This window comes from Vibrio limimangrovi, assembly GCF_054064025.1.
In genome coordinates this window covers 1-57,671 of record NZ_JBSUGF010000013.1, presented here as the reverse complement: position 1 = coordinate 57,671, position 57,671 = coordinate 1, and the positions used below count along the sequence as shown (strand labels likewise).

The window sequence follows — 57,671 nt, the reverse complement described above, 5'->3', positions numbered from 1 at the left end:
GCATCACCGATAACACCTTCCAGATAAACGCGATAAGTTGTCAGTTCATCAAGCAGCAGGAAAGCTTCAGCCGATATCCCCCGATGAGGATAAGGAACGTGAATATGCTGTTTGGCATCCAATGAAATACTTAGTTCAAGCCCTTTAGAGGCACAACGTGATTTGAGTACTCTTAATAATCCCTGCTCATCCATTAACGTTTGAATTTCTAAGATTCTTTCAATGTGATAATCGTTGGAAAGCAATGTGACATTAATTGGTGATGACTCAAACGAGGAGGTGTTAAATAAACCGCTATCACATAGCATCTTCGCGGCGTTCTCCATGTTCTGAAAGGTATTGAGAGAGCGATTTTCGAGCAAGATATGACTATCGGGAAATGGTATTGAACGCGATGAATTGAGAGTCTGGAAATAGCGATACATCGCGTCCGCTTCAGAAGTGTTTTGCCCTTCCGTTTTGCCACCACAGAAAATAAGCGCCGTATTGTTCGCAGGAAACGAATCAAGTGCATACAACAACGCAGTCACACGAGAAGCGCCTTCAGTACTCAATCTGTTATTAATGAGTCTCTTACCAAGAATAATAACAACGTTATCTAACTGCATATTACGATCTCTAAAAATCATACCTGCTGCACAATGCATCCTAGTTGGCAAATATACAAAAATCTTCTTTTCCTTGCTCTTGCTAGGCATTAACATCCGGTTAACAGCCATGTTCTAGAGGCCTATGAAAGGTCCAATGCTATAGGAAGTTAATTATGCTGTCGATTTTCGATATATTTAAGGTCGGTGTTGGTCCTTCAAGTTCCCACACTAATGGACCAATGCTCGCGGGATTCAACTTTACTCAGTTACTTCAAGACTCTATGGCTAAAGTGCACAGGGTACAAGTAGATTTGTATGGTTCGTTGTCGCTGACAGGCCGAGGGCACCACACAGACAGAGCGACTGTGCTGGGTCTGATGGGTAACAAACCCGATACCATCAAAATGACCAGTGCAAAGAGCGCGCTGCAACATACTATTGAAAACAATACCTTATTGTTAGCAGGCACCCACGAAATTACCTTTAGCTACGATCATGACATCGTTTTTCATAGCGATAACCTACCTTTGCATGAAAACGGAATGACCATTACTGCGCTTGACGAAGCTGGTGGCCAAGTCGCGTTTGAGATTTACTACTCCATTGGCGGTGGTTTTATTGCAACGGCAGATGAGTTGGAAAATGGTACGAAGCAAACAGAGGCAGAAGTTCCTTATCCATTTTCTTCTGCAGACGAAATGCTGGAAAAGGCGGAAGCGAACGGCTTTAGTTTGGGTGGAATGATTCTTCAAAACGAGCTGGCATTCCGTGACGAAGAAGAGATCAACCAAAGAGCCGAACAGATCTGGAAAGTCATGTCTCTTTGCATGCAACGAGGATTTGATACTGAAGGCATTCTGGATGGGGGGCTTAATGTCACTCGCCGCGCACCTAATCTTCTGAAAAAGCTGGAAGCCAACGCAGCGATAGAAAATGATCCTATGGAAATCATGGACTGGATCAACTTGTTCGCTTTCGCAGTGAGTGAAGAAAACGCAGCAGGTGGGCAAGTCGTTACGTCGCCGACAAACGGTGCTGCTGGTGTGATACCGGCAGTGTTGATGTACTACCACCGCTTTATAAAAGAGCTCGACACCAAACAGCTCAAAGACTTCCTTGCAGTTGCAGGGGCGATAGGTATTTTGTACAAAACCAATGCTTCTATTTCCGGTGCAGAGGTGGGCTGTCAGGGAGAAGTTGGTGTTTCCTCTTCTATGGCTGCTGCGGGGTTAACTGCGCTGCGAGGCGGAAGCAATGAGCAAATCTGTATCGCGGCAGAGATAGCGATGGAACACTCGCTTGGTATGACATGTGACCCGATTGGTGGATTAGTTCAGGTACCTTGCATTGAAAGAAACGCGATGGGTGCAGTGAAAGCCATCAACGCTTCACGCATGGCCTTAAAGAGAACCAGTAAGTGTCTAATTTCACTGGATAAGGTCATCGAAACCATGTACCAAACTGGTAAAGATATGAACAAAAAATATCGCGAAACGTCATTAGGCGGCTTAGCACTTATCCATATGGCTCCACCATGTGAATAAACTTGACAATATCCATTCAAATAAAAAGCCAGCGACTCGCGCTGGCTTTCGAATGATTTGCTAGAACAACTAATTATTCTGCTTGTTCAGTCGTTTCGTATTTGAACTCAGGAACAACAACTTCTACACGACGGTTCGTTTCACGACCTTGACGTGTTTCGTTGCTAGCAACAGGGTTTGCTTCACCCATGCCTTTCACAGTCATACGTTCTGCAGCAACACCTTGCGCCTGGAACTCGTCTGCAACAGCTTGTGCACGTTTTTCTGTTAACTGCTGGTTGTAAGCCGCTGTACCCGTTGTGTCACTGTAACCCGTGATCTCTACTTGAGCTTGTGGGTAAGTGTTCATTACGTTGATTGTCTCAGCTAGTGGAGAAGCATCTTTAACTTCTGCACTTTCCAGACCAAATTGTACTGTCACTGTTTGAGCTGGATATACGTTCTCAACAATGTTTGTTGCTGGACGTGTTTCTACGACTTCTTGCGCTACTGGCTCTGAACCAAACTTGTAGTTAAAACCGATACCAAAGTAGTCTGCATCCATGTCTTCGATGATGTCATCAGACATGTCTTGGTAACGTTGGTACTCAGCGCGTAGGCTCCAGTTGTAGTTGATTTGGTACTCTGCACCTAGAGAGCCAGTTGGAACGAAATCTTTCTCGTCACCAGCCATCATGTATGCTGCACCAACTTTTGCGAACAGATTCCAAGAATCTGTCAGTGGTAGGTTGAACTTAGGAGCTAGAGTCAAAGCCCAAAGATCGCCATCAACGGTGTTTTCACCTGCTTTGTCGAAGGTACCCGTGAACTCACCTAGGTAATCCACGCCGTATTCAGCTGCAATGTATTCGTTGAAGCTGTAACCAAGGTGCAGTGATGCAGCAAAGCTATCATCATCACAAGGGCTGTCTAGGTGACAAGCATCGTTTAGAGAGTTGTAACCTAGCTTACCGCCGATGTAAGTATCAGCAAGAGCTACGTTTGAAACCACACCACCAGCAAGTACAGCAGCCACTGCAAAAGCGATTTTCTTCATTATTTTTTCCTATTTGTTGTATACAAAGCCACACACCTAACGCAAAGAAATGCGTAAACAATATGAAGCTGCAACTTTATCTTTATTATTTTGAGACAACTCAGCTAAGTAACACCGAAAGGAAGTAAACGTGGTGTTCAACACCAATGTCAAATGCACATCATCATTAGTATTTAAGCTCGAGATCTAAATACACACATGAGAAAAACTAATGCATCTACATTGATATAGCCATAATCAACTCAGCGCGCAGAATAGCACATCTTTTCTGCAAATGCGTGACAAAAATCACATTAATTTAAATATTTCTCACAACCAAGATTATATTTTTAAGATGTTGATTGAAAAGAATAATTTATACATTGACAGGTTTTAAACAATAAAAAAGCAGCCCATCAATGATGAGCTGCTTATAAAACTTGCTTAACAGCATGGAACTAAAACAATTAAATATTGCCGACAACAACTAATGTCGCAGCCAACATATCTTGACCGAAAAGTACACTACGTTCAGGCGACCACCCATACAATGGATCTGGGTGGTTATTATTATCCTTGAATGGCATCTCGACGGTGTAAGACAAACACTTAAACTGTTCAGCAACCCAATTAGAGCCTACCGTTAAGTTTGCTTTGCCCGGCTCGTCTTTGCCATATCCAATGGTATCTTGGAACTCTGGCGTAATGGTCAGTAACGCTTGCTTAAAAGCAGTTTCTAGTGCTGCCAACTCATCGTCGTAAGATGGGATACCTTCTGAACCAGCAACAAAATTGTATGGGATTGCTTCGTCACCATGCACATCCAGGAACATATCGACACCCGTTTCCAGCATGCGCTGACGAACCAGGTAGACTTCTGGGCTTTTTTCCATTGAAGGCGTTTGCCATTCACGATTCAGGTTCACACCCACCGCGTTGGTGCGCAAATGACCACGAACACCACCATCAGGGTTCATGTTTGGTACAACGTAAAGTACCGCCTTTTCTAAAAGCGCACGTGCTGTAGTATCGTTTTCATCCAACAGGCGCTGAATCAGACCTTCCATGAACCATTCAGCCATGGTTTCACCAGGGTGTTGGCGTGCGATCATCCAGATTTTCTTTTTGCCTTCTTCTGGCTCACCAAAAGTCAGCAGGCTCATGTCATTCCCATCCAACGTATGACCCAGTGTTTCTAGCTGACAATGATGCGCACTTTGCGCCATGTGTAGCAGGTCAAGATGACGGTCATACGTATATGGCGCAAAGTAAGCGAAGTAGATAGAGCTACGCTCTGGAATAACAGTGAACGTTAATGTATCACCATCAAATTCAGCAGGTATACGGAACCACTCCTCCCGGTCATAAGATGCGACCACATCGTAGCCTTGCCAGCCCTCTGGGTAAGCTGATTTGGCTAAATCCAACAGTTTAATCGTGTGGGACTGTTCAGCCTCGGTTTCTAAACGAAAATGGAACCATTGATAGAATTCCGACATGTTGTCATTAGGAATTTTAAGCTGGATATCGTCTTTTTCTTCCGCTTTCACTACGTGGATGCTGCCGCTATCGAAGTTGCTGAATACTTTCATTCTATTACTCACCTTTTGAATCTGAGCTTGGAATATAGAGGCTAACACAAGGCTAAAATACCCCCTATGACTTTCACTTCAAACTTGATTGCTTGCCGCTAAAGTCATCCGTTTAGTCGAGTTTATCGGCTTTTTAGCTCTGCTACCGACTCAATACTGATGGCATCGTGGCGCCAATACTCAATATCGCAGTCGATCAATTCGCCATGCTGGTTGTAGTTAGTACGCTCAACAACCATAGCTGGAGTACCTGAGGTCGCTCTTAACGCTTGCGCGACTTCACCAAGAAGTGTGCTGGTAGAAATTCGATAACGCGTTTTTTGATACACCACACCAAAGTGCTCACGATAAATGTCAGTCAGCGAGTTGGTAAGGTCCAAACTCAATAAATTAGGAAAAATCTCTGGACGAATATAGTTGGTCACATACACCACGGGCCTGTCTTCCAAATATCGAACGCGGTCGACTCGATAGACATCAGAAAACGGCTGCAGTTGTAACAAACGTGCAGATTGTTTATTGGCCAGAGTACCTTTTGCCGCAATCAGCTCGGTTTTAGGCACGCGATTTTGCGCTTTCGCCATGTTTGGGAAATTAAGTGTTTGGGTTGGATCGTAGCGCAGTGGCTCAGGTGAAATAAACCAGCCTCTACGATCTTCACGATAAATTCGCCCTTCGGCTTCCAATAACGACAACGCTTCTCGTAACGTAACTCGTGTTGTGTCGAACGACTCCGCCAGCTTGCGTTCCGCGGGCAGTTTTTGGCGTGGTGAAAGCATTCCCGCCTCAATCTGTTCAACAATCGCATCTTTAATTTTTACGTACTGCACGAGGTGTCCTTATCTTTTACGCCAAGCCTGTGTGCGATTTTCTAATAACTTACCCAACGTCATCTGAACAATCTTCGCACTTGCGGCTTACTTCACTATCATCAACACCAACGCCCCCACAGACTTTGCCTGCATCGTCCATGTCAGAGTCGATCGAGACGCAGAAATGGCATCGGTTGTGTATAGAAATACTAACGCAGAAATGGTGGTCAATGCATTAACAAACGGCTCGGTGGAAATGCCCCTCTTCGACATAATCTTGAAGCCTCTTAAAGCAAAACGCCCTTCTCTTTATCGTGAAGGGCGTAAATTATTCATCCAACGCGAAAGGCAACGCTGCTAAATTTCAGCAGGCGCGATATCCGTACCACCTAATGACTGATACAAAGTTACCTGAGTGATAAATTGATTGTATCGATTCTCAAGCAAAGTCGCTTCTGCGTTTCTGGTATTTTCCTGAGCATCTAAGTAATCCATTATCGACGTTGAACCATACTGGTATCGCGCTGCATAAATCTTCTCAGCGGCACTGGCTGCGTCATATTGTTCTAGCAAACGAGCAGACTGGTACAGCAACTTTTCGCGTGCTGACAGTGCATTTTCCACATCCTGGAATGCGGTATATAACACTTGGCGGTAGTTAACTATCGCCGTTTTGTACTCGACATCCGCAATCGCTTTATTGCTCTCCATTTCGTTCCATTGTAAAAATGGCAACGTGATGTCTGCGCCTAACGTACCAACAGGGTTGGAAAGCAAATCTTTTAATGCCTCAGAAGAACCACCTAACGCTCCCGTTAACGTCAGCTCAGGTAGGTAATCCAGATCGGCGGTGTCTTTGTTTGCCAACGCAGATTTCACATCATAAATCGCGGCTTTGACATCAGGTCGACGAATCAACAAATCGGCAGGAACACCAACATTGAGCGACGGAACGCTTCCTTCCGGTAACATGCGGATAGTGTCACTCATATTCTGAGGAGGCTGATTGAACAAGATGGCAAAGGCGTTATTCGCCTCTAACAAGCTCTGTTCGAACTCACTCTGCTGCGCTTGCAAACTTGCCAGTGAACTTTTCGCTTCCAGCACATCAAGCTGATCAACCGCACCAAGCTCATACTGTCTTTGAATCAGATTCAGGGTTTGCTGTGCATCATCAATGTTGTTTCTGCCTAGTTGCAATCGCTGCTTGAGATAACCAATTTGCCAGTAAAGTGAAGCGGTTGTCGCCACCAAACTTTGAGCCGTGGCTTCGCGATCTTCTTTGCTCGCCATTGCCGCCCATTTTGCTGCATCGATATCCGCAGAGACCTTACCCCACAAATCCAACTCGTAACCGACAGATAAATTTGTGCTGTAACTGTCACCCGATTCGCCACTGTCTAACCACTTTTCGACCTGAGCAGAAGTCGATGAGCTGAATGTCGGAAACAGGTCATCTTTCGCTAATCCTAATTGCAAGCGTGCTTTTTTAAGTGTCAGAGTCGCGACTTCCAGATCGTTATTTTCCTGAAGCACTTTATTGATGTAACGGTTCAGGCTTGGATCATTAAACGCCAGCCACCACGGGTCGATATTGACATCACCAGCGACATGCACCTGCTGCCAGTTGGTCGGCACCTGAACTTCAGGAGCCTGATAATCAGTACGCATCATTGAACCACAGCCAGAGAGCAACACGGCACCTAATGCCACGGCAATAAAGCGAGTTTTAAAGTTCGTTGTTTTTGTCATGTTAATCTCTCGCTAAAGCTTCAATTGGATCAAGTTTTGCTGCGTTGCGAGCCGGTAAGAAACCAAATGCAACACCAATAAGTGTCGAACAGATGAATGCCAAGATGATCGAGTTCATCGAGTAGATCATCTGGAAACTGCTGCCTGACGAGCTAAACGCGAAACCAATCAAAAACGCTAAACCAATCCCCGTAATACCGCCACATAAGCAGACCAGCACGGCTTCTATCAAGAACTGTCGGAGGATATCTGCCTGCCTTGCACCAACTGCCATCCTCACGCCAATCTCTTTAGTCCGTTCGGTGACCGAGACCAACATGATATTCATCACGCCGATACCTCCTACGATAAGAGAAATGACCGCGATTGCAGAGATAAGCAACGTCATGGTGGCCGTCGTTTTCTCGATATTTTGGCGAATGGTGTCCGTATTGATGGTAAAGAAATCGACGGTGCCATGACGCATTTTCAGCAAACTGATAATACTTTGCTCAGCAGCACTGCTAGAGGCATTTTCATCAATCCTGACAGTAATGCCATTAAGGTAGCGTTGTCCCATCATACGACCAGACATCGTGGTGTATGGCACCCAGATTTTAAGTGCTTCACTGTTACCAAATGCATCGTCTTTCTTTTGCGTAACGCCAACAATTCGTACTGGCAGTGAGCCAAGGAATATCACTTCACCAATCGGGCTTCGATCAGCGAACATCTCTTTTCTGGTGTTGTCATCAATTACCGCTTCTTGTGCGAGTGAACTGACACTATCTTCATCCCAGAACTGCCCCTGTGCGATCTCATAGCCTCGAACACGGAAATAGTCTTCACCCACACCTTCAATGGTTGCCGACGCATCTTGGTTGGCGTATCGAACGGTTAAGCTGTTCGAAATTGAAGGCGTCACACTATCCACAAATGGCAGGCTCTTTAGTGATTCAGCATCAGCCGCCGTCAGCGTTCTCACTCTTCCTGAACGTCTGTCACCAAAGCCGGTTCCGGGCCTGATATCAATGGTGTTGGTTCCCATAGAAGCAATATTCGACAAAATCTGCTGCTGAGAACCATTACCAAGAGCGACCACCGATACCACGGATGCAATACCGATGATGATCCCCAGCATAGTCAAAAACGTCCGCATTCGATGACTGGACATGGCAAGCAACGCCATTTTTAATGCATCAACAAAACTGTCCCATTTCCACCATTTGCTCGCAACCTGTTGCGTCTGTTTCTTTACTTCTATCTGAGCATTCTTGCTTTCACTAACATTTTGTTTATCAGAGATGATTTCCCCATCTTTGATTTCGATGATTCGGTCTGCAAAATTCGCCACATTCATATCATGGGTGACGATAATGATAGTGTGCCCAAGCTGGTGTAGCTCTTTGAGCAGGGCCATCATCTCTTCACCACTGTGGCTGTCCAGTGCGCCGGTAGGTTCATCTGCCAGAATGACCTCTCCGCCATTCATCAGTGCACGCGCCACACTTACACGTTGCTGTTGACCGCCGCTTAATTGGCTTGGTTTGTGAGTAAGTCTCTCTTCTAATCCCAATCTTGTCAGGAGCGATTTAGCACGGTCCTCCCGCTCACGGTAAGGTATGCCAGCATAAACAGCGGGTACTTCAACATTGCCGACCGCCGTTAAGTCACTCAGCAAATGGTAACGTTGGAAGATAAAACCAAAATATTCACGCCTTAACTTCGCCAGTTCGTCAGACTCCAGCGTAGAAACATCTTGCCCGTTAATGAAATAGCGGCCGCTTGTAGGTTGATCCAAACAGCCCAACACATTCATGAGTGTTGACTTACCCGAACCCGAGGCACCGACTATCGCCACCATCTCGCCGCGCTTAATTTCTAAGTTAATGTGATTAAGTACCGTGAGTGACTCCTCACCGGACACAAAACTTCGGCTTAAGTCCTCTACTTTTAATAAAACCTGACTCATATTAGAACCTCATTGGAGGTCGTGAACGTCGGCTACTTGAGGAACCATCAGCCATTGCTGTGCCCAATACCACTTGATCGCCTTCTTGCAAACCAGAAAGAATTTCAACATTCACTTTATTGTTGATTCCAACTGTAACCGGCTTTTGTACCACTTGACCGTGTTCCAAAACCGGAACCGTGTAAGCATTTTTGCCACCCGCCTTTTGCAGTACTTGTGCTGGGATAATAAGTGTATCGTGAGACTCTTCCAGAACTATAGAGACCTGAGCCGTCATGCCAATGCGTAAAATGCCTTCTGGGTTATCAACGTCAAAAACGGCGTTATAGTAAATGGCATCACTATCAGTGATCGTTAAATCACTGTCATCACCATCCATAATTGTTGGGCCTGGTTCGATGGCACGTAAGGTTCCCTTAAACTGGTGATTAGACTGCCCAAGAATAGTGAAAACGGCAGTTTGCCCAGGATGGACGAATATCACATCCGCTTCAGAAATTTCGGCTTTTACCGTCATGGTATCCAGTTTGGCAAGTTCGATAATGGTTGGCGTGGTCTGATTAGCGTTGACGGTTTGGCCTTCTTCAACCGACGTGTAAACCACAGTGCCATCCATTGGAGCGTTGATCGTCGTATAGCCAAGGTCGACTTTGGCGCTATCAACACTGATCTTAGCTTTTTCGATTTCTGCGTCGAGCTGGGCTAATTCTGCTTTGTAAATTGCCAGTGATGCTTCAGCATTTTCAAAATCAGCGCGTGAGCTCGCTTTCGCCGCTAGCATGCCTTTTTGGCGCACATACTCGTAGTTTGCTTGTTTGATTTCTGCCTGTTTTGCTTTGTATTGAGCATTGAGACTATTCAGAGATGCCTGAGCCTCTTTGAGGCTATTCTGTTGAGTCAGACTGTCGATCTGAGCAATGAGATCGCCTTGTTTTATCTCGTCACCGAGGCTGACTGCCAGATTTTGTATTTGGCCAGATACCTGAGCACCAACATTGACCAATTTGGATGCCTTCAACATACCGTTTGCTAATACCGCTTTTTCAATGCTCCCTTTACGTACGGTTTCCGTGGCATATGAGGACAGATCTTCTTGTGGCTTAAAAAAGTACGCGCCAACCGCGCCAGCGATAAGAACACTACATAATGCAAGCCATTTTTTCTGGAGTTTCATAAAAGATGTGAAGTAATTAAATGTTGTTATTTTTATACTTTGAATTGATGGATGCGTATAGGCATGTCGTCGTAAAGATAAGTAAAGTATCGTCAAGATTTTGTGATTCGAGGGGAAATCCCCTAGCTAAATTAAACAGTTAGGTGCATTTTTCTGAGCTAAACTTAGCTAAGTATTTACAGTTACAAGACGCTGTCACAACGATTAAATATCAAAATGGCTACGTTCCATTTGTAAGACAAAGCAAGCTTTTACTTAAAAAGACATAACAATGTTCATCAAATTGATTTAAAAAACGTCTAAGTTCACCGCGAGGAAAATATATGAAACTGTTCAAAGCTATCACACTCTCTCTTTTGGTTGCCTTCACCTCTTTTCAATCCATCGCCAGCGATAGTGATTGGGACAAAATTGCCGAAAAAACGGTAAGCTTTAAGTCGGAAACAGATACAGTAAACCCGCTATCTCCATTTTCGAATACGCGTTTTAGTCACATCAAGATAAAATGTACGCAAGGTACGGTGAATCTCAAAAGCATTACCGTGATCATGAAAGATGGCAAAGAAAAAACATTCGATAGCTTGGGAGTTCTTACCAGTGGCATGTCATCACGCAGCCTGAGCCTGCCGACAAAAGATGATGCTAAGTTAGATAAGATCGAATTAAATTACGAATCAGTAGGTAACACCGCCTTACAAGTTACTGGCGTAACTAAAAAAGCGCATGTGGAAATCTTAGGTAAGAAAGTCGACGAGTAAGTGATAGCGCAATATAGATATAGCGGCGCCATGCCGCTATATCTCATTAGAACGCTATATCTCATTAGAACAAAGACTAATAGCTAAATTACATCAAATTCTTAAGCTTAGCCAAACCATACGCAGCAATGGTAACACTGTCTTTGATGATGCCATCAATCATCATCTGCTCGAACTCTTTTACAGCAAAAGCCTGAGTAATAAGATCCTCTTCTTCGCTATCAAGCTGATTACCAATTTCAGTAAGATCGCTTGCAAAGTAAACATGACAAGTCTGATTCAGAAAACCGTAAGCAATAAACTGCGCGCCGACGTACTGCATAGCTCCAGCCAGCATGCCAGTTTCTTCACGCAATTCACCTTTTGCCAGTTCCAAAGGATCCACATCTGGACTGGACTCCCAGGAACCTTGTGGAATCTCCCAACAGCGCTGACCCACGGTATAACGATACTGCTGAACCAAATGAATCACCCCATTGTCGACAGCAAGAATCGCCGCACAGTCTGGTTTGTCGACGACACCATAGATGCCTTCAGCCCCGCTTGGACGTAAAATTTTGTCTTCCCGAACTGTCATCCACTTGTTTTGATAAACCACTTTGCTGTCTAGCTGTTTGATATCCGACATCATTAATCCTTTGTTTTCTTTGGCGTAATCACCTACTGTACTGCGAACTAACTAAGCCAACAAAATATTCTGTAGCTCACTCAGAGACTCGACGGTATAGCTTGGAGCAATTCTCTCATCCACTCTTGCGCCATTGGTGTTAAGCCAACAGGTTTCAATACCAAAGTTATTACCGCCGAGAATGTCTGAATGTAGATTATCACCGACCATTAAGACACGCTTCTTACATGGGTTTCCCATTTGATGCATCGCGTATTCAAATATGCCCAGATCCGGTTTTGCGACACCGACTTGCTCGGAAATAACGATTTGGTCGAAGTAAGCGGACATTCCCGTACGTTCAAGGCGAATAGCCTGTAGTTCAGTAAAACCGTTGGTGATGATCCCCATTTTGGCTTTGCCTTGTAGAGCTTCCATGAGTTCTTTCGCGCCCGGCAACAAGCTACAGATATCAGCCATCGCTTCTAAAAATGCGCTATTTAATTCTGCGGTGGTGGTATTGAGCTTTTCCGCCCACTGGGTAAAACGTTTATGCTTTAGCTCATCTGCCGTTACTTTACCGTCTTGGTACTCTACCCACAGCGGCTTATTCACCGTTTGGTAGTGAGCAAAATCTTGTTCAGTAAAATCGACACCTTTGCGAGAAAACATCAGCTGCAAACCTTTGAAGGCATCAAAGTGGAACAAGGTTTCGTCAGCATCAAACAGTATCCAATCGTACTTCATTTTTTCATCCCAAAATTCAAGGTCGTCGATAATCTTATGGGTACATAGTCTAGATTGTTTTCTTATGGAAGATAATCACTATAATTGGAAATTAATTGTAGCGCCAGAATCAACAATATAAGGAAATTGATGTGAATGCGATAGCTTCCCTGCCCGTATTTGTGGCCGTGGTAGAGTGCGGCAGCTTTTCGCTGGCAGCTAAACAACTGAACCTGACTAAATCTGCCGTCAGCAAACGCATCAATCAACTAGAAGATGATCTTGGTATCCGCCTGCTCAATCGTACTACACGTAAATTAAGTCTTACCGAGGCGGGACGACGATACTTTGAATACGCATCTCAAGCCGTCAATCTGGCTCAACAAGGCGTCGATGCGGTTTCTGAGCTGCAAGGTTCTCCGCAAGGTCGGCTTAAAATCACGGTACCAATGTCATTTGGCGTACTGCATATTGCCCCTTTAATCAGTGAATTCCTTATTCGCTATCCCAAGATAGAAGTGGATTTACACCTTGAAGATAAAATGGTCGACTTAGTAAAAGATGGCTTTGATTTAGGTATTCGAATTGGTGAACTGGCTTCCTCTAACTTAGTTGCCAAGCGTCTCGCTCCTTGTAAAAGTATTCTCTGCGCATCTCCTGACTATCTCGCTCAACATGGTACTCCACAAAAGCCCAGTGATTTAGTGGCACATAACTGCCTGCTTTATTCGTATTTTCGGGGTGGCGTAGAGTGGATGTTCATCAACAATGGCAGTGAGTACCGCGTGCTACCCAAAGGCAATTTCGTGGTGAATAACAGCGAAGCCATTCGTCAGCTTCTCCTTCGAGGTTCTGGGATAGCGCAGTTACCCACTTTTATCGCATCTAGAGATATTTCTGCGGGCGGCCTAAAGGTGGTTATGGAAGACTACGCGCTACCAGAGCATGCCATTTATGCCGTATTCCCAGAAAGAAAACATATGCCACTGAAAGTTAGAGTATTTATCGACTACATCAGCGAGAAGCTCGGTACTGATTTGCCCTACTGGGATCGATACAGCAGTCCAGATAATTAATCCTATTGGAAAGAACTCAGCGGGGTTTTCATTTTGCCCGAGTATTCATCCACCTTAAGATACCAACGTAAGTTATGCATAAGTCAAACTAAGGCGTTAAGCAATAAAAAGGCCTGCGGTAATGCAGGCCTTAGTTTTAGCTTTTTGAGTATCACTTATTCAAAGTCACTTGCGTCTGGTAGACGATCAAGCATCTTATAGTAATCTCCAGCGACAGCACCAATATCACCACGAAGATACGCTTGAATCATATTCAGGTCTTTTAGCCACAACTCTTTATCCTCATCTGAGGACGCCATATAGCCTGCGTACACATTGTCGACGGCAAACATCATTTGTTGGGTGTATCCGTTGAAGATCAAAAGCATCGCGTCTGAGTAAGCTTCGAACGCTTTCAGGTCAGTGTGCGCTTTACCACCTTTAAAGCTCAAGGTTCTCGCGTCAGCATCAAATACAAGATCACCTGAAGTAAGATTTGCATTTACAAAGTTGATAAATGATTGGCTAAACGTTAATACGTCTGCTTCGATATCCGCATCAATCGTCGTCTTCATTGCATTAACCATCGGCGCATCTAACAGCAATACCGCGTCATGATATGCAGGAAGGATTGAAGTACGGAAAGGCCCCCACGCGCTCGCAATGTTAGCGGCAATAGCACTCAATTCTTCTGGATTATAGCTATCTAAGTAAGTTTTCAGATCGTAGCCTTCCGACGTGACCAATTGGTTCGCGTAGTCATAGGCAAGTTTGTTCGCTTTTGTAGCTACGAACTTCTTACCATCAATAACGAACTCCACTTTATCACCTGCGATAATGTCATAGCGGTCTTGCTGCTTGGTGAAAACATCAAACTGAGCTTTACCGCGTGACTTCACTTTGTAGTCGTCAGACTGCATTTGGCGCACACCCATTCTTAGAAGTACATCACCGATACGCTCGCGGCTTCGGCTATCAATATCTAAGAAGTTCGCAATACCACGAGGCATTGGTGGCAAAGATTCCATCTGCTCGGTGATATGCAGATTAACGCTCACACCTTTGAGATTCAGGTATGCCTTACCGTCTTTATCAACCAATGCAACAGGCGTATTCAGGGCATCATTAACTAAAATGTTATTCATGATGTCTTCGTACTCTGACTGCACACCCGGAATATCAAGCAAAGACGCAAAGCTCACTTCATCGGTATAACGGTTTGAGAATCGGCGTGCTAAGAAGTAGCTTGCCAATGCTTTGTCTGGCCAGTGTCCCAAAACAGAGATGGAATTTGACCAAGGGTAATCCGGATCAAAGCTACCAATTGAGTTTAGGAAGCGACCATTTGCGGTTTCAGCCACTGCCGTATAACCACTTCCTGCATCTTCGATAAAGCCAGCCACTAAATCATCAAAACAGCTCGCGGTTTGAAGATCGTAGTCGGCAGGGATTTGGTAAGCGTTATTATCCAGCAATTGACCAAACGAAATGACTTTCTGGTGTTCTGCTGCGTTTTCAATCACACACTGGTACTCAGGCGTGCGCAGCACATCAAGGAAGAATGCCGCAGATTTCTTCGCACCATATGCATAATCACAGAACCACCTATTGTTGTCTGCATTACCCTCATTACAATGTTCAGGGTTTGATACAAGACGTAACAAGAAATCCCCTGGTTTGTCTGTACTCGATGTTAAACCCAAATTCGTGTACAAATTATCAATGCGCTCAAGGTCTTCCATCTTATCGCGGATAGAGCTCATTTCTCTAAAACGGCGTACCAGATAGCTTGGGTAATCGGATGAGTACAGACCGTTTGTACCGTACAATACTAAGTTGCGACGATCATAGCTATCAAGATAGCTTTGCCATTCGTACGACACGATCTCTTCTAAGTTTGTACCTTCATCAAAACGGTTGCAGTCACTGTTTAGTGACACGTTACCATCGGTACAGAAGTCGTAAGGTTTGCGTTCAATCTCGTTGACCTTATCTAAGTAGTAAAGCACGCCGTAACGAGTTTTAGCATTCATCTCGACATCATCAGACAACGCCGCCGTGTCGAATCGACTAAAGTCACAGTTGTACAGGGACTTACCTTCGTCATCGCCCGATAACGTCTTAACCTCCGAGCACACCATTAGAGAATCATTGTCTGGATTGTCACCAAACTTGTACGCAAAACTCTGTTGGTACGCATTTAGCTGAGTAAGATAACGCTCGTATGCTGCTTTTTCTTCATCACTCGCGGTATCTGCTGGTTTTTCGACTGATACAGGAGCCGAACCTGAAGCGTTTTGGATCGTTTCTACTTTACGACCATATGCAAACTTGAATGCCGCAATGTCATACAACCCCCAAGTCGGTGTTTCATCCAACATGCTTGGTGCGTAATCCATTGTTGAGCTGTAAGCAGGAATGTTCTTCAAGCCAAGCTGATGTGCTTGCTCCAGAGTATAGTAGTTCTCTTTGTCATTAGAAGCCTTGAAGTTATGACGAAGACCCATGTTATGACCAAGCTCATGTACTAGCGTATTACTGTACGTCGCTGCCGTAATCGCATTCGCGGCTTCTATTTGCAAATCTTTTGGTAAATATTTCCATCGCTTAAGCTGACGAGAGGTTTCTTTACCAGCATCATCAAGTTTGATCTCAAAATAGCGGTCATCTTCGAGTTGTAAGTTATCTAGCATCGCTTTGTTGGTTGATGAAACCCACGATGCTTCGATTGGATAAACGTTATTTTCTGCCCAGAAAGACAAACGATTTTCTTCTGCCGCTACAACGTCCTCAAACGCCATATCATCATTGAAGTTTGCCAGTAGTTGCGTCGGGCTCATCGTCGCCGCTTTATCAGAGACCAAATCTTCTTTTGAGATGAGTGGCGCATGAATATTCTCATCACCGTTCAACTTCGCTATTGCTGCCAATGTCGACAGCGCTTCAATTCTTTCCGAAACGTCTGTTTTCACCTCAGTAGCGATGGTTTGTAATGGCTCCAATCCATCCATATCCAACTGATTACGATTATAGAATCGAGCCAGATTATCCCAGTAGAAAGGCACACCCGTTCTTGCTACACCTGCGTATTGGTTAACATGTGCTTTGATGATTTCGCCCGTCATCGGGTTAGAAACCGAAGGACCGTATCCCAACAAACCGTTAGCAAGTGGTTCATCAATCAGGTTAATCACGTTATACCGCAAGTCACCAGGATGTATGCCGGCCGCTTCGGTTTTGTTTACAATCTCAATTTCTGGCTTCCCTGAATCTGAACCAAATACTTTCAGCGTTTGATTCATTTTATCGATCGACTGAAGTGTCGCATCTAAGAATAGCTTGTTCTTTTCTTCAAAGAAGTTGTCGCTCAAGTAGTATTCAATGGTGTCTTGATTTGGGTTGAAGCGGTTCAGGTAAACCACCTCTCGGTCATACTTGTTCGTTATCGGATTCAGTTTTTTGGTCGCAGTAGTGAAAAAACCAATGTCGTTCTCATCGCCAACCGGGTACAGAATTGGTTGGTAGCCTTCTGTTGCGATTTCACTTTCATGAACCAAAGAGTAATAGAAACGAGATTTGAATGCGCCATCAACAAGCGCTTCTTCCAGGCTCGCTTTGGTTGCAAAGTTGATGTAATCAGATAGCTTATCGAGGTCAACACGGAAGGTACGCTCTAACTCAAAGTTTAGTAGGCCTTTCTCAGGATCAAAATCCCAGGAGATGAGTCGTGGTGCACCTTGTTCAGAGATGCCATCATGAACTCCATACAGATCTTCCTTATTGAATTCAGCAACCTCGAGCTCTTCTGGATTAGGTGTAAAGTGGGTTTTCTGCTTGTAGTCCAAACTATCATCGTCATTGATTTCTTCTTGGTTGGTACAGTCACCGTACGAATCTTCCTCACAGCGATAGGCAGCGAAATCACCAGGGATGGAAAGCACTTGCGCAAAGTTTACATCGTCGTCATCTGCGACAAACTTCTCTTCACCACAGTAGTTATTTACGTCTTTGGTTAGCTTTGCATCAGGGTAGTTTTTATCGTAGCTACGAACTTCCAGCCCCTCTTTGGTAAAACACAATTCAACGTAACGAGGAGAGCCTTGCAAGAAAGGAAATTGGTTTAAAGCAAATCGTGGCGCTGCGCCTGTCGTCGGTACATAGAACCAACGCCCGTCTTTTAGATCCTTAACCGCAACTTCTTTTGCGTCTCTTTCAACATAGTCATACGCCTGATCGTCTGCACCACACCCCACAAGCGCGGCTGTCATTGCTGACACCAGTGTCAATTTTTTGAACATGATTTGGATATCCTTAATTTTTATTTTCCTAGAAGGAGTAAGTCGCTGTGGCAATGTACGAAGCGTTCTCTTGGTCTAACAAATCAATGTTGCCCAATGTGCCTTGCTCAGCATCGTGGTAGAAACCTGTCGATGAGGCGGCCAGTAGAAAAGACCAGTTCTCATCAAACTTATATGAGCCGTACAAAGCACCTTCGTATTTCCAACTGCTTCTGCGAGTACCTTGATAACTAATCGTATTTCCGCCTAAAGCCGTTATGCCCAAAGAGAGCGATTCCCATGACTTTTCAGCCACAGAAAACAAGGAATAACTCCACTCAGTAAGTGATCGTCCACCCATAGTTTTGTATTTGTGAAAGTTCTTCCTGAGTCTTGGAGAAATAGAGAAGTCGACACTCCAAAAAGAAAAATAAATAGGCAATTCCAAACGCAATGCCGTTTGCAGTTCATCTTTACGAGAGTCTTCTGAGGTAGGTATTGTGAGTTGACCAGCAACGCCAATATTTCCCGTATCACCAAAGCGATAAAGGTTCGAGTGTTTCAGGCCTAACACCGAGTCTGTTGAGTAAGTCCCTACTTCATCTTCTAGGGCCCGATAACCACCAGCAGAAAAGTAGGCTTTTGTATCACTAGAAAGGGAATAACTTAGATTGCCTCCCCAAGAGAAATTACGGACGGCTCGGTAATCGTCTCTATCGTAAATGTTTGTATCGTAAGATAGGTAAACGGCCCCACTTAACTTGCAAACAATACAGGACGTGTCTCCTTCATTGTGTGTAGATTCTTTCCCGCTGCTATCGAATACACTCGTTTCCTCTGCGAATGACGGCATTGAAAATAGCGTACCCAACAACATTGCAAGCGGCGTCATCATCCACTTTGTTGTGTGCTGCATGTTTTAATACTTCCATGAAAATTAAGTTTATTAGAATAAACTTAAAGACAAACAGATTATTGGCATGATATTCCATAAAATCCAATAAACCTATCAACCACAAGATTACTCTTATGGTTAAATCCTTATTTGTTATTAATACTATTTATTTAGGTTATCAGTACGTCACTTTTACTGAGCTAATTAATTATAAATTCCATATAACAAATATAATTAACCACCTTCATTCAAATAAAATAAGAGAAAATATATAAATTGTTAATTATCAAAAAACTAGCATCAACAAAAACAAATCAGACGAATGATCTATAATCGCTAACTCTATTTCTATAACAATAAAAACCCTTGTTATGGTGATTTAAATTATATAGACAAACCAATTGCTCATTTATAAAACTCGCACGCTACACATTAGAGATGTCATCATAACTATTTGTGATTGATAATTAAGAATGTATTTAACACAAAATACATAAATAAAATCAAATTCAGATTACCTAATATATTGACTCGAATCTAAAGTCGTTTGAATATATAGTCAAATTATCATGAATAAAAACGATGAAAAAATTCACCAAATGAATATATATGGACTGGCATATTATTTAATAGCACACTTGGTCTGCATAATATTGAATTATTATTCACAAATAATAATTTATATGGAATGGAAATAAATGCGATTCAATTCACAGGAAAGGATATAAAATACAACCATATTAGAAGCTTACAGAGTAAAACAACAGAAACTCCCCCTGAACTCAACCCCGGAATTTTCAAACAGAATCCCAGAGAAATAATGTCATTAGCGACTTCGACGATCCGTTGATTAAAGCCTGATGATTGAGCAGGCGAAAACAGTAGGCGAGCACCTCTGAATTCAGGGATCTCAGGTGATGAGGGAGCGATGTTAACCTAAATTTCTTCGTCCAAACGACGAATCAGTTTTGCAGGTGTACCGCCGTATAGGCAATCTGGAGGCACATCACTGTTTACCACTGAGTTTGCAGCGATGATTGAACGAGCACCAATAGTGACACCTTGATTAATGACCGCATTACCACCGATCCATACATCGTCTTCGATAGTGATCGGTTTGCAAAACGTCTCCCAGCGGCGGCGACTACGATAGTCCAGAGAATGAGATGCGGTGTAAAACTGTGCGCTTGGTCCAATCAACACGTGGTTTCCAATGGTGATTTTCGCACCGTCGAGCATCACCACGTTCATATTGATAAAGGTCTCTTCACCAATTTCAATGGTTTTACCGAATTCGCAATGAAAGGGAGCTTGAACAATACACAAACCCGCCTTACCAAATAGCTGCTTTTGCAGCTCATCGCGTTTGCTTTCATCTGTATTGCTGTTGAGTGCGCGCAGTGCATGTGTGGCGTGAGTTCTGATGGCATCAATTGATTCGTCCATACCATTAAACACACGGCCAGACATCATTTTTTCTAATTCTGTCATTGGGAACTCCTACTACTTTAAACACCGCAAACAGTACGTGATTTGAGGATAAAAAAAAGAGAAAAGTCAGCGCTTTTCTCTTTCCCATTTTCTGAATTTTCCAACTTTGCGGGGCTTATACAATTTCCCAGCTGTGGGTCATCTCAACACCCTGACCTAACATCAGACACACAGAACAGTATTTTTCGAGTGAATCGGCCGCTACTTGAGCCACAATCTCCGGATTAAGGTCTTCACCAGAGACTTCGAAATGGATGTTCACTTGAGTAAAAATACGCGGTGCCGTTTCACGGCGGTCTGCGGTTAACTTAGCGTTAACTGAGGTTACTTTTTGCGCTGCCGATTTTAAACCATCCACAACATCCACAGAGCTACAACCACCAGCAGCCATCAACACCATTTCCATCGGACTTGGTGCCGTCGCACCGCCATTGCCATCCATCACGATGGAGTGACCAGATTGAGACTGGCCAAGGAACTTAAAATTTTCGACCCATTTAACTTCTGCTTGCATGGTTTTCCTCACATTTCATCGCCTACTCATTGATAAAATGAGCAGTGTTTTCCATGCGGATACTCTATCTTTGTTAGAAAAAAGGGCAAAGAAATTTTCAAAAATAGTGCAATTTTTTCGCTCGGTTGCCTTTCTACTTACGTATCAGTTGAAAAACAATATTTGAGGACGCTATGAAAAAATCATCTAAACTATTGATAGGATTATCTTTCGTGCTTCCAGTTTTGTTCCTGTTGCTAAGTAAAGCTGGTAGTGCAGATACAATGAGTAAAACTACTGCGTCAGAGAAAGTGGAAATTGCCACGCTTGCTGGCGGTTGCTTTTGGTGTACAGAATCAGATTTAGAACAACTACCTGGTGTATTAGGCGTGGTTTCTGGTTATTCGGGCGGACACGTTGAAAACCCAACCTATAAACAAGTCTCTTCTGGTAAGAGCGGCCATATTGAATCGATCGAGGTGAAGTACGATCCAAATATGGTGAGTTACGAACAGGTGCTGGATTACTTTTTCCGACATATCGACCCGACTGATGATAAAGGATCTTTCGTTGATCGCGGCCCGCAATATCGCCCTGCGATTTTTTATCACAACACTCAGCAAAAACAGATTGCCGAGCAATTTATGATGGAAATCGAGAAAGCGAAAATCTATCCAAAACCACTCAAAACTGAGCTGATAAAATTTGAAAAATTCTACCCTGCCGAAGCGTATCATCAGGACTACTACAAAAAGAGCAGTCTTAAATACAAATACTATCGCTACGCATCAGGTCGCGACAAATATCTGGATGAAGTTTTTGGTGATGACCGTAAAGAGCGCCCAAAAACCCTTCGCCAACTGATTGAAGAGAAGAATTTGCTGTCGAAAGTAAAAACATACAGCAAACCGTCCCCGACCAAGATTAAGTCTACCTTAACCGAGATGCAGTATTACGTCACGCAAGAAGAAGGAACGGAAAAGCCGTTCGAAAATGAGTATTGGGATAATAAAGAAGCCGGAATTTACGTCGATATTGTTACCGGTGAACCACTCTTCTCCTCGACTGACAAATACAAATCCGGTACTGGTTGGCCAAGCTTTACCAAGCCGATTAATCCGGGGTATATCGTAGAAAAAACCGATTATAAGTTGTTATATCCAAGAACTGAGGTTCGCAGTAAGTTCGGTGACTCACACCTTGGTCATGTTTTTGAAGATGGTCCAAAACCAACCGGATTGCGCTATTGCATGAATTCAGCGGCAATGAAGTTTGTTCCGGTAAATAAAATGGCTAAACAGGGTTACAGCGATTACTTGTACCTTTTCAAGTGATAAAAGAGCATGAAGGGCTTTAAACCCAAGTTACCAACGAAAACCTGCCCGGTCTGTGGACGCCCATTTTCATGGAGAAAGAAATGGGCGAAGGATTGGGCAGATGTGGTTTACTGCTCAGAGCGATGTCGGCGGAGTCGTCAATCATTACGACTTACGCCATTTAGACAATAGCGCGAAGCGAGAACGTACTTTATGCTCCTGATTTGGTTTCTCTATAGCGAATGAAAAAACACATAGCTTTTGAAAATGAGTATTTAAATCAATTGAATTTTATTATGACTCCACATTTTTTATATAAAAGAATCAAAAATTTAAAGCGATAGCTGTCAATTTCCGTTACTCTAAAGCCAATTCCATTTTGCCACTTCCATCGCAGAAATGACTGACGAGTTTAAAAAATCAACCGCTAACTTAAAAAAGGCGGTGCCGCTAATGATCAAAAATTATGTCGCCGCGACACCAGCCAACTACGCACTTTGGTATACCTACGTTGACAAAACGATCCCGGATCTCAATCTGGAGATGGATACCGTGCTAGAAAATTACGGTATCTGTCCCCCAGCTTCCACAACGCAGCTATATAAGCGCTACGTTGCAAATAAAGCTGAAACCAGTCTAGAAGAGCTCCGTTCCAACTTGGAAGTGTTACTCAATGAAGTGGCCAGTTCGATGAATGATACATTGTCCGATACATCCTCATTTTCAGATATGGTAGATAAGAGCTTCAATAAGTTAGAAAACGTTCAAGACGGAAACTTAAGTATCGAAGAAGTGATGCATGTTATACGTCAGCTCGTCAATGACTCTCACGAAATACGTCACTCAACTAAGTTTCTAAATCATCAGTTAACAAACGCGAGTGAAGAAATTTCCCGCCTGAAAAATCAGTTGGCAGAAGTCCAAAAAGACGCTTTATTTGACGGACTATCCAACGTTTACAATCGTCGTGCTTTTGATGCGGATCTGGCCTCATTGGTCGATGCAAACCAAGCTATGTGTCTTGTCATGCTTGATATTGACCACTTCAAAGAGTTTAACGACAACTACGGTCACCTTTTTGGTGACAATGTTCTGAAATCTATCGCTCGTCGACTACAACAGAGCTGCCGCGATGGGGCCTGTGCTTACCGTTTTGGTGGGGAAGAATTCGCAGTGATCGTACCGAACAAGTCGCTACGCATTGTTCGCCAATACGCTGATGCATTACGCCGCATGATTGAAAAGCTACGAGTCAAAGACAAACGAACAGGAAATCAGGTCCACAGCATCACCGCCTCTTTCGGCGTGGCGGAATTTGAAGTCGGAGATAGCGCGGACTCTTTCGTCTACAAAGCTGATAAGCAGTTGTATGAAGCGAAACAGTTGGGCCGGAACCGAGTGATGCCTCTTTAAAGTGCTGTTATGGCTTTAGACTCAAAACTACCTTTCCGAATCTCTCTAAAAATAACAAACCCCGCCACATGCTGGCAGGGTTTTGTCTGTTGGGTGCGGCTTTAGGAATTAATCCACTTTGTAGCAGTAACTTAAGAAGTAGTCTTCACCATTTTTAGCGGTGTACTCTTTATCTTCACTGCATGCCATCGGCTTACCATTTTTGTCGCCTTTCACCAGACTGATCCAATGGCGCATTGCTGTAGGTGCGTTACCAGTGAGCTCCGGGCTAAATGTAATGCGAGTTTCTATCTGAATATCATCAATATCCATCAGCTCAACACAGCCAGTGCCTTTGTGGCAACCGAATATCACTTCCACGTGGTTTCCAGATTCATCCTTGAACAGGATTGATTTTGGATCTTCTTTTTCGCCCGTGTAAGCCACGAAGTGTTTTGGAGTCTGCAAGCCACTATGAGAACCGTCTTTAAAGTAAGCCAAAACATGGCGGTAATCGATAACATAACTTGATACATCTTGGTGTGACCCACTTTCTAAAGGGAACATGCGGTCGAGTAGCTGCTTAGCTTTTACTTGTTTCTCGCTTTGTTGCTCAGCACTTACCGCTTCGACGGCAAATACAGCTTCAGCGATAAATGGGCGTTGTTGTTGTTGCATCTCTTTTTTATCGAAGTTCAGCATATTCATCGTCGTATCCTCGTACTTTAAAACTCTTCCTAGAGTATTAACTTAATTCTGTTGTTTAAGTTTCAGGCAATTCTGTGAAGTTGGTGATTAATTTCCTTGCTTCAACACTATGTAGATTAGCGAAATATTTACTACAATTTCACAACAAAAATTTTACAATGTGAATTTTACAAAAATGTCTGTGTCAAAAAGCTTAATTCGACAGTCTCACTTTCTCGGTACAAAAATACGCAACCTGAGAAAAAACAACCATTTAACTATGGAAGATTTGTCTGCACGCTGTATAAGAATCAATCCTGAGTACGCGCCATCAGTTTCTTATCTTTCGATGATTGAACGAGGAAAACGCGTTCCAAGCATCGATATGCTTGAGGTTATCGCTGAAGTTTTTCAGAAAGATCCAGCCTGGTTTTTAGATGATGAACCTGAATTGGAAGCCATTACACCGAATAAAGGGAATCGTGGTGGCATTAGTGGTATGGCATTGGAGCCGAGTTTCTTGTTTTCCAATGATATTCTTCAAATTGCAATTCCTGAAATGCTCTCCCAGACTGGAATTACAGGACGTCAATTTGCTCACCTCTTGATTCGCGCACACCAAGAGAACCACCAGAACCACTTCCCGGATTTAGAGCGCGCCGCTGAAGAAGTCGGGCTTAAGCGTCTGAATCTTTCGGTAGAAGACTTGATCGATATTGCGAAAAGTATGGGGCTGGACATTCGGTGGGTAGACCGAGCCCCACAAGACGTCATTGATGAACTGGGTGTCAGTGCGAAACAGCTAATCACTTCTTTTATGGAAGCGCCAGGTACCATTTATCTTAACAAGCGGATGCGTGATTATCCGACTAGACTGAAGTACGACTTGGCAGTCTACATAGGCCACAGAGTACTACACAGCAATGACGCGATGAACAATGTGCTCTCCATCGGTCATCAGAATAACTGGGAGCAAATGGACAGTCCGGTTTCCAGCTCAGAGTTAAACTCTCAAGATATTTTACAAGCATGGCGTGATTTCGAATCCAGCTTCTTTGCAGGTGCGCTGTTATGCCCTAAAGTGCCATTTCGCCAGTTGCTTGATCGCTCTGGCTACGAAATCGATGTGCACAAGAAAGCGGGAGTCTCCCCGTCTGTTGCCATGCGCCGAATGACGGTGGTATCGCCATACCCGCATTGGCACTATTTTGACGCTTATGGACCAGGAAAACTCAAAGCAGTTTATCGCGGTAATGGCATCCCACTCCCTTGGGGTAACATGCGCACGGTCAACGATCCTTGTCAACACTGGGCAGTATTTCGTCGTTTAGCACAGCCACTGGATACCAGTTCCGCGCAAATTTCAATTTTGAATGTCGGTGATGAGCCACGTATTTACTGCTGTGAATCAGTGAATGTCTTTGATCCTGCAGGGAACAATCGAGTGTTGTGTGCAGGCATAGACTTAAATCCGGCAATCTCTGCACAAGGTGGTGATGCTGTCTCCATCGCAGAAGAACTTAAGTCTTTATGTGTTGCTTCCGGCGGCAGCAGCATGATTCCAGCGCACATTAAAAAGGACTTAACCACCATCGCTAAGATACTAAATATTAACTGGATAGAACGTGGGATTCAGACACAGGCGCGACTGATTTGTTCAAGAGGCGCAGTGTGCCCAAGACAACCAAGTTGCTACAGCAAGTGTGAAGACGCTAATGAGGCTTGTAGAGACATAAACATGATCAGTCTCTAAAAAGAAAAAACGCCAACCACAATTTTTGTGGTTGGCGATATAAACTTGTGAACAATATGTATTCACTAACAACGTCAGTTGGCTAGGTGACCCTCGGCTTAATAAGGGTCAGTCATACACAAGCACAATTCGTGCCAACTTTTAAAACCTCTATTTATGTCCGATCTTGATGCATATTGTTGCTTTATTAATCGAACATATCGCATTTTGCAATTGCAATATGCGAAGACATTCGAATATGCTATCAACCGCATTGCTACTAACGACTTCCTCAAGAAGCCAACTTTTGTTCGTTCACTGAATGCAAATTTTAAATTGATACCTCATAGCTATCATTAAGTATTAATGGAATTTTCGTTAAGAGAGTAACTCGAAATGCAGCAAGGCGACTTGTTTGAAAGCCCATATTGGCAAGAAGTTGAACAGGGAAAACTGTACTATAACCCGAACTTTCTCCAGGCCAGCGAAGCCAGTGACTTTTTTGCTAAGCTCAGAATGACACTCCCATGGCATCAAGAACAGATTAACATTTACGGTAAATTCGTACCTCAACCAAGACTGCAAGCCTGGCACGGTGATGCCGTCTATACCTACTCTGGCCTGACAATGTCCCCTCATCCTTGGACGCCGGAGCTCTTATCACTGAAAAAACGCTGTGAAACCGTTGCAGGAGTTCCGTTTAATTCGGTATTAGCAAACTTATATCGAGACGGACAGGACTCAATGGGCTGGCATCAAGATAATGAGCCGGAATTGGGCAGAAATCCTGTGATCGCGTCTTTGAATTTAGGTGAAAGTCGCCGCTTTATTCTAAGAAATTTACATTGTAAAACCCAGATAGAATATGAGCTTTCTCATGGCGCTTTGTTGATCATGGCAGGCGAACTTCAACATCATTGGCGGCACTACGTACCAAAAACGGCAAAGCCAAAAGGTGAGCGTATTAATCTGACTTTCCGACAAATTTTGAACAATTGACCGAGGTTTCACACTTTTTCGCAAACATTGGTGATAGCTTTATGCAGATGTTTTTCATGGAATGAATTTATGCGTATCAAGCCTTTTAGCTTAGTGGTTTTACTTTCGTGCTCGCTCATTTTTAATGCTCAAGCGTCGCAGGTTGAGTCACCGCCCTTAAGCTATGCACAATCAGCGCAATTGCTTAGGAACACTTACGAACGCGAGCTTTTTACTCTGCCCCCGTTTAAAGAGGGCCATTTTGGTCTGCGAATGTATCGCCAAACCTTAGATCAAAAGTATCTTGCCACGATTTGGACCGATATGGCGCAAGTTGCCAGCCAGTTAAACCGATTTGCCGATGAGGTTGTTAAACCGGAAGAGATCGTTTTGTACTCATCGCAAAAATTGGCGAAGTACCAAAACAAAGGTGGCGAACGTAGTCAACTCCGTTATGTGGTAACGAAACATCATCCCGAATACCTCTATCTTGGACTCGACTTACTGGGTGCCATGGCGAAAGTTAACGAATACGGCTTGAAACACAAAAATGATGCTGCCCTTAGAGAGATTATTAGACGTTATGATTTTACTCGCTATGCCACTGACCCTCAGATGATCGAAGCATGGGCTGCACAACTGGCTAATCAGGTTTATTGGCTGCGCCAACTCGGTGAGCAAGACATCGTTAGTGAGTTTATTTCAGCGTTCAAAGCGACCTATCCTGATGATAAAGACAGCAAGCTTTCTACTCAGCAGTATGGCAACAAAATATATGGTATTACCCATATTATCTTTGCAGATTCGCAGTACTATCAAAAGCAGGTCAGCGAGGCTGAACATCAGTGGATTTACGACTACTTTCGCAACAACATCGATACCATCCTACACCGTTGCAAAGAGGACGTAATTGTTGAAGTAGGCATTGCTTTCCTTTTGGCCGGCCTGGAGAATGATCCTGTCGTTGAAAAGACACGCCATGCGATACGTAACGCCATAAATACGGAGCACGGTATGATCCCATCGGTTAAGGGAAACTTTGATCTTAAGCTTGGTGCACATCGTAATGTGTTAGCCATCATGCTGTTAGATTGGCAAGGTATCAATCGTGGGCCGACCTACATCGATCAGCCAAAAGCTTTTAAATCGATACCTTACGGTCTGGTACCGAAATCTTAAGCATAATAAAACGGGATGACTGAGTAGCCACTAAAAAAACAACATGTATCAATTTTATGAACGCTAACCTTCAAGCGTTCATAAATCATTCAAACCAGTCATTTTTTAACTCATATCATCAACAAATTTAAGGATATTAAGGTAAATAATATCGAACAACGCTGAAAAGCGAACAATAAATGTGCAATCAAACTCGAAAGGCTAAAAATCAGCGACTTTACTCTCGCCAACAGATAGATTTTGGTTATACAATTCGATTCGCTTCTTTCTGAAGCCTCTGCAATGCAGAGCATCATGATGCCGAGATGGTGAAATTGGTAGACACGCTAGCATGAGGTGCTAGTGCCTTAGGTGTGAGGGTTCGAGTCCCTCTCTCGGCACCATTATCCTTCTTATTTAAATTTCGTTTGAGTGTAATGCAAAGTTCTAAGCAGGTAAGACCATCCACAGATGCTAACCAACTTCTGAGCGAACTTGCTGTGCATGCTTTACTGCATCTGCACTTCAAAATTCAGGCGTCTTCACACCCTCTCCCTCTAAAAGAGCGCAACGATCTGCTGCAAAAGTGGCTCAAGCCCAAATTGAAAAGCAATCGCTACAAGCTGATTAAAAAGCCGTTAAAGTCTCTGACTCAACAGGCGAAAGGGGAAAGTGGCAACCTTGAAGTCTTACTCGAACGTTGTGTCAACGCAGATAAATCAGGCAACCCTCAACCTCATCTGGACAGTTACCTGCTGCTTATTAATGAAATCGAGAAGAAATTAGGCACCACCGTACTACTCTCTCGTCCAGAAGATGTCGATCTTTCTCATGATCAGCATGGCTGCTTATTGTGCGTGTTATCCGACAACTTAAACCGACATTTCGACGATAATAACGCCTTAATCGCCCCTATCTCGATGCTGTTCCGCGGCCCCATGAGCCAGCGTTCACTGTTTTTAGGCAGTATTTACGCCAACAACACATTTAATTACGAAGTGCAGTATCAAGATGACCAATTCGTACGAATTACGCTTAAGCTAGCGTAAATCGATATATGACCAGTCATTTCTCATCTTGAAGACTTTGGCCTATATCCACTTTAGCCATCACTTTCGCATCTACCTTATCGCAAATGTACTCTCCGATTGGCATCGCTGAGGTTGCTGCTGGTGATGGAGCATTGCACACATGTAGACTTCTTGCTGTTTCCGCAAACAAAAAATCGTGCACTAACGTGCCATCAGATAACACAGCCTGAGCACGAATACCTGCCGGGTGGGGTTTAAGATCTTCAACTTGGATACTTGGACAATATTTATTGACCAGCTTTAAGTAGCCGGGTTTCCACCAAGAATTGATTAACTCGTCTAATCCGGTTTTCAGGTGCTTTCGCGTCACTTTCCAAAAGCCTGAAAAACGCAGCATCCTCCATGTGTCCCGGTAACTAAAGTTCACCTTACCATAGCCTTCTCGTTTCCACCCTTGCACGGCATTCGGCCCTACCGTTACCGAGCCATCAATCATACGAGTGAGATGGACACCCAAAAAGGGTAAATCCGGATCAGGAATTGGGTATATCAGATGGTTGACCACGTTATTGTGTTTGCTATCTAAACGATAATATTCGCCGCGATACGGGATGATCTGAAAATCGGTTTTAATGCCCATCATCTTGGTCATGCGGTCAGCCATCAAGCCACTGCAGGTCATCAGCATTTTGCAGTTAAGCTGCATCGACTGACCATCAGATATGCCAGTAAGCTGCACCTCTTCGTCTTTTTCTTCGATCGCTACCACCTGAGTACGCAAACTGACTTGCCCACCGAGTTTTTGGAACTCTTTAGCCATTTGCTCCGTGACTAATCGATAGTCAACAATACTGGTGGCTTTGACGTAAATCGCCCCCAATCCCGTCACGTTTGGCTCCGCCAGCTTTAGCTGTGCCTGATCGAGCAGTTCTGCTTCTATGCCGTTGATATGACAACGCTCGTAGAGTGCATGAATTCGATTTACTTCTTGCTCATTCGTTGCCACCAATAGTTTGCCGCAGTTCTCGACAGGAATATCGTGCTCAGTGCAGAATGCGATGGTGCTCTCAACTCCGCGTTTACAAAATTCGGCTTTCAAACTGCCGGGCGTGTAGTAGACACCAGCGTGAATCACGCCACTGTTGTGCCCTGTCTGGTGTTTGGCAAAACCAGACTCTTTCTCCACCAGCAATATGGAACGATCAGGATGGCGTTTCTGTAATTGCCAAGCTGTAGATACTCCAACGATACCGCCACCAACGACTATGTAGTCATAGACTGATTTCATACGACCTCTTGTAAAACCCTGACTTGAGATGGTTGCCACGAAAAAACTGCCCACTACTGTAAACAAAGTTGACAAAGAATACCGCGCAGCCTGCCACACGAACCAACATTGGTATATATCGAAAAACGCACAATCCGGCTCTGACGACGCATCTATCTCTTATCCCGAGAATTTAGTGGGTTCGTTCAGATGGCGATGCATATGAGGAATCTCTCTTTTATGCACCCGGATAGCTATATAGTTACCCTCGATCAGTTGAGAGCCCACCCATGTACTAGTAGATGAAAACGCCAAATACTGGACATTTTTCAATCAAATGGATAGATGTTAATTATTTGATCAGAGATATATTCCAAATATAAAACACATATCCAGTTCAAAAAGCCAAGTTGGAAACAAAGGTTAACCATATCAACTTATTTTATACTTCGGGGTTGTGTCTATCCCCCCCAATTCGTTAATGTACCCCCACGCCAAGTTAAATGTTTTGTTTGGCTTTTTTCACTACTAAGGATCTCTCATGTCAGCGACTGTGCAATCATTTGCTTCAAAATGCCCTTCAGGCATCGCTGCTGCGGTCCTCCTCCTGCTCTCTCTGAAACTTATTTAGAGCTGACGGGTAATACCACACTTTCTGTCAGCTTGAGAAGAAGCTGGCGGGTCACTCAATACTTCCCCATTCCTTTCAGGTTCTTCCAAGCGAAACATAAGAGGAATAACAATGTTAAGCGCACGCAATATCGCTGCTTTAGGCTTCATGACTTTCGCCATGTATTTGGGCGCAGGTAACCTTATCTTCCCTCCATTTTTGGGTTACCAGGCGGGTGAAAACTTTCTGAGCGGAATGTCAGGCTTCCTCTTAACTGGGGTTGGATTACCAGCCATGGCATTAGTGATTGTCGCAATGGTAAATGGCTCTGACAAATTAACCTCCGCCCTACCAAAACCGCTTGCAACCAGCTTTTGGGTGATGGTCTTTATCGTCATCGGCCCTGCCTTCGTGATCCCACGCGCGATTACGGTGGCTTACCAGTTTAGCTTCGCACCCATCTTTGGCGACGCGGCTTTGATACCTTTCACCTTAGTGTTCTGCGCTGTCACCATTTTGTTTGCGCTTTACCCTGGGAAGTTGATTGATAACTTAGGCAAAATACTGACTCCCGCATTGATGGCAATTTTAGTGATCATGTCCGTGACGGCATTGATTTACCCTGCCGGTGAACTCACTCAGGCAAGCGGTGCATATGTAAGTGGTGCTTTTGCAGAAGGTTTAACTCAGGGATATATGACGATGGACGCGTTGGGATCGATCGGATTTGGTTGGATCATCTTCCGTGCGATTCGCAGTATGGGTGTGGACTGCCCGAAAGCGACGGCAAAATACACGTTGATTGCAGCCTTGATGTATGCCGTGGCAATGGCGTTTGTTTACATTTCGTTGGCGTATATTGGCTCAACCAGCACTTATCTGGGTTCAGAGTTCACTAACGGTGGTGACATCTTAACGGCATTTACCTTCAATCACTTTGGCGCATTTGGCTCGCTTTTGTTGGGCGCTGTCATGGTACTAGCCTGTTTAACCACAGCGATTGGCGTAACGACAGCGGGTAGTGAGTTTTACGACAACACCTTTAGCAAAGTCAATTACAAAGGTTGTGTTGTTACCACGATGATATTGGCTGGTTTAGTTGCCAACGTTGGACTTGAGCAGTTATTAGCTATCACATTACCTGCAGTAGTCGCACTTCATCCGGTTGCGATTGCATTGATGCTGATGGCACCTGTACGTAATAAAATGTCTCAAACCATGATCGTTGTTACCGCATTCACTGCATTAGTGTTTGGTTGTCTGGACGCACTGCATATTTTAGGCAAGATGCCAGAACATATGGATCAATGGATGAGCGGTAATATGCCACTTTACAATGAATTCGCTAGCTGGATTGTTCCTAGCGTCATCATGGCCATTGTGGGACTTGTCTTCTCTCGAAAAGCGGAACAAGTCGAAAGCCTGACGTTAGTAAAAGAATAGCGGTTTAAGATAAGACAACTATTTATAATTCCGTTAATATGTTAGGCGTTTATTTTTGGTATAAGGCAAAGGAATTGCCTTTACTTTAGCTCAATGTGGAGCACGTATGGATGATCATTTCTTAGATATAAGAACGCTTAACTTTATTATTATTCTATTTTCTTGTATCTACTCTGCCTGTCTCCTTTGCTACCAATACTCTCAGAGTAAAATACAAGGATTAAATACCTTCGCGATTTCTCTATTGTTTCTTGGCTTAGGACCATTCTGTCTTGGATTTCGAGGTATCGGTCCCGATTGGCTCACTATTGTAGTTTCGAATACGTTTATTTTAGTCGGCTTCTTACTTTCGTTATATAGCGTCAGTATCTTTAGAGGTTTTCCCTTAAAACTCGCGCACACCATGGCGTGCTTTATTCCCCTTGTCAGCGGCCTCCTATATTACTACAGTGTGTACGAGCCTTCGATTAAAACTCGTATGATCTGCCACAGTACTTATCTCTCTGTCGTCACTTTGTGTTCTTCAATAGCGATGTTGCGAGGTAAAAATGAGGATCTAAACCTACCAGTAAACATCATGGCCATTTCTTTTGCCAGCTACAGCGTTTTTATGGTGGGAAGAACGATTTGGACAATGGCTGCGCCCGAAACAACCAGTTTTATGCATGCAGGATTAGTTCATCAACTGGCATTTTTGTTTGGTATCTGCCTTATCGTTGCCTTGAGCTTTAGCATGTTATGGCTAATTAACGCTCGTTTGGTCTTGTCTATTAATAATCTGTCCCAACGAGATGCGTTGACAGGACTCTATAATCGTCGAGCTCTGGAAGAGATCATTCCGACACTGATTTGCAACGCCATTCAGCAAGGCAACCCCGTCAGTATCGTTATGGCCGATATAGACCGATTTAAAGCCATTAACGACCAGTACGGACATACAGCGGGCGATAAAGTGATGGAAAAGGTCGCCAAGATCATTAAAGAGCACTTACCTGAATCGGCTTGCGCGGTACGAGTGGGTGGCGATGAGTTTATGATCATTGTTTTAGAGAAATCAGGCCAAACCAAACGTTTTGCAGAGAATATTAGAACTTCCGTTGAGAACGATGCGTCTCTTCAATCATTTGGACGTACGATCACGATGAGCTTTGGTATCAGTGAATTGGTTTATGGAATTCAATTGGAAGAAGCGCTTACACAAGCAGACGAAGCACTATATTGCTCCAAGCATACCGGGCGTAACCGAGTGACGCTTTTTGGTGAAGATAACTACTTTTCACGTAAATTTGTTTCGACACTCACTTAACGCATAGACAGCTTTATCGAAGCAGAAGCAGAAGCAGAGAGATTAGAAAACACTTCAGACGCGAAAAAGCCATCGTTCTTCGCCGCCCGCTCAGTAAAAGAAAACCCAGCATCTTAAGACAAAAGGCCCTGCTTGTTTGATAAGCAGGGCTTTGTTATTTATGTGAGAATCAGTGGAGGTTACACTGCGATTTCGCCACCGTCTTCACGGCGAATTACAACCGTCGAAGCGCGTGGACGAACCGTTGTACCTGCTGGTGTTTCTTCTGCAGCATCATCACTGTATGGCCAGTTACCTGGGTGCTGGATGTTCACAAACAGAGACTTGTAGTCCGGGCTGATGGTAAAGCCAGTGACTTCACATCCGTTTGGACCAACGAAGAAACGTTTCAGCTCCGCTTGGTTTTCCGCACCAATTGTCACTTGTTCGCCATTCTCATCAGTCAGTTTTGATGGTACAACCGCCAACATCTGGTCGTTAGTGTATGAAGTTACTTCATCCGCACCGTTATCAGTTTGAATCCAAAGGATACCACGGCCATCGAATGACAAGCCGTCAGGGCTAGCAAACTGGTTCAGTTCCGTTAGGCTTGAACGGTTTGTGTCTGCATCACCATTTGCTGGTGAACCAAATACAAAGATATCCCAGGTAAATTCTGTTGCTGACTCACCTTCATCCCAACGGATCACGTGACCGAACTTGTTGTTTAGACGTGGGTTTGCCACGTTTGCTTCATCACGTGAAGTATTGTTGGTTAGTGTTAAGTAAACAGAACCTGTGAATGGGTCAACTGTACACCATTCAGGGCGATCCATTGGCGTTGCGCCAACAAGGTCAGCTGCACCTGCAGTGTTCAAAATAATTTCAGCAAGAGAATCAAAATGATCCGCTAATGTACCACCAGAGGTAGTCATGCTATCTAGCGTTAGTGGTAGCCACGTACCAGTGCTGTCTTCGTTGAAAAGAGCAACATAAAGTGTACCTTCGTCCATGTACTTATCACCAGTAGCAAGGCGATTAGCTGGATTTGCATCAGCAGCTTCCCAAGCCGCAGCTGATTCAAACTTGTAAAGGTATTCAAAGCGAGAATCGTGACCAGAGTAAAATACCACTGGTTTACCTTCTTCTAGCTTAGCGAATGTACATCCTTCATGACGGAAACGACCTAGTGCAGTACGCTTCTTAGCACGAGAGTTTTGTGTGTAAGGGTCAATTTCAACGATGTAGCCGTGGCCATTTGCTTCATTGCGGTAGTCATCCGCTGAGCTAGCACCAGTTGGAGCTAAGTTAAAACGAGCAAATTCATCCAAACGCTCTTCTGCATTACCTGCCAGAGATTCCCATAGGTAACGAGTGCTTCCTGATTCAATACCAATACGGTCTTGATCTTCTGTACGCTCACCAGCATTCGTAAAATAACCAGGCCAGTTTTCTTCACACGTTAAGTAAGTGCCCCAAGGCGTGTAGCCATTACCACAGTTATTCAGTGTACCTCGAGCCTGACTACCGTCAGGAGAAAAACGTGTAACCGCTAGTTCTGTATGAGCAAGTGGGCCAGATAAATCCATCACTGTAGCGCCGGTGTAACGACGGTTTAGTGGATCGGTATCAACCAGTTTCCACATATTGTCTTCTAACTGGATGCGGACAACAGATACGCCGTGCGCATTGATCTCTTTACGCACTTCGTCAACGATAGTACGCACATTATTTTCAACAGTTGGACCATTTGGATGCAAAGCATTTTCATCAATGTATTCGTGGTTGATACATAGCAGGCCATCTGTCGTGTTGTCATTCAGAGGGAAGAAGTGCATGCCGTCATGGTGCATACCCAAAGCATTAAGCTGGTCTGTACCGGTGTTAGAACCGTCATTTTTCCAAGCATTGCCTTGTGCATTCAGCGGAGTACCCCAAGGAACTAAAACTTGAGCAGTGTAACCTGATGGAATAGAGACAGCATCAGTTAACGAACCAGGGATCGATTCAAAATTCAGAACTGCTGATGATACGCCAGAAGCGCTACTTACCGAACTGCCTGAGCTAGACGAGTTACACCCAGCCAAGCCAAAAGCACCAAACGCAGTCATAGCACTGATGCCCAAACCACCTTTAAGAATACTACGACGAGATAAGCTCGCTTCTAATACTTCTTCAAATGGTTTGTTATTGCTGCGGTTATAACGCGTTGCGTCGAAGGTTTCCTTACTCATGGTTTCACTTCCCCAGTGTTAGGTTTGATTTTAAATTAGAGTTTTATAAGTAGTTAAGCGAGAGGAAGTGTGGACAAGAAACATGACAGAAATAATTAACAAACATGAAGGTTATGTTTCTCATTTATTATTGATATGAATAAATAAAGCCTCAGCCTCAAAGTCTCTTTGAAAATCCCAAACGAGCATGGTCAATCTGGTGGCGGATCAACCAATCGAGCCCTCCTACTGGAATTTTACTTTGGATATAGTGATCTAGAAGGTATAAAGTGTGCGCAATAAAATCATCCGCGAGAAAAAGTAATGAAATTAGACAAAATCGATAACAAAAGCCGCCGCATCCGTAAAAAGCTGTTTCTGGGAGAGTTCGCTATCCTTGGTTTCGAAATTAGCTGTGAAACTGACATTAGCGACTTTGACCGTTATGATGCATTCGTTGATGAATTTATCGACAACATTGATGGTTTAGGACTTTGCTTTGGTGGCGGTGGTTTGGAGCTGTTTGAAGGTTTCTTGTGCTCGACTGAACGTTACGGTAGCGCGACTGAAGAGCAAAAAGCACAAGTTTTAGCTTGGTTAGAAGCTCGCCCAGAAGTAAAACGTGCTCAAGCCGGTGAATTAGTAGACGCGAACTACCTGTAAGCAAATTACCTGTAAAGATACGGTAAAACTGATTTGACAACAAATCGTTAAGGCTGGTCTTCGGACTGGCTTTTTTATAGCGTATAGATAGGAACAACTTACGGTGGGTCACTTTGGAACTGGCAATTGAAAGTAACTCTGATCCCCTCTGCCAGCCCAATGACGCTTGATGTGATTCTACTGTGATTAATTAAACTCTTTTAGCTGTCGCGTCTTTTGTGTCTTTCCAGTATTGAATACGAACACGATGCAGCTGAGCTCTTCTCATTTTTTTCATAGCAATCTCCCTCATTTATATAAATATCGCTCTTCATGAGCTTAATGTCTAAGGTGCGTTAATCCCTTGAATTTATATGGGAATAAGGCACTTAACCGTGACAAAATTCACAATATAATGAAAAATATTGTTGCGTTGCAGTCGTTAACGACCTGATTGACCTAACGTAGTTTATCTTCTTACACGGTCAAATTACTCACCTGATATGACAGAAAAATGGCAAACAAGTTCCGTTTTCTCTCTGTCACCAAATCTTAATACGATCTTTCTTTTCATAAGACTTCTCAAGGCGGCTATTAATCAATTACCACATCATTGATACCAAAGTCCAGATCTTGTTAATCACATATCCTGATGAAAATTCAGTTGTCTAACTTGAATCACTTTTTAGTCAACCGCCCAGCCCCAGACATCAAGAGCAGCACAAAATACCGAACACATTGTTATACCGACTTAATTGTGATCAGGTGCAAACCTGCAATCTTGATAAAAACGAGCAAAGTTACGATATTAGCCTGAGATATTGTGCGAGATCTCTCACACGACATGTAAGCCATTTGATAATCCGGATCTGAGAATAAAGCCAAAAAGTTACATAAATCATTGTATTTAAATAAAAACCTAATAAATACTGCAATCGATTTCAAAAATAATTTCAAAGAGATAATTGAGTCAAAACAGCAAAACATCAATACTGAGTCTGTCGACAGGGAGTTGGCAGGAACAGGAAAAAGCCTAATGGATTAGGTATCTTCAGGATGAAGATTTGATGGCTTAGGATGAGTTGTCAGCAAGGATGTAGTTAAGGCTCTAGGATAGAGTTCGCCCGTCAGGATGATAGGCAAGAATGGACACCGCTAGGAAGGCGATGAACAGGGAACTCGGTTAAAGGAATTAACCACAATCAAGGATAGATGCAGGGAGCACCTATTAGTAGCTGGATTGCTGCGAAAGAGAATAAGCCCCGTCTGGAGATCCAGGCGGGGTTTTATTTTATCTCCGACTTACCGTTACTCATCATCGCGTATACTGATTCTTCAATTGGTGCAGATTCCGCTGGATATCGTTGCGATCGCACTCAAATTTAAGCGCATTTTTTTGATTAATGCTCGTTAATCATGTAACTGTCACACTATGTAAACGGTCATAGTTCGATAACTATTTTTTGTCGTGACAATGAATTTTTTTCGTTTTAATCTGGTGACGAAAAAACCTAAGGTGCACACCCTTGACGACGTGGTTGTCCAACCACCATTCTAACTCGTTGAAGTATGTAGCTTATGTCATATCAATAACATCAACCTGCTACATTCTATACTCTATACTTATATTTTATTTTGGTACTGACTTATAAAGGAACAGCCATGCGTATTGCTATTCTCTCTCGTAATGAGAATTTATATTCAACCATGCGCCTAAAGCAAGCTGGTGAAGAGCGTGGACATCAAATCGATGTTATCGACACTCTGCACTGCTACATGGACATTACGAGTAACAACCCCAAGATCCGCTACATGGGGGAAGAATTGCCACAGTACGACGCGGTTATTCCACGTATCGGTGCCTCAATCACTTTCTACGGCACCGCTGTTGTGCGTCAGTTTGAAATGATGGGTACATTTTGTGTCAACGAATCGGTAGCGATCAGCCGCTCGCGTGACAAACTGCGTTCATTGCAGCTTTTATCACGTAAAGGTATTGGCTTGCCGCGCACTGGCTTTGCACACCATCCTGACAATATCCAGGACGTAATCAAGAACGTTGGCGGTGCTCCTTTGGTGATCAAGCTGTTAGAAGGCACGCAAGGTATTGGTGTTGTACTTGCGGAAACAAACAAAGCGGCAGAAAGTGTTATCGAAGCCTTCATGGGCTTAAAAGCGAACATCATGGTTCAAGAGTTCATTGAAGAAGCGAAAGGTGCCGATATTCGATGCTTTGTTGTGGGCAATAAAGTCATCGCAGCAATGAAACGTCAGGCGAAAGAAGGCGAGTTCCGCTCAAACCTTCATCGTGGTGGCTCTGCACAACTAGTAAGATTGAGCAAAGAAGAACGCGCAACCGCAATCAATGCGGCAAAAGTGATGGGTTTGAATCTATGTGGTGTGGATATTCTTCAATCTAAAAACGGCCCGGTTGTGATGGAAGTAAACTCATCTCCAGGTCTTGAAGGTATCGAGCTTGCAACACACAAAAACATTGCAGGTATGATCTTCGACTTTATCGAGAAGAATGCAAAACCAAATTCGAACCGTACTCGAGGTCGAGGTTAATTTCTCTGTCTAAACATCGCCAGAGAGAAATACCTCTCAGTGCTACTCGTCGCTAGGATGACACTATGAATCAGAAAATGATCATTGGGAATGCCGAAGCTATTTGCTTGCCAGAGTTAGGGATAGCTCACCTTGAAGCGCGCATTGATACTGGCGCACAAACGTCTTCTATACATGTCGATAATCTCGAGTGCTTTGAGAAAGATGGACGCTCATACGTAGAGTTTGATCTACACCCTGACGTTTATCACTTAGAACAAGTGGTGCGTTGCACTGCACGACTAAAAGCGAACCGTAAAGTAAAATCATCGAACGGTACATACGAACACCGCTGTGTCATTACAACGATGTTACGCTTAGGTGATAAGCAATGGCCAATCGATATTACGTTAACCAATCGTGAGAGTATGACTTACATGATGTTGCTAGGTCGTCAAGCGATGAAAGACAAAGTCTTGGTCGATCCTAGCCAATCTCACTTATTGGCACCTTAAATCCCACAATTTCAGACGAGTGACTTCCATTTTTTGTCACTCGTCTGTTTTCTGCTTTTTCCTCAATAGCGTTTTAAATAGTCCCTTCGCTTTTATTTTGGTCACTCGCCAATGTGTATGCGGCTTAGTTGGTGCCGTATCAAGAATGTGCTGATAAGCTTTTTCATCCAGTACCACTTCCCCTCCATGCGCAAGCAACAGGCATTTCGGCTGCAGTTCAAAAACCCGTTTGACGGAAAGACGGTATTGATTGGGATGAAATATAGGAAACGGTACAATGAGATGTTTTTTCACCTTTACTATCAGATCAGCTACATACAGCACACTTTGCTCAGAGTGATACACCGACAAATCTCTGTCGGTATGACCAAACGTTTCCAGTACTTTCCAATCTTCAAATCCGGGAATACTTTCGCCATCCACCAGCTCAATGTCTGGCCGTAATTTACGTGAATACCACAGATTACGTTTTGGTTTTCGCATGCGGTTTGCCATCCATCGTGCCAATACCAGATCGGTTAAGTGCATTAACCAACCATCGACACCACCATACCATTGGGCATCCCGTCTGGCCGCTAGCACTTTGCATCCCGTGATGGTTCTGAGCTTATGCGCCGCTCCTGCATGATCAGGATGCATATGCGTTACCACCACCAGTTTGAGATCGGTAAAAGACCGCTGGAGCTCATGCTCAATAAAGTCCTTAAGATGAGGAATATCAGCCCGACTAGCACCATCAAGCAACATGAGCTTATCGTTATACTCAGCGAGATACATCGTTTGTATATATCCCTGAATTCTGTGAAGTTGCAAAACATATCCTTATGTTGGAATGACCGCATCTTTGCAGGTCAGATCGACTATATCAGCAGAACAAAATGATTGTTAAATATTTGTTGCTCAATTTGATGTTCTAATAGTGTTTGATTGAAACCGGTACTCGAAGTTTAAGAGCCCTAAAAGTTCTGCCTTCGATAGCGGGTCATTGATTCGATTTGAGTGTCAATTATTTCGAAAGTACTCCGCCCTTTTCGGCGTGATTATCCCTGCGCTAACACCACTCACAACGTCCTGAATACTGAGTTTTTAAGACATTTGGGTAAAATTTTTTACACCGCAGTTCGACAACAAAGCATAATCGAAAAGATAGATTTTAATCATTAGACTCAAGGCAACTTTTGTCCGTTAATGCGCGCACACGGAGTTCGTGCAGGGTATGAGGCGAGCGCCTCATGATTTGCTTTTTGGTACTTTTCCTTCTAATTAATTAAAGGTTTAAGTACATTTTTGTGAGAATTGAGTTGGAAAAAGCAACTAAACTAGACCGCATTCGCGCGGACTACAACGTTCACTACTGGAGCCAAGGCTTCTACGGTATCGATGACCAAGGTGAGGTATATGTCTCTCCTCGTAGTGACCGTGCACATCAAATCCCTTTCAGTGCCATTGTCAATGAGCTAGAAGCCAGACAGTTGAACCTGCCTGTACTTGTGCGCTTCCCGCAAATCGTGCATCAACGTGTGCATGGCCTTTGTGATGCTTTCAACCAAGCAATTGACGAATATCAGTACCCAAACAAATACTTGCTGGTATACCCGATTAAAGTAAACCAGCAACGTGAAGTGGTTGATGAAATACTCGCCAGCCAGGCTGAACTTGAAACTAAGCAACTGGGTCTTGAAGCAGGCAGTAAACCAGAACTGTTGGCGGTATTGGCTCTGGCTCAGCAGGCCAGCTCCGTGATCGTATGTAACGGCTATAAAGACCGCGAGTATGTGCGTCTTGCTCTGATTGGCGAAAAACTGGGTCATAAAGTTTTCATCGTACTAGAAAAGCTATCTGAGCTTGATCTGGTGCTTGAAGAAGCCAAAAGCCTTGGAGTAAAACCTCGCCTGGGATTACGTATCCGTCTTGCATCTCAAGGTGCCGGTAAATGGCAGTCGAGTGGTGGTGATAAATCCAAATTTGGCCTGTCTGCATCACAAGTACTGAGCGTAATTAATCGCCTTAAGAGCAACGGCAACCTAGATGCAATGCAATTAGTGCATTTCCACCTTGGCTCACAAATGGCGAACATTCGCGACGTGCGTAACGGCGTAAATGAGTCGGCACGTTTCTACTGTGAGTTACGTGCAATGGGCGCAAACATCGAATATTTCGATGTGGGTGGCGGTTTAGCCGTGGATTATGACGGCACTCGTAGTCAATCTTCAAACTCAATGAACTATGGCCTGGCGGAATACGCGCGAAATATCGTGAACACCGTAGGCGACGTGTGCCAGCAATATGAACAGCCGATGCCCGTGATTATTTCGGAGTCTGGTCGTTCTTTAACCGCTCACCACGCTGTGTTGGTATCTAATGTAATTGGTACAGAAGCCTACCAACCTGAAGAAGTATTCGAACCGGCAGACGAATCTCCCCTACTGCTACAAAATATGTGGCGAAATTGGGAAAACTTGCAAAACGGTACCGATGCGCGCGCACTGATTGAGATTTACAACGATACCCAAAGTGATTTGGCAGAAGCACACTCAAATTTTGCGGCTGGTGTAATTAACCTTGAGCAGCGCGCATGGGCAGAACAACTGTCACTGCGTATCTACTTCGAGTTAAGCCGTAAGATGAGCACGAAGAACCGCTTCCACCGTCCAATTCTGGATGAGTTAAGCGAGCGCCTTGCGGACAAATTCTTTGTGAACTTCTCGCTCTTCCAATCTTTGCCAGATGCGTGGGGGATTGATCAGGTGTTCCCTGTTCTGCCTCTTTCTGGTCTGGGAGATGCCGAAGAACGTCGTGCCGTGATGTTGGACATCACTTGTGACTCAGATGGTGCAATTGATCTTTACGTTGATGGTCAGGGTATAGAAAGTACGCTACCTGTTCCTGCATGGAGCAAAGACAAGCCATACCTGCTTGGTTTCTTCTTAGTTGGTGCATATCAAGAAATTCTTGGTGACATGCACAATTTATTTGGCGACACCCATAGCGTCGTCGTCAATGTGGAAGAAAATGGTGAGTTTGAAATCAGCTACATCAACGAAGGTGATAGCGTAGAAGACATGATGCGTTACGTTCACATTGACGTTGATGCTATTCGTGAGAACTACAAACAACTGGTTTCTGAGCGTGTTGAAGCCAGTGAACAAACACAAATCCTTGCTGAACTGGAACAAGGTTTAGTGGGATACACCTATTTAGAGGACTTCTAACATGAATGATTTGTTTACTAAAACTGATTATTCGCTTTACTCCAACTCAATGTCGTTCTTACGTCTGCCGTATATCAGAAATCCGATTGACGTAGAAGCTGACGTTGTAGTGCTGGGCGTTCCTCTTGACATGGCAACATCCGGACGCTCAGGCGCTCGCATGGGTCCGGATGCCATCCGTCGTGCCTCAGTAAACCTGGCTTGGGAAGGTAAGAAATTCCCTTGGGACTTTAACGTATTTGATAAGTTGAAAGTCATCGACGCCGGCGATTTAGTTTTCGATTGCGGAGATGCGGAAGATTTTACTTACCGTCTGGAAGCGGCGACCAGTGAGATCCTAAAAAGCGAGAAAATGATGCTGGGTTTAGGTGGTGATCACTTTATCACCTTACCTATCCTTCGTGCATACGCGAAACACTATGGTCAAATGGCTCTGATTCACTTCGATGCTCATACAGACACTTACGCGAATGGCAGTTCATACGACCACGGTACGATGTTCTATCATGCGCCTAAAGAAGGTTTGATCTCAGCGAAAAACTCAGTGCAAATTGGTATTCGTACCGAATACAAAAAGCAAGATCATGGCTTCAACGTGATTAATGCTATGCAGGCGAATGACATGTCTGTAAGCGAGATTCTGGATGAAATCCGCCGCACTGTGGCAGACAAGCCCGTGTACGTGACGTTTGACATTGACTGTCTTGATCCAGCATTCGCACCGGGCACAGGTACACCGGTTTGTGGTGGTCTTAATACCGACAAAGTCCTTAAGATCATTCGCGGATTGGCTGGCATGAACATCGTTGGCATGGACGTGGTAGAGGTTTCTCCACCTTATGACCAAAGTGATGTCACAGCGTTAGCAGGTGCGACCATCGCTCTTGAACTGCTCTACGCCTACGCCGCTGGGCGCGAATAATCATTACCTCAAGGGAGCTTCGGCTCCCTTTTTCTTCATAGTTGATTTCTTCTTAGAATCCACAAAGCGCATCCTACTCTAGTTTTATACTATTTGTTTTGCATAACAGCTGGTTACACAATAAAGTTTCATATTGGTCAGAGGAAGATCAATAGAATCGGTGTTACACCAGAAAGCACGCTCAAGCTAGCCAGAAATAGCTACCAACCAAAATTATGGCTTGAGTATAAAATACAAGGATAAACAGATGCGTTTCACTCTCACGACTTTGGCCGTATCGCTCGCACTTTTGGCCGGATGCAGCAATCAAGGAACTTCACCAATGAATCACCAATCTCAGTCACATCTCATCGCACAACAGACACAAGCACCAGTCGCGAAAAAAGTCCCGCACGCGATGACGATTCATGGTGACACCCGTATCGACAACTATTACTGGATGCGTGACGACGAGCGTAAAGATCCTGACGTCCTGCAGCATCTGGAACAAGAGAATCAATACACGGAAACGGTGTTAAAGCATACCGAAGAACTGCAGCAACAACTGTTTGACGAAATCAAGGGACGCATCGCCAAAGACGATAACTCGGTTCCGGTTCGTAAAGGTAACTACTTTTATTCACGAGAAGTCTCTGGGGATAACGAATACGAAGTGCACTTGCGAGCGACAGATTTCGCTGGCACCGATAAATCAGTGATTCTGGATGTAAACGAGCTGGCAAAGGGTCAGGAATTCTTTAGTATTAGTGGGTTGCACATCAGTCCCAATGAAAATCTACTGGCTTACGGGGAAGACACCTTAAGCCGACGTATTTATACCATAAAGATAAAAGACCTCTCGACGGGTCAGTATTTAAAGGATGAGATCGAAGGGGCATCCAGTGCTATCGCATGGCAAAACGATAACCAGGCATTCTACTACATTAAGAAAGATCCACAGACACTATTAGGCTACCAAGTTTATAGACACACTCTAGGTAAACCACAAAGTACGGACGAGCTTGTCTATGAAGAAACAGACAGTGAGTACTTCACCTCTCTCAGCCGTAGTAAAGACGGGGAAGAGGTTTACATTTGGCACTCAAGTACAGAAACCAGCGGTGTTTCCGTACTTGACGCCAACAATCCGAAGGCGAAAGCGGAGCCATTTTTCCCACTTGAATCCGGCATCGAATACAGCATCGAAAAGCTCGGCGACTGGTACTATATCTATACCAACTACCAAGCGATCAACTTTCGCCTAATGAAAGTGCATAAAGACAACATGCACGACCGTTCAAAATGGCAGGATGTCATCCCAGCAGACGAAGACACACAGCTCGTAGATTTCGAATTATTCGATGACCATTTAGTTTATGAGCAACGATCAAATGGCTTATCGACGGTCACCGTACGTCAGTTATCGACGGGTAAAGCGTTCCCGCTCAAGTTTCACGACAGCGCATTTGCAGCGTATCTGACGGGTAATAATGAGTTAGACAACAGCAAAGTTCGCGTCTACTACAGCAGCTTAACGACGCCTGGCACCTACTATGATTTCAATCTGAATACAGGTGAATCTGAAGTTATGAAGCAGACACCGATTCTGGGTGACTTCAACGCAGACAACTACCAGTCTGAGCGTATTATGGTTAACGCGCGTGATGGTAAATCCGTGCCTGTCTCTCTGGTTTATCGAAAAGATCGGTTTAAGAAAGATGGCACCAACCCAATTTACCAATACGGTTATGGCTCTTACGGCGCAACCATTGAACCAACATTCAGCTCGACACGCTTAAGCTTGCTAGATCGTGGTTTCGTTTACGCCATTGCACATATTCGCGGTTCCGAAATGCTGGGGCGTCCATGGTATGAAGACGGTAAGAAACTCACTAAGCAGAATACCTTTAACGACTTTATTGACGTAACCAAAGGTTTGGTTGAGCAAGGCTATGGGGCGAAAGACAAAGTATTCGCTGTCGGTGGCTCCGCAGGCGGCTTGTTAGTGGGCGCAGTAATAAACCAGTCTCCAGAGCTCTATCGCGGCATCGGTGCCCACGTGCCGTTTGTCGATGTCGTTACCACCATGCTGGATGAATCGATTCCATTAACGACGAATGAATATGATGAGTGGGGGAATCCAAACGAAAGAACTTATTATGACTACATGCTAAGTTACTCGCCTTACGATAATGTAAGTGCGCACAATTACCCTAATATGCTCGTCACCACCGGGCTGCATGACTCCCAGGTTCAGTACTTTGAGCCTATGAAATGGGTAGCCAAATTACGTGAATTAAAAACCGATAAAAACGTACTGGTGTTTAAAACCGATATGGAAGCGGGTCATGGTGGCGCTTCTGGTCGCTTTAAGCGATTGAAAGAAGATGCCTTAGAGTATGCCTTCTTCCTTGACCTTTTAGACGAAAAATAGCCATTCGGTTATACCAAACACAGTAAGTGATCAGAAATAAAAACGCCTACTCACTTAAGCCTCTTTACAAGGCAAGAAGTAGGCGTTAACACAATCAATGTGTTTAGGCAGTAGAAACTGTCCTATTAATTAGAAGTAGTAACGAGCACCGATGCTCCAGTAGTCGTTCTCTTCTTCATCAATGTCGTTACCTAGGTCGATTTGGTAACCAGCAAATGTGTAGAATGCTGGAGTCACAGCGTATTCCGCTTGTAGCGCCATTTGGCTGTATAGCGTATCTAAAGTGTCTTCTTCAACGCCCTCGTAGTTTACGCTGAATGTCCAGTCGTTAACGCCGTACGCGACAATACCTTCCATTTGAGTAGTATCTTCGTAACCATCAAAGAAGTATTCGTTCATACCGTATACCACGGCTACGTAGAGACCTGCACCGTAAGTACCATACTTAGCTGACAAAATATGAGATTGAGCATTTTCTGTTGAACCGCCCATCTCTACGTCGCCACCGTTGTATGCGTAACCAAGCCCAAAGCCAGCTAGCTCTGTGCTAAGAGCAATTTGACCACGGTCATCGTATTCACCATTTTGACCTTGCCAACCTAGACCCAGATTGAACGCAAAACCTTCGCCGAACTGAAAGCCCTTGCGGTAGCTAACCATTTTTTCGCCACGAGCAGAACCAAGATTGTATTGATTTGAATACAAAAAGTCGTTGGCAAATGCAATTGGCATATCTGCGGCAGTACCCACATCGCTGTATGGTGTCCATTGTGTACCAACAACTAGACGACCAAGTTGTTCGTGAGTGGCACCAATGTAGCCAAGACGAGTTTTGAAAGACTGCTCATTACCCTCTACGTAGTTAAGCGACCATTCACCTTTCGCGTCAACTGTTACACCATTGCCGATGTCTTTTTTACCCGCAACGTTAAGACGCGGTGTCACTTGGTGAACTGCCACATCGTCGCTGTAGTACTCACCCACACCCACATCAACGAAACCACCGATTGATAGAGATGTACCATCGCTGTTATAAACTTCTGCTGCAAATGCCTGTGTACCACATGCTAGTGCCGCCACTGCTACGGCTAGAGCTTTCATTTTCATTGTTAACATCCATATAGTTGTTTGTACCGATTCGCCAAGAAACAGAGCCACTCTGAATCAATTGCAACGAATAAATAACAAAGTAGTAATGAAATCTAAATGAAACAAACACTTTCTTATGCAATCACGCCACCAAATGTTTACTTTTTGATCAAAAGCACAAAAATATAGTGAACTTTTCATTTATATGCATAAAAATTGCGCATATTACGTATCACATCTCCCAGATTGCGAAGAATTATCAGTTTTATTCCCTTTACTGCCCTGACGGTCAATAATAATATTTTGCAGCATGCAATACCATTAAACGTAGAAGGGTAGCTTTTGTTGCATGTTTAAATGACAAAACTAACAGTTATATATTCTACCAAATATCCAATTTCAAAGATAAATCCACTACTTTCTCTCGCAATGATACGAACTTAAAATGTAATCGGCTGTATGGTGATTTATGTTCGCCCAAGAAATACAAAAAGACCCGAGTGTTACCTCGGGTCTTTAACAAATATTATGAACGACTTACGAATTTAAACTGGTTCCCGCTTTTTGCAGTTGGGACAGATAGGTCACCCAGCTTTTGGCTTGATCGGAGGGCTTAATTTCATAGGAGCGTTTCGCGTTCGCTAGCGCATCATCAAAGCGTTTCAACTTATAATAAGCACGAGCTTTGATCAGTGCGACATCCGCTTTACGGCCAGAAACTTTGTCCAATACCGCTAGTGCTTGTTGGTATTCGCCTTCTTGCACCAACAACTGAGAAAAGTTCCAGTTGTACTGAGGATCAAGACGTGCAGCCACTCGCCAGCTATCAATCGCCTTATCCCACTCTTTAGCCATTTGCCAATACGTTGCCTGTTGAGCGATGAGCTTACTGTTGGCGTTAATGTCATCCAATTCGCTCAAGACCATCGCTGCTCGCTCTGGAATTCCCCGGTTCGCGTAGAGTTGAGCCAATAGCTTCAAATCGTCCTGGCTAAGCTTGACACCTTTCAGTTTAGCAAGCGCCAGAGAATCGAGTGCATGCTTATTATCATTGACACGTAAATACAGTGAAACCAATTGACGCCACCACTCTGCACGTTCTGGCTCAATAGTAATCAAGCGCTTAATGGTTCCAATTGCTGGTTTCCACTTTTTCAGTTCGAGTTCAGCAGAAAGCTTTATTGACAGAGGCCCCATTTTGTCCGGCTGACCAAACTGTTCATAACGTCCCATTGCTGAAAGCACTTTGTTCCACTGGCTTAACTGATAGTGCGATTGTGCTATGCGCAACCATACATCATGAGCTTTCTGGTTTTTAGGTGCCGCCTTACTTAACGCGTAGTAATGTGGTAATGCTTGAGAAAACTGCTGATCATTGAGCAACATATCGGCCAGCATCTTACGTGTTTGCCAAGCTTGCTCATCCTGTAATAAGCCACTGTTAACCGCAAGTTCCAGCTGTTTAATAGCAGGTTTAATTTGCTGATTTTGCCAATAGAAAATGCCCAACATACGAGCAACAAACGCTTGATCATAACCACGTGAAAGATCTAATGACTCCAGCGTCGAAATCGCTTCTTTGAGTTTTTCTTCCTGAGCCAGGTTGTGAGCACGTTGCACACGGGTAGCCGCGTACTGACTCAACTCACTGGCGATGGTCGTAAAAGCACTTAAGCTCAACAAGGTACCGATTAAGAATTTCTTCATCATTTCGTTAACTTGAACTCCAGTCTTACAGTTTGTCCAAACTGCTCGATTGACACACCATTCTCAACTTTTGGCTGATATTTCCAGTTTTTGAGGGCTCGCATCGCTTCACGCTCAAACATCCGGCTTGGTTCAGCTTCGAGCACTTCAATGTCTTTCGGACGGCCTGTCGCGTCTATGGTAAAGCGCAACACCACAAAGCCTTCGATCTTACGTTTCTGAGCCTTGCTTGGATAACGAGGCTCCACGCGATAAAGCGGCAGCGCTTGTTGATTCCCCATCGTACCTTGAAGATTAGGCGCGCTAATGGCAATGCCTTCTAGTGCTGTATTTAATCCCAAAGCACTGGTCGGCGTAACCTGGCTCATTGGTTCAACTTGCGTATTCGTCTGAGACAAGTCCATCGGTTCTGGTGCTTTCGGTGGCTCAGGTTGCTGTGGCACGGATCGTTGACGACGCTGAATATCCGCATCATTTTCCACCATCACCATATCAAAACGTACAGCTTCAGAAGGCTTTGGAGCACGTTGGTTGCCATTGTCGACCATCCACGCCATAAAGCTAAACAAGCTGACAGAAATCAATAGCGATGCGGGTAGCGCAAGTAACAGCCTGCCCATTAAGGTTTCTCCGCAGCCAATGCGATGTTCTTGACACCCGCACCTTTAGCAGCATCCATAACTTTTACAACCGTACCGTTATACGCATGTTCGTCTGCCTGAATCACTAGCGATGCATCAGGCTGATCGAGCAGTAAATGTTCTATCGACGCTTCTACGCGCTCGATATCCACCAAACGCTTATCGATATACACATCGTTTGCCGCTGTCACAGCAATGAAAATACCCGCGTCTTTCTGGCTTACAACATTTGAAGCTTGAGGTCGATTTACTTCAACCCCTGACTCGCGTACAAATGAGCTAGTCACAATAAAGAAAATCAACATAATAAAGACGATATCAAGCATAGATGTTAAATCGACTTGCGCTTCGTCCTGTTGATTAGGTCTGCGTCCGAGTCTCACTTCTGACTCCTTAAAGATTGTTCTAACTGGATTGCTTTGCGCTCACACACTTTGCTTAAACGTGCATGAATAAACATCCCCGCCAAAGCAGCCACCATTCCTGCCATAGTAGGCAAGGTGGCCAGAGAAATGCCCGAAGCCATCAATTTGGGATTGCTGCTGCCCTGTGAAGCCATGACATCAAAAACCGTAATCATGCCTGTCACAGTACCAAGCAAGCCAAGCATCGGGCAAATAGCAACAAGCAGCTTGATGGTGGACAGATTCTGGCGTAGCTCAATTTGAGCCTTTGCAATCCACCCGTTTCGAATTTGATGCGCGTACCAAGAGTGGTGCTCTGTTCTGGCCTGCCACTGTTCAAAAAGCTGATTCTTTACCTTTGGAAAAACCGTCGTCAGGTAAATAACCCGCTCCATCACCAGTAGCCAGCACACTGCCACAACAGCAGCCAGCCACCACAGGATTTGGCCACCCTGCTGCATAAAGCTCAGCAAGGTCGTGGCCCAATCCTCGCTAATCAAACCCAATGTACTGAGTAAGATCTGCTCCATTACGCTGCATTCTCCGCAATGATGTTCGCGCTATTTTTTCCTTTAGGCATATCGAGCTCAGCTTGCTCCGCAACCAATCCGATGCCTTGCTTCTCGAGTATGTTTCGAATGTTCTCAGCCTGAGAGCTCAATACATTGTGAGCCAGCAATAACGGCATCGCAGCAACAAGACCAAGTACTGTCGTCACCAGTGCCATTGAAATACCACCTGCCATCACTTTTGGATCACCGTTACCAAACTGCGTGATCACCTGGAAGGTTTCGATCATGCCAGTTACGGTTCCGAGCAAACCTAACATTGGAGCGAGTGCCGCCAGAAGTTTTAGCATCGATAAGCCTTTCTCCAAATGCGTCTGTTCATCGACAACCGCTTCAAGAAGGCGTAGTTCCAGAGCTTCCACACTACGGTGTTTATCTTTATGGTATACCGCCAAAACACGACCCAATGGGTTATCGGCTGGTTTAGCCGGATTCTTCAATTGTTGCGCGATCTTCTGACGAGCCATCATCAGTGAAACACCACGGACAAGTGCGATAATCAAACCGATGGCAAGTAAGCCCAGGATAATTTGGCCAACCACGCCACCGGCACTCAGGCGATCTTTTAGTGATGGAGAGTTAGCAAGTTGCTCTAGCAGAACACCGCGTGATGGATCAATAACGACATTATCAAACTCGCCCGACGTAAGTGAGCCTGCTGTTGGGCCATTTTCAGGCTGACGCAGATAATTCACCGCATCTCCACGTTGGCCGTTCCACTTCACGTAACCACTGTCATCCAGCAACGCCATTGTACCGAGTCGAACACCCTTCACGGTTTGCTCACGACCTTCACCATCCAATAGTGTGAATGATACGTTAGCTAACTCACCGCTGAGTTTGATCTGCTCCTCCATGCTACGCCACATCGCACGCAGTTGAGGCAGCGTCGGCAGCGACTTCGCAGCGACAATAGCATCAATGTCATTTTGGTAAGAATTACCGTCCACACCGGATACAGAGTTCTTGAGTTCAGACTCCAGTTCTTTGGCATTCTGGCGAACCACACCAAATAGCTCGCCAAGACTACCCGTTTCTAAACGAAGCTTCTCTTCAAGCTGTGACAGCTCGGCTTCATTTTCACTGAAAGTCGCACTTAGAGCGTCCGCTTCTGCTTGCAGGGCTGCACGCTCAGCGGCGAGTTTATTTTTGAGCGCTTGGATTTCTTGTTCTGTTTGTTTAAAACCCGCTTCACGCGACACGTTGTGCGCTTGTTGCTGACGATTTTCTTGCTGTGCTTTCTGCAATAAGGTGTCGCTGGCAAATGTCGTGTGCGACATCAACGCTGCGCTTGAAATTAGAGCAACCGATAACCATTTTTTGATCATTTATTTGCCCTCCGAGACAGTCAGTGACACTGGCAACGTTAACATGCTCGGTGCGATTTGCTTGTTGGCCATCGCAAACGCTTTGTCCAATTCCGCTTTTTGTTCAGAACCTAGTGGCTGCCACGCGTTCTGCTGCTGTGACCAGCTCCAGAATGCTTCTCCGGATAAGCTACGCGCAATCAGTGATACGCGTCCCAGATAGAGAACATCGGCTTCTATCTGTTCATCAGCCGTCAAGTTAATCTTGCCTTGATAAACGCCCAGTCGTGAACCGTAATCCATCTCGATTTGATACGCTTCTAAAATACGACGAAATTTCTCCGCATCTGCCACATCCGCTCGTGTCATCATCTCATCCAGCTTGGTGATACGCTCTTCACGCTGAGATTTGCGGATAGGCTTATCGTTAGCCACAATCGCTTTTAACCCATCCAGCATGTGGTACATCAACGGTACGACACCCTGACGCGTCTGAGCAATCTGCTCAATTTGCTCATTCAAGTTATCGACCTCTTGATTCTGACTATCAACCAGACTCGTAAGATGATCGCGATAAATCGTCAGATTTGCGACTTCTTCTTGTAGCTGTGCGATTTCAGCTTCCAAGCTCAACGTCTTTTCTGCGCTAGCATCAATACGTTTTTGGCTAACTGCGGATGCTTGGTTAGTTTTGCTCTGCACTGCTTGCGCATCGTTCAGGTTTTCCGCGTGTACGGGAATCAAAACCGATGAGATCAGCAGCGCGATACTTGATTTGATTAGATTCATACGAGTTAAAATGTTATTTCCTAAAAATGACTAAAGGGGAAAGCTGCACTCCCCCCTTTGTAAATCAGGTTGTTATCAGTATTTGAACTGAATCGCCGACGTTTAATTTCTAAATTGCCAGCCACTAAAGGGCTTCGATACACTCGCTGTTGTTAGCATCGAGTACGAATATTCGTTAGTGCTTGGCAAACAGACTCTATCACTCAGACTGCTAGGATCGCACTCCAGTATCAATGTAATTCCACTCGATCATTCTACCAATGAATATTACTGATAACCATTACCATTTGCATTAGTGCACATTCTTGGCATTAGAGATTTTTTGTAAAGCACTCTCTGACTACAAACAACAATAACGTGACTTATATCACAAAATCCCCCACTTTGAAGTAGGCCAATAGTCGTCCTCGTCAGCAATGATTGCTCAGGCTTAGCATTTTAGACCGGTCGATTTTGCTACATTCTCAACTACCGCTCGCAAATTCTCACTTATTGCTCGCAGCGTTTTCAGCTCTTCACCACTGAAAGGATGGGTAAGGACAGATTCTGCCCCCCGTTTACCCACAACCGTTGGCAAACTTAGCACCACACCGTTCAAGCCATACTGCCCAGACATCATGGTTCCAACAGGTAACACAGAACGCTCGTTGATGATAACAGCCTGAATAATCCGGAACACACTCGCGGCAATACCATGCACCGTATTGTGTTTCCGGCGAAAAATTTCATATCCTGCTTGTTTGACGGCTTCGAGCAAATCATCCGCATCGATTCGCTTGAGGTTGTGCGTATCACAGTAATAATCAGCAGATTGCCCTGCGATAGAGATCAGGCTTTTCGGAGTAAAGCAATGGCTACCGTGTTCTCCTAACACATACCCGAAGATATTCTTAGGGTCGAGGTCAACACGATTAGCGACAATACTCATTAAGCGTGCGGTATCGATCACACACCCGCTACTGATCACCTTGCTTGCTTTAAAGCCAGTGTTAGAGACGATAAAGTGAGTGACAATATCGCATGGGTTAGTCACAACAATAACTATCGCTTTTGGCGCAACACGCTCGATATTACGCGCTATATCCACGCCGATCCTGGCGTTAATTTCTGCGATATCCAGACGATTCTGGCCTTGTTGAATTTGAGCCCCTGCTGTAATAACGACAATATCAGCCTCTAATAAGTCCAGATAGTCATTTGAAGGGATAATGCGAGTATTTTTAGAAAAGGTTAACGCCGCGGTATGGCGAAAATCGAACACTTCTCCCTCTGCTCGCTCCAGATTCTGGTCTAAAAGAACCAATTCACTAAAACTGCCCATCGTCAGTAAGTAGTGACAAATGCCAACGCCAACAGCACCAGCGCCAATGACCCCGATCTTCATTTTTCTCTCCCTGATATTTCTAGCCAAATCACTGCAAAATGGAGGATTCAAATCCATCCAATCATCAAATCTCTACTGCACGAGTAAACAAGCGCCCACACCCTCTGTTTCATGCGGATTCTGGGGTGATTGTTCCGCCAACGAACGATTCGCCCGTTACTTTAAAAATGAGCTGCGACAGAGTAAAAGTCCAACATATTTCTATTCCTGAGAATGCCTTAGTAAATAAATGCTTTTCATCAAGATAGCGCGATGGAAACCAATCCAAATAACGTAAAAATCGATTACAATCTGGTTCACCCCAACACGAGAGAACGATCACATGGATACACTGGTAATAGGCCACCGCGGCGTTGCAGGCACGCACCCAGAAAATACAAAGATAAGTGTTCAGGCAGCAGTAAACCTTGACTTGAAGTGGGTAGAAGTCGATGTTCAGCCAACCAAAGATAATATTTTGGTTGTTTGCCATGATCACACAGTTAATCGCTGTAGTAATGGGCAAGGAAGAGTCGATGAACTTACGTTAGCGGAGCTGAAACAGTTAGACTTTGGCGGCTGGTTTAGTGAAACTTTTTCGGGTGAAACCATCATGACACTGGACGAACTGCTTGAAATGGCAGCCGATAACCGCCTCAATTTGAATATTGAAGTAAAAGTCGATCGCCATCCAGAAGAACAAGTGGCGCAGTTATTAGCAAAGGTACTCACTGACAGCCCGCTCTCAAAAGAACATATTTTACTATCTAGTTTTAGCCATGAGGTGATACGAGCTCTATTCAAACACTGTAAGGGCTATCGTTTAGGTGTATTAAGTGAATTCCTGACCAAGAAAGATCGTTTACTACTGGAAGAAGTTCAGGCGTATAGCTGTAATCTCAACATTAACTGGATTCGAGCTAGCCAAATCAAACAGTTACAACAAAATGGCTATAAAGTGATGTGTTACACCGTTAACAACCCCAATAAACTGAAACACCTGCCACAGTTGGATGGTATTTTCAGTGATCACCCAACCCGATTTATAGAGTAAAGACATTCAGTGAATGAGGAATGCTAACGTTTAACGTTACCATTCAATCGTAATCGGCGTGCCCATCGGAACCATCTGAATGAATTCATCCATTTCCTCATTGGTGATGGCAATACAGCCATTCGTCCAATCAAAGCTTTGGATGAAACTCGACTCCTGAGTTTCGCCATTTTTTAAACCGTGGATTTTGATATTCCCGCCGGGATAAACGCCTCGGCGACGAGCCTCAAAAGTATCGATACGGTCCGGATAACTGATATGTACTGAGCGATAGAATGCGGAGTCATTGATAATGTAATCCAGAGTATAACTACCTTCTGGAGTACGCTTGTCACCTTCTTCTTGTTTGTGACCTTTGGGGTTAGCGCCCAGAGCAATTCGATATTCCTTTACCACAGCGTCTTCTGCCATCAGGTACATCCGACGCTTGGACTTATCTACTTTAACAAGATCGACAGAAGCCTGTGCACTAGACACAACCGCACAACACAAAAGTAAAGAACACCATTTTACTGACATCGCCAGAACGCCTAAGAAAGAAGCCAACAAAGAAAAACGCAGAGAAGTTATGCTAGTCAGTTGATGGAGACAAAGCAATCTGATTATAACGTCAACACGTAAAAATAGTTCAGTAGTGGCATCTTGGTATGACAAAAGATTTGTTGCAGATTTATCTATTCATCGCACCTAAGTTGAATTACTTTATATGTAGATTTATTGATAAAGCTCACAGAGTTAGAGAGTGAATTATGATTGACATTGCTTTTTTTAGTGCGAAATCCTACGACGAGGCCTCCTTTAACAAAATAAAAAATAACCGAGACTTTGAATTTCACTATCACGACTTTAGGTTGACCGTAAAGACAGCCAAAATGGCGCATGGTTGTGAAGTTGTATGTGCGTTCGTCAATGATGACCTATCTGAGCCGGTACTCAAAGAATTGGCTCTAGGTGGCACAAAACTGATCGCGATGCGCTGCGCGGGTTTTGACAAAGTCGACCAACAAGCTGCCAAAGAGTTAGGTTTACAGGTCGTTCGAGTACCTGCCTATTCACCAGAAGCCGTCGCCGAGCATACCGTCGGATTAATGATGTGTTTGAATCGCCGTTTACACAAAGCCTATCAGAGAACAAGAGATGCTAACTTCTCATTGGAAGGTCTGGTTGGATTTAACTTTTTCGGCAAAACAGTAGGTGTCATCGGTACGGGCAAAATCGGTATTGCCGCAATGAGAATCTTCAAAGGGCTGGGCATGGATATCCTTTGCTATGATCCTTATGAAAACCCGCTGGCTATCGAAATAGGCGCTCGTTACTGTTCACTTGAAGAGATTTATGCCAACGCAGATATCATCACTTTGCATTGTCCGATGAGTAAAGAGAACTATCATTTACTCAACGCCAATTCATTTGCGCAAATGAAAGATGGTGTGATGATCATTAATACAAGTCGTGGAGAGTTGTTAGACTCACTTGCGGCAATCGAAGCACTCAAGCAAGGCAAAATTGGCGCACTTGGCCTAGACGTATATGACAACGAGAAAGAACTATTTTTTCAGGACAAGTCCAATGATGTCATCGTAGACGACGTGTTCCGCCGCTTGTCTGCGTGCCATAACGTTTTGTTCACTGGGCATCAGGCTTTCCTGACTCACGAAGCGCTAAATAACATTGCAACGGTCACGCTTAGCAATATTGAAGCGTATTTCTCCGGCCAAACCTCGGGGAATGAATTAATCAACTAAAGCGGTGGGATACAAGTAGAGCGCCTGATTTCAGCTATGCTATACTCCTCGACCATTTAAAATTAGAGTCTACTTACCATGAGCATAAAAACTGATATTCAAAAGCTGCACAACCGCGTAGATACCTGCCAACGTAAACTCGATGCAGCACGTTCTCGTGGTGATCACGAAATGATTTCTAAGTTTACAGATGAAGTTGAGCAATTAACTAAAAAGCTTAATCAGCTAAAACACAAACAGACGTACGAGCTAAATAAAGAGCGTAAAAGCTTGCTTGATATGCCATTTTATCGCGAAATCACCAAAGAAGAGCAAGCAGACATTGGTAAACTGAAGAAACGTGTACGTGGGCTTGTGATCGTTCACCCAATGACAAAACTGGGCAAAGAGCTGCGTTTAGATGTAATGACAGGTTTCGCACCTAAAGAGTTTTAATCGACTTCAAGGCACAATTTTTATTCCAGCCCAAGTAGATACTTGGGCTTTTTTGCAACTGATATATGTGAATAGTATCAGTAGTATCAACAGGAATAGATTCCACCCAATGTCCATGTCGAAGATCTCAAGAGACAAAACGACGAAAGCCTGTTGATTTCTCGACAGGTTTTCTAAATGTGGCTGAGTTCGGGGACGCCTAGTTCGGGGGCAGGTCAAATTAGGGATTTGGAATAAATCCCTTTAAATTTCAGAAACGAAAGAGGCCGCTAATTTCTTAGCGGCCTCTTTACTAAATGTGGCGGAGTGCCGGGGTTGCGTTCAACTAGGGATTTAGAAATCCCGTTAAATTTTCTCATGCGCTAAAATGACGAAAGCCCGTTGATTTCTCAACGAGCTTTCTTAATAGTGGCGGAGAGATAGGGATTTGAACCCTAGGTACGCTATTAACGTACGCCGGTTTTCAAGACCGG

At 44.2% G+C, this 57,671-nt stretch carries 49 protein-coding genes and 1 tRNA gene (1 of these 50 running past the window's edge); 23 read left to right on the top strand and 27 right to left on the bottom strand.

All coding sequences use genetic code 11. The annotated features are described in order from the left end of the window. Positions 1-608: the 5' portion of a YdcF family protein gene (locus tag ACWYU8_RS17970; RefSeq protein ID WP_457521100.1), read on the bottom strand. The gene continues 241 nt to the left of window position 1, outside the view; only the first 608 of its 849 coding nucleotides appear in the window; it begins with the start codon at positions 606-608; its stop codon lies off the left edge, out of view. Between the two features lie 155 nt (positions 609-763). Here ACWYU8_RS17970 and ACWYU8_RS17965 point away from each other — a divergent pair, with 155 nt between their 5' ends. Further along, positions 764-2,134 (top strand): L-serine ammonia-lyase, encoded by a 1,371-nt coding sequence (locus ACWYU8_RS17965; protein ID WP_457521099.1) that lies wholly within the window; start codon positions 764-766, stop codon positions 2,132-2,134. 73 nt (positions 2,135-2,207) lie between these two features. Here ACWYU8_RS17965 and ACWYU8_RS17960 read toward each other — a convergent pair whose 3' ends face one another. From ACWYU8_RS17960 to macA, 7 genes are all read right to left on the bottom strand, one after another. Beyond that, the gene (locus tag ACWYU8_RS17960) at positions 2,208-3,170 is read right to left on the bottom strand and encodes an outer membrane beta-barrel protein (protein WP_457521098.1); all 963 of its coding nucleotides are present in this window, start codon (positions 3,168-3,170) and stop codon (positions 2,208-2,210) included. A 446-nt stretch (positions 3,171-3,616) separates the two neighbouring features. After that, positions 3,617-4,741, bottom strand: coding sequence for a M14 family metallopeptidase (locus ACWYU8_RS17955; RefSeq protein ID WP_457521097.1), 1,125 nt, complete (start codon positions 4,739-4,741; stop codon positions 3,617-3,619). Between the two features lie 122 nt (positions 4,742-4,863). Further along, positions 4,864-5,571 carry a phosphonate utilization transcriptional regulator PhnR gene (gene phnR, locus ACWYU8_RS17950; RefSeq protein ID WP_457521096.1) on the bottom strand — a complete coding sequence of 236 codons (708 nt, stop codon included), beginning with the start codon at positions 5,569-5,571 and terminating at the stop codon, positions 4,864-4,866. An 87-nt stretch (positions 5,572-5,658) separates the two neighbouring features. Continuing rightward, complete coding sequence (locus tag ACWYU8_RS17945; RefSeq protein ID WP_457521095.1) at positions 5,659-5,826, bottom strand: hypothetical protein; 168 nt, start codon at positions 5,824-5,826, stop codon at positions 5,659-5,661. 84 nt (positions 5,827-5,910) lie between these two features. Beyond that, positions 5,911-7,305, bottom strand: a complete 1,395-nt coding sequence (locus ACWYU8_RS17940; protein ID WP_457521094.1) for an efflux transporter outer membrane subunit — start codon at positions 7,303-7,305, stop codon at positions 5,911-5,913. Position 7,306: 1 nt separating this feature from the next. Then, on the bottom strand, positions 7,307-9,256 hold the full coding sequence (locus ACWYU8_RS17935) for a MacB family efflux pump subunit (RefSeq protein ID WP_457521093.1): 1,950 nt from the start codon (positions 9,254-9,256) through the stop codon (positions 7,307-7,309). A gap of 1 nt (position 9,257) precedes the next feature. Next, positions 9,258-10,430 carry a macrolide transporter subunit MacA gene (gene macA, locus ACWYU8_RS17930; RefSeq protein ID WP_457521092.1) on the bottom strand — a complete coding sequence of 391 codons (1,173 nt, stop codon included), beginning with the start codon at positions 10,428-10,430 and terminating at the stop codon, positions 9,258-9,260. Between the two features lie 323 nt (positions 10,431-10,753). Here macA and ACWYU8_RS17925 point away from each other — a divergent pair, with 323 nt between their 5' ends. Further along, a complete protein-coding gene (locus ACWYU8_RS17925; protein WP_457521091.1) occupies positions 10,754-11,188 on the top strand; it encodes a hypothetical protein in 435 nt (144 codons plus the stop codon). 88 nt (positions 11,189-11,276) lie between these two features. On the opposite strand, the gene ACWYU8_RS17920 is transcribed toward ACWYU8_RS17925, so the two are convergent. Both ACWYU8_RS17920 and yjjG read right to left on the bottom strand, forming a co-directional pair. After that, complete coding sequence (locus tag ACWYU8_RS17920; protein WP_457521090.1) at positions 11,277-11,816, bottom strand: NUDIX domain-containing protein; 540 nt, start codon at positions 11,814-11,816, stop codon at positions 11,277-11,279. 51 nt (positions 11,817-11,867) lie between these two features. Beyond that, entirely contained in the window at positions 11,868-12,542 is a 675-nt protein-coding gene (gene yjjG, locus ACWYU8_RS17915; RefSeq protein WP_457521089.1) for a pyrimidine 5'-nucleotidase, read from the bottom strand. Between the two features lie 131 nt (positions 12,543-12,673). Between yjjG and ACWYU8_RS17910 the strand changes: the two genes are divergently transcribed. After that, entirely contained in the window at positions 12,674-13,597 is a 924-nt protein-coding gene (locus tag ACWYU8_RS17910) for a LysR family transcriptional regulator (RefSeq protein ID WP_457521088.1), read from the top strand. A gap of 155 nt (positions 13,598-13,752) precedes the next feature. On the opposite strand, the gene ACWYU8_RS17905 is transcribed toward ACWYU8_RS17910, so the two are convergent. From ACWYU8_RS17905 to ACWYU8_RS17890, 4 genes are all read right to left on the bottom strand, one after another. Next, on the bottom strand, positions 13,753-17,874 hold the full coding sequence (locus ACWYU8_RS17905) for a M66 family metalloprotease (protein WP_457521087.1): 4,122 nt from the start codon (positions 17,872-17,874) through the stop codon (positions 13,753-13,755). A gap of 28 nt (positions 17,875-17,902) precedes the next feature. Then, on the bottom strand, positions 17,903-18,769 hold the full coding sequence (locus ACWYU8_RS17900) for a hypothetical protein (protein ID WP_457521086.1): 867 nt from the start codon (positions 18,767-18,769) through the stop codon (positions 17,903-17,905). 915 nt (positions 18,770-19,684) lie between these two features. Further along, positions 19,685-20,239, bottom strand: coding sequence for a sugar O-acetyltransferase (locus ACWYU8_RS17895; protein WP_457521085.1), 555 nt, complete (start codon positions 20,237-20,239; stop codon positions 19,685-19,687). Positions 20,240-20,354: 115 nt separating this feature from the next. Continuing rightward, positions 20,355-20,753 (bottom strand): OsmC family protein, encoded by a 399-nt coding sequence (locus ACWYU8_RS17890; protein WP_457521084.1) that lies wholly within the window; start codon positions 20,751-20,753, stop codon positions 20,355-20,357. 173 nt (positions 20,754-20,926) lie between these two features. On the opposite strand from ACWYU8_RS17890, the gene msrB reads away from it, so the two are divergent. The 3 genes from msrB to gefA all read left to right on the top strand — a co-directional run bounded on the left by msrB (position 20,927) and on the right by gefA (position 23,461). Next, positions 20,927-22,066 carry a peptide-methionine (R)-S-oxide reductase MsrB gene (gene msrB, locus ACWYU8_RS17885; protein WP_457521083.1) on the top strand — a complete coding sequence of 380 codons (1,140 nt, stop codon included), beginning with the start codon at positions 20,927-20,929 and terminating at the stop codon, positions 22,064-22,066. A 9-nt stretch (positions 22,067-22,075) separates the two neighbouring features. After that, positions 22,076-22,240 (top strand): DUF2256 domain-containing protein, encoded by a 165-nt coding sequence (locus ACWYU8_RS17880; RefSeq protein ID WP_457521082.1) that lies wholly within the window; start codon positions 22,076-22,078, stop codon positions 22,238-22,240. 207 nt (positions 22,241-22,447) lie between these two features. Further along, positions 22,448-23,461, top strand: a complete 1,014-nt coding sequence (gene gefA / locus ACWYU8_RS17875; RefSeq protein ID WP_457521081.1) for a diguanylate cyclase GefA — start codon at positions 22,448-22,450, stop codon at positions 23,459-23,461. Positions 23,462-23,569: 108 nt separating this feature from the next. Here the strand turns inward: gefA and ACWYU8_RS17870 are convergent, their stop codons facing one another. Continuing rightward, positions 23,570-24,148, bottom strand: a complete 579-nt coding sequence (locus tag ACWYU8_RS17870) for a hypothetical protein (protein ID WP_457521080.1) — start codon at positions 24,146-24,148, stop codon at positions 23,570-23,572. Positions 24,149-24,323: 175 nt separating this feature from the next. Between ACWYU8_RS17870 and ACWYU8_RS17865 the strand changes: the two genes are divergently transcribed. The 5 genes from ACWYU8_RS17865 to ACWYU8_RS17845 all read left to right on the top strand — a co-directional run bounded on the left by ACWYU8_RS17865 (position 24,324) and on the right by ACWYU8_RS17845 (position 29,044). Continuing rightward, positions 24,324-25,880 (top strand): DUF3612 domain-containing protein, encoded by a 1,557-nt coding sequence (locus tag ACWYU8_RS17865; protein WP_457521079.1) that lies wholly within the window; start codon positions 24,324-24,326, stop codon positions 25,878-25,880. Positions 25,881-26,255: 375 nt separating this feature from the next. Next, positions 26,256-26,858, top strand: coding sequence for an alpha-ketoglutarate-dependent dioxygenase AlkB family protein (locus ACWYU8_RS17860; protein ID WP_457521078.1), 603 nt, complete (start codon positions 26,256-26,258; stop codon positions 26,856-26,858). A gap of 69 nt (positions 26,859-26,927) precedes the next feature. Continuing rightward, positions 26,928-28,016, top strand: coding sequence for a DUF3541 domain-containing protein (locus ACWYU8_RS17855; RefSeq protein WP_457521077.1), 1,089 nt, complete (start codon positions 26,928-26,930; stop codon positions 28,014-28,016). A gap of 299 nt (positions 28,017-28,315) precedes the next feature. Next, a tRNA-Leu gene (locus ACWYU8_RS17850) sits at positions 28,316-28,399 on the top strand. Positions 28,400-28,432: 33 nt separating this feature from the next. After that, positions 28,433-29,044 carry a DUF2913 family protein gene (locus ACWYU8_RS17845; RefSeq protein WP_457521076.1) on the top strand — a complete coding sequence of 204 codons (612 nt, stop codon included), beginning with the start codon at positions 28,433-28,435 and terminating at the stop codon, positions 29,042-29,044. A gap of 16 nt (positions 29,045-29,060) precedes the next feature. Here ACWYU8_RS17845 and lhgO read toward each other — a convergent pair whose 3' ends face one another. Continuing rightward, positions 29,061-30,314, bottom strand: coding sequence for an L-2-hydroxyglutarate oxidase (gene lhgO, locus ACWYU8_RS17840; RefSeq protein ID WP_457521075.1), 1,254 nt, complete (start codon positions 30,312-30,314; stop codon positions 29,061-29,063). A 721-nt stretch (positions 30,315-31,035) separates the two neighbouring features. Here lhgO and brnQ point away from each other — a divergent pair. Both brnQ and ACWYU8_RS17830 read left to right on the top strand, forming a co-directional pair. Then, positions 31,036-32,346 (top strand): branched-chain amino acid transport system II carrier protein, encoded by a 1,311-nt coding sequence (gene brnQ, locus ACWYU8_RS17835; RefSeq protein WP_457521074.1) that lies wholly within the window; start codon positions 31,036-31,038, stop codon positions 32,344-32,346. Between the two features lie 106 nt (positions 32,347-32,452). Continuing rightward, complete coding sequence (locus ACWYU8_RS17830) at positions 32,453-33,652, top strand: GGDEF domain-containing protein (RefSeq protein ID WP_457521073.1); 1,200 nt, start codon at positions 32,453-32,455, stop codon at positions 33,650-33,652. A 179-nt stretch (positions 33,653-33,831) separates the two neighbouring features. Here the strand turns inward: ACWYU8_RS17830 and ACWYU8_RS17825 are convergent, their stop codons facing one another. After that, entirely contained in the window at positions 33,832-35,865 is a 2,034-nt protein-coding gene (locus ACWYU8_RS17825) for a PhoX family protein (RefSeq protein WP_457521072.1), read from the bottom strand. Between the two features lie 303 nt (positions 35,866-36,168). Between ACWYU8_RS17825 and ACWYU8_RS17820 the strand changes: the two genes are divergently transcribed. From ACWYU8_RS17820 to ACWYU8_RS17805, 4 genes are all read left to right on the top strand, one after another. Next, positions 36,169-36,507 (top strand): YggL 50S ribosome-binding family protein, encoded by a 339-nt coding sequence (locus tag ACWYU8_RS17820; protein ID WP_457521071.1) that lies wholly within the window; start codon positions 36,169-36,171, stop codon positions 36,505-36,507. A 1,191-nt stretch (positions 36,508-37,698) separates the two neighbouring features. Continuing rightward, a complete protein-coding gene (locus tag ACWYU8_RS17815; protein WP_457521070.1) occupies positions 37,699-37,872 on the top strand; it encodes a hypothetical protein in 174 nt (57 codons plus the stop codon). 276 nt (positions 37,873-38,148) lie between these two features. Continuing rightward, positions 38,149-39,054 carry a 30S ribosomal protein S6--L-glutamate ligase gene (gene rimK / locus ACWYU8_RS17810; RefSeq protein WP_457521069.1) on the top strand — a complete coding sequence of 302 codons (906 nt, stop codon included), beginning with the start codon at positions 38,149-38,151 and terminating at the stop codon, positions 39,052-39,054. A gap of 65 nt (positions 39,055-39,119) precedes the next feature. Then, on the top strand, positions 39,120-39,548 hold the full coding sequence (locus tag ACWYU8_RS17805; RefSeq protein WP_457521068.1) for an ATP-dependent zinc protease family protein: 429 nt from the start codon (positions 39,120-39,122) through the stop codon (positions 39,546-39,548). A gap of 36 nt (positions 39,549-39,584) precedes the next feature. Here the strand turns inward: ACWYU8_RS17805 and ACWYU8_RS17800 are convergent, their stop codons facing one another. Continuing rightward, complete coding sequence (locus tag ACWYU8_RS17800) at positions 39,585-40,325, bottom strand: MBL fold metallo-hydrolase (protein WP_457521168.1); 741 nt, start codon at positions 40,323-40,325, stop codon at positions 39,585-39,587. Between the two features lie 524 nt (positions 40,326-40,849). Here ACWYU8_RS17800 and speA point away from each other — a divergent pair. The 3 genes from speA (at position 40,850) to ACWYU8_RS17785 (ending at position 46,095) form a co-directional block, all read left to right on the top strand. Further along, positions 40,850-42,760 carry an arginine decarboxylase gene (gene speA / locus ACWYU8_RS17795; RefSeq protein ID WP_457521067.1) on the top strand — a complete coding sequence of 637 codons (1,911 nt, stop codon included), beginning with the start codon at positions 40,850-40,852 and terminating at the stop codon, positions 42,758-42,760. 1 nt (position 42,761) lies between these two features. Beyond that, positions 42,762-43,682: an agmatinase gene (gene speB, locus ACWYU8_RS17790; RefSeq protein WP_457521066.1), complete on the top strand. Its 921-nt coding sequence runs from the start codon at positions 42,762-42,764 to the stop codon at positions 43,680-43,682. 247 nt (positions 43,683-43,929) lie between these two features. Continuing rightward, complete coding sequence (locus tag ACWYU8_RS17785; protein WP_457521065.1) at positions 43,930-46,095, top strand: S9 family peptidase; 2,166 nt, start codon at positions 43,930-43,932, stop codon at positions 46,093-46,095. Between the two features lie 129 nt (positions 46,096-46,224). Here ACWYU8_RS17785 and ACWYU8_RS17780 read toward each other — a convergent pair whose 3' ends face one another. The 8 genes from ACWYU8_RS17780 to ACWYU8_RS17745 form a co-directional block, all read right to left on the bottom strand. After that, positions 46,225-47,202 carry a porin gene (locus tag ACWYU8_RS17780; protein WP_457521064.1) on the bottom strand — a complete coding sequence of 326 codons (978 nt, stop codon included), beginning with the start codon at positions 47,200-47,202 and terminating at the stop codon, positions 46,225-46,227. Between the two features lie 519 nt (positions 47,203-47,721). After that, complete coding sequence (locus tag ACWYU8_RS17775) at positions 47,722-48,894, bottom strand: hypothetical protein (RefSeq protein ID WP_457521063.1); 1,173 nt, start codon at positions 48,892-48,894, stop codon at positions 47,722-47,724. Further along, positions 48,891-49,511: a TonB family protein gene (locus ACWYU8_RS17770; protein ID WP_457521062.1), complete on the bottom strand. Its 621-nt coding sequence runs from the start codon at positions 49,509-49,511 to the stop codon at positions 48,891-48,893. Before ACWYU8_RS17770 ends, ACWYU8_RS17775 begins: the two co-directional genes overlap by 4 nt. Then, the gene (locus ACWYU8_RS17765; protein WP_457521061.1) at positions 49,511-49,915 is read right to left on the bottom strand and encodes an ExbD/TolR family protein; all 405 of its coding nucleotides are present in this window, start codon (positions 49,913-49,915) and stop codon (positions 49,511-49,513) included. Before ACWYU8_RS17765 ends, ACWYU8_RS17770 begins: the two co-directional genes overlap by 1 nt. Then, positions 49,912-50,466 (bottom strand): MotA/TolQ/ExbB proton channel family protein, encoded by a 555-nt coding sequence (locus ACWYU8_RS17760; RefSeq protein WP_457521060.1) that lies wholly within the window; start codon positions 50,464-50,466, stop codon positions 49,912-49,914. The genes ACWYU8_RS17765 and ACWYU8_RS17760 overlap by 4 nt, the downstream gene beginning before the upstream one ends. After that, entirely contained in the window at positions 50,466-51,833 is a 1,368-nt protein-coding gene (locus tag ACWYU8_RS17755; RefSeq protein ID WP_457521059.1) for a MotA/TolQ/ExbB proton channel family protein, read from the bottom strand. Before ACWYU8_RS17755 ends, ACWYU8_RS17760 begins: the two co-directional genes overlap by 1 nt. Next, positions 51,834-52,601, bottom strand: a complete 768-nt coding sequence (locus ACWYU8_RS17750) for a DUF3450 domain-containing protein (RefSeq protein WP_457521058.1) — start codon at positions 52,599-52,601, stop codon at positions 51,834-51,836. A 430-nt stretch (positions 52,602-53,031) separates the two neighbouring features. Next, positions 53,032-53,985 carry a lactate/malate family dehydrogenase gene (locus ACWYU8_RS17745; protein WP_457521057.1) on the bottom strand — a complete coding sequence of 318 codons (954 nt, stop codon included), beginning with the start codon at positions 53,983-53,985 and terminating at the stop codon, positions 53,032-53,034. A gap of 322 nt (positions 53,986-54,307) precedes the next feature. On the opposite strand from ACWYU8_RS17745, the gene ACWYU8_RS17740 reads away from it, so the two are divergent. Then, entirely contained in the window at positions 54,308-55,018 is a 711-nt protein-coding gene (locus ACWYU8_RS17740) for a glycerophosphodiester phosphodiesterase family protein (RefSeq protein ID WP_457521056.1), read from the top strand. A 36-nt stretch (positions 55,019-55,054) separates the two neighbouring features. Here ACWYU8_RS17740 and ACWYU8_RS17735 read toward each other — a convergent pair whose 3' ends face one another. Then, positions 55,055-55,537 (bottom strand): L,D-transpeptidase family protein, encoded by a 483-nt coding sequence (locus ACWYU8_RS17735; protein ID WP_457521055.1) that lies wholly within the window; start codon positions 55,535-55,537, stop codon positions 55,055-55,057. A gap of 230 nt (positions 55,538-55,767) precedes the next feature. On the opposite strand from ACWYU8_RS17735, the gene ACWYU8_RS17730 reads away from it, so the two are divergent. Both ACWYU8_RS17730 and ACWYU8_RS17725 read left to right on the top strand, forming a co-directional pair. Further along, complete coding sequence (locus ACWYU8_RS17730) at positions 55,768-56,763, top strand: 2-hydroxyacid dehydrogenase (RefSeq protein WP_457521054.1); 996 nt, start codon at positions 55,768-55,770, stop codon at positions 56,761-56,763. A gap of 78 nt (positions 56,764-56,841) precedes the next feature. Continuing rightward, positions 56,842-57,198 carry a YibL family ribosome-associated protein gene (locus tag ACWYU8_RS17725; RefSeq protein ID WP_457521053.1) on the top strand — a complete coding sequence of 119 codons (357 nt, stop codon included), beginning with the start codon at positions 56,842-56,844 and terminating at the stop codon, positions 57,196-57,198. Positions 57,199-57,671 lie beyond the last annotated feature (473 nt).

Coding starts and splice junctions, on each gene's coding strand:
- ACWYU8_RS17825 (WP_457521072.1), bottom strand. CDS start 35,865: ATGAGTAAGGAAACCTTCGACGCAACGCGTTATAACCGCAGCAATAAC.
- gefA (WP_457521081.1), top strand. CDS start 22,448: ATGACTGACGAGTTTAAAAAATCAACCGCTAACTTAAAAAAGGCGGTG.
- ACWYU8_RS17905 (WP_457521087.1), bottom strand. CDS start 17,874: ATGTTCAAAAAATTGACACTGGTGTCAGCAATGACAGCCGCGCTTGTG.
- ACWYU8_RS17800 (WP_457521168.1), bottom strand. CDS start 40,325: ATGTATCTCGCTGAGTATAACGATAAGCTCATGTTGCTTGATGGTGCT.
- ACWYU8_RS17900 (WP_457521086.1), bottom strand. CDS start 18,769: ATGCAGCACACAACAAAGTGGATGATGACGCCGCTTGCAATGTTGTTG.
- ACWYU8_RS17870 (WP_457521080.1), bottom strand. CDS start 24,148: ATGAATATGCTGAACTTCGATAAAAAAGAGATGCAACAACAACAACGC.
- yjjG (WP_457521089.1), bottom strand. CDS start 12,542: ATGAAGTACGATTGGATACTGTTTGATGCTGACGAAACCTTGTTCCAC.
- ACWYU8_RS17735 (WP_457521055.1), bottom strand. CDS start 55,537: ATGTCAGTAAAATGGTGTTCTTTACTTTTGTGTTGTGCGGTTGTGTCT.
- msrB (WP_457521083.1), top strand. CDS start 20,927: ATGAAAAAATCATCTAAACTATTGATAGGATTATCTTTCGTGCTTCCA.
- speB (WP_457521066.1), top strand. CDS start 42,762: ATGAATGATTTGTTTACTAAAACTGATTATTCGCTTTACTCCAACTCA.
- ACWYU8_RS17770 (WP_457521062.1), bottom strand. CDS start 49,511: ATGGGCAGGCTGTTACTTGCGCTACCCGCATCGCTATTGATTTCTGTC.
- ACWYU8_RS17855 (WP_457521077.1), top strand. CDS start 26,928: ATGCGTATCAAGCCTTTTAGCTTAGTGGTTTTACTTTCGTGCTCGCTC.
- ACWYU8_RS17955 (WP_457521097.1), bottom strand. CDS start 4,741: ATGAAAGTATTCAGCAACTTCGATAGCGGCAGCATCCACGTAGTGAAA.
- ACWYU8_RS17820 (WP_457521071.1), top strand. CDS start 36,169: ATGAAATTAGACAAAATCGATAACAAAAGCCGCCGCATCCGTAAAAAG.
- ACWYU8_RS17965 (WP_457521099.1), top strand. CDS start 764: ATGCTGTCGATTTTCGATATATTTAAGGTCGGTGTTGGTCCTTCAAGT.
- ACWYU8_RS17865 (WP_457521079.1), top strand. CDS start 24,324: ATGTCTGTGTCAAAAAGCTTAATTCGACAGTCTCACTTTCTCGGTACA.
- ACWYU8_RS17780 (WP_457521064.1), bottom strand. CDS start 47,202: ATGAAAATGAAAGCTCTAGCCGTAGCAGTGGCGGCACTAGCATGTGGT.
- brnQ (WP_457521074.1), top strand. CDS start 31,036: ATGTTAAGCGCACGCAATATCGCTGCTTTAGGCTTCATGACTTTCGCC.
- ACWYU8_RS17740 (WP_457521056.1), top strand. CDS start 54,308: ATGGATACACTGGTAATAGGCCACCGCGGCGTTGCAGGCACGCACCCA.
- ACWYU8_RS17945 (WP_457521095.1), bottom strand. CDS start 5,826: ATGTCGAAGAGGGGCATTTCCACCGAGCCGTTTGTTAATGCATTGACC.
- ACWYU8_RS17895 (WP_457521085.1), bottom strand. CDS start 20,239: ATGACAGAATTAGAAAAAATGATGTCTGGCCGTGTGTTTAATGGTATG.
- ACWYU8_RS17890 (WP_457521084.1), bottom strand. CDS start 20,753: ATGCAAGCAGAAGTTAAATGGGTCGAAAATTTTAAGTTCCTTGGCCAG.
- ACWYU8_RS17760 (WP_457521060.1), bottom strand. CDS start 50,466: ATGGAGCAGATCTTACTCAGTACATTGGGTTTGATTAGCGAGGATTGG.
- ACWYU8_RS17725 (WP_457521053.1), top strand. CDS start 56,842: ATGAGCATAAAAACTGATATTCAAAAGCTGCACAACCGCGTAGATACC.
- ACWYU8_RS17830 (WP_457521073.1), top strand. CDS start 32,453: ATGGATGATCATTTCTTAGATATAAGAACGCTTAACTTTATTATTATT.
- macA (WP_457521092.1), bottom strand. CDS start 10,430: ATGAAACTCCAGAAAAAATGGCTTGCATTATGTAGTGTTCTTATCGCT.
- ACWYU8_RS17880 (WP_457521082.1), top strand. CDS start 22,076: ATGAAGGGCTTTAAACCCAAGTTACCAACGAAAACCTGCCCGGTCTGT.
- ACWYU8_RS17750 (WP_457521058.1), bottom strand. CDS start 52,601: ATGAATCTAATCAAATCAAGTATCGCGCTGCTGATCTCATCGGTTTTG.
- ACWYU8_RS17805 (WP_457521068.1), top strand. CDS start 39,120: ATGAATCAGAAAATGATCATTGGGAATGCCGAAGCTATTTGCTTGCCA.
- ACWYU8_RS17860 (WP_457521078.1), top strand. CDS start 26,256: ATGCAGCAAGGCGACTTGTTTGAAAGCCCATATTGGCAAGAAGTTGAA.
- rimK (WP_457521069.1), top strand. CDS start 38,149: ATGCGTATTGCTATTCTCTCTCGTAATGAGAATTTATATTCAACCATG.
- ACWYU8_RS17745 (WP_457521057.1), bottom strand. CDS start 53,985: ATGAAGATCGGGGTCATTGGCGCTGGTGCTGTTGGCGTTGGCATTTGT.
- ACWYU8_RS17925 (WP_457521091.1), top strand. CDS start 10,754: ATGAAACTGTTCAAAGCTATCACACTCTCTCTTTTGGTTGCCTTCACC.
- lhgO (WP_457521075.1), bottom strand. CDS start 30,314: ATGAAATCAGTCTATGACTACATAGTCGTTGGTGGCGGTATCGTTGGA.
- ACWYU8_RS17775 (WP_457521063.1), bottom strand. CDS start 48,894: ATGATGAAGAAATTCTTAATCGGTACCTTGTTGAGCTTAAGTGCTTTT.
- ACWYU8_RS17785 (WP_457521065.1), top strand. CDS start 43,930: ATGCGTTTCACTCTCACGACTTTGGCCGTATCGCTCGCACTTTTGGCC.
- ACWYU8_RS17920 (WP_457521090.1), bottom strand. CDS start 11,816: ATGTCGGATATCAAACAGCTAGACAGCAAAGTGGTTTATCAAAACAAG.
- ACWYU8_RS17935 (WP_457521093.1), bottom strand. CDS start 9,256: ATGAGTCAGGTTTTATTAAAAGTAGAGGACTTAAGCCGAAGTTTTGTG.
- ACWYU8_RS17730 (WP_457521054.1), top strand. CDS start 55,768: ATGATTGACATTGCTTTTTTTAGTGCGAAATCCTACGACGAGGCCTCC.
- ACWYU8_RS17960 (WP_457521098.1), bottom strand. CDS start 3,170: ATGAAGAAAATCGCTTTTGCAGTGGCTGCTGTACTTGCTGGTGGTGTG.
- ACWYU8_RS17815 (WP_457521070.1), top strand. CDS start 37,699: ATGCAGGGAGCACCTATTAGTAGCTGGATTGCTGCGAAAGAGAATAAG.
- ACWYU8_RS17845 (WP_457521076.1), top strand. CDS start 28,433: ATGCAAAGTTCTAAGCAGGTAAGACCATCCACAGATGCTAACCAACTT.
- ACWYU8_RS17940 (WP_457521094.1), bottom strand. CDS start 7,305: ATGACAAAAACAACGAACTTTAAAACTCGCTTTATTGCCGTGGCATTA.
- ACWYU8_RS17755 (WP_457521059.1), bottom strand. CDS start 51,833: ATGATCAAAAAATGGTTATCGGTTGCTCTAATTTCAAGCGCAGCGTTG.